This window comes from Nocardia sp. 2TAF39 (assembly GCF_052114905.1).
Classification (GTDB): domain Bacteria; phylum Actinomycetota; class Actinomycetes; order Mycobacteriales; family Mycobacteriaceae; genus Nocardia.
In genome coordinates this window covers 55,627-111,655 of sequence record NZ_JBFRFQ010000012.1, presented here as the reverse complement: position 1 = coordinate 111,655, position 56,029 = coordinate 55,627, and the positions used below count along the sequence as shown (strand labels likewise).

Genomic DNA, 56,029 nt, shown 5'->3' with positions numbered 1-56,029 from the left:
AGGTTGTCGCGTTGGTGGACTTGCAGGGGGCGCCGACGTAGGAGGTGCGGGAGGTGATCGGGTCGAATGCCCGCATCGGGATGACACGAGCGCAGACGCCTTCCTTTTCGGCGGCGTGTTCGGCGATGTCGTTGATGTCGGGCATCGCGCGTCGGTCGGCGGCGGTTTCCCGGTTGGGGGCGATGCCGATGATCGGTGTGGCCATAACGTGTTGTCCCCCTTCTTCGTGTTTCGGGTGTGAATGGGCTGGAGGCCGGATCGGAGGCTGGTGTCCTCCGGGTCCGGCCTCCGCCGAGCGTGTCGATCAGGCAACGTCTTCCAGGTCGCTCGGTAGGGCATCGGGTGTGCTGATCGAATCTGGGTGATACAAGACGATTTCCACCGTTCCGGGGCCGACGATTGCGGCGTCGCAGTGGTGGGCGCCGAAGGTGGTGGCGAGGTGGGTGGTGCGGTTTTCGTAGTCGGCGGGGCAATGTCCGTCGAGCATCCGCACCCGAACCCGGTCGGTGGCCTCACCGACACGCACCGACAACAAACGCGGGACACGGGTGGTGCCGTCGGTGGTGAGGGTGAGGCGGGCGGCGGTCATGAGGCGGGTCCAACGCCGCCGGTAGCGGAACCAGGCGAGGTAGCGGACACGGACCGGGGAGAGGATCGACCGGATCATTTCGGCGTCCCTTTCTCGGGTAGTGCGTGCTCGCCGCCTGTCGCCTGCCGGATCACCGCTTGCAGCACACCAACTACCGCGTTGGCATCGTTTACGGTCATGGCCAGATGCAGCACAGCGGCGAAGTTGTGTTCCTTGTGCAGGGTGACCTGGATGTGCCGATTCTGTGTGGCGTCGGGAAGGTAGTTGGCGAAGACCTCGCACGTTTCGCGCAGATGCCCACGATCAGCGGAGACCAGCACCCGGTGAAAGTCCATGCCCCGCTGCGGCTTCCAATAGCCGTGTGAAGACTCGTGGCTGTTCATGCCGCCCAGTCCCCGCCGTCGTAGTCATCGGCGCCCCAGGCCGGGAGTGTCCCGGTTTCAGCGAGCACGTGAACTGCGACCGTTACCGGGTCGAGGCCACGGGCTTGCAGCTGGCAGCGACGCCGGGCTTGCAGGTCGATGACGTTGTCGTCGTGGCGAACGGTGTGGTTGGTGTTCATGACAGGACCTCGTTTTCGCAGATGCCGCACACGATGCAGGTGCGGGGATGGGTGGTTTTGCCGGGCAGCCGCACGGGGACACGGCGGTCGGGGAAGGTGTGGCCGGTTTCGGCGCAGCGGGCCAGGGCTTGGCAGCCGTCGCAGACGACCTTGTCGCCGTCATAGACCCAGCCGACCCCAGCAGATCGGGCGTTGAGGTAGCCGGCGGCTTGGTTGACTGTGTCGAAGCAGATGGCTTCACCGGTGTTCTCGGTGTAGCTGTCGCCACAGATGTCGCAGTAGATGACCACGTGCACCTCGGTGACGAACCCGGTCCTCATGCCGCACGCTGCGGGGCGAAATCGGCCAGGTCGACCGGGCGGGGGACCGGCTTGTACTGCGCGACGATCCGGTCTACATCGGCGTCGGTGACCATGAACGCCCGAGCCCGCCGGAAACCGGCCTTACCGTCCTCCTGCACGAAGCACACACCCGGTGTCGAGTGCGGGATACGGTCGCAATAGGAGCCACGGTTACGGGCGCCTTGACCGTGGATCATGGCGACCTGGGCGGCTTCGTCCATGCGCATACCGACCCGGTACGGAAGCAACTGCCTTTGCGGCACATTCTCTTTCGACGGATCGATCACCGTCTCGATCACCGAATACAAAGGTGCCCGCCCCTGCGACAGCAGCAGACCATGAGCGCGTTCGAAACGTTGCTGCATCTTCTGGGTAGAGAACGCCGACAGTGTCGCGGCCTCGTCGATGATCGTGACGACGAGGGGGTTCTGCGGCGTCGGAACGGGTTTGCGGACCTTGCCCCGATACCGTTGGGTGGCCTCCTGAAGATCGGTGACGGTCTCCTCGAGCAGCCCGACCATTTCCTCTTCGCCGGTGCAGGCGAACCGGGTGCACAGTGGTTGCAGGAACCCCAGTTCCATGCCGCCTTTCGGGTCGATCACCCGCAGATCCACCCGCCCGGAACGGATCGCCGGCCCCATCCCGTTGACCAACGACCACAACAGACTCGACTTGCCCGAACCCATACCGCCAGCGATCAGGACGTGACGGCCCTGGATCGGGACACTCCAGCTCTGGCCGTCCTCGAACACGCCCGCCGTGACCGCCTCCAAATCCACATGGTCAGGGACTTCCACTGGCACCGGCCACGCGGCAGCGAGAGTGTCGTGCGCTCTGACCTGGACGCGGATGAATCCGGGAGACGATGACAGCGCGGTGACCTCGGGAACACCGATGTACTGGGCGAACGCGTCCAGGGTGTTCGGCTCTGTCCAGTCGGACAGTTTGTGGCCGCCGCGCATCTGCACGTCCACATCCAGCCCGTAGGCGGTGTACTCGACATCCAGAACCGTGGGAAAACCGTCATCGATCGAGCCGAGACCCAGCTCACGCCACAACATCAATTCCTGTTGGCGATCGCAGAACACCAAGACCGAAGTCTTCAACTCCATCGGTGCCGCAGCCACCCAATCAGCGACCGTCTCCGCACGAGCCGCAGGCTTGCACCGCGACCAATACGCCAGCCGAGCTGCCATGCCCACACCACCAGCGATCGCGGCCAGCGGGGGCAACGTGTCTGCCAAACTCATGATCGATCAACGCCTTTCCGGAAGTAGGGACCGGCCGCGCCGGGCTCGGGTTTCGGGCTCGCCGGCTCCGCAGACGCGGCACTCCGGGCCTGCTCATCCACGGAATCCAGCAGATCCTCGATCAGCCAGGACACTTCTCGCGGTGACAGCGCAACCCCTTTGCGGCCCACCTTCAGGAAAACCACGTCCTGATCCGGGTCGTAACCGGTCTCCATCCGCACAGGCGGCGGCGGGAAGCCGAACATCTCACGCAAGAACATCACGCCACCCCCAGCAGCGGCAGGCTTGCCATGGTCGTGGAACTCATGATTTGTCAGCACCTTTCAAGAAACAGCGAGTGGGACCGCGACGGGCAGCAGCGGGGCAGCCGGGCGCGCAGGAATGGGGTGGATGGTTGGCACCGGTTCAGGAACTTCGACGGTCTCGGACTCGGCGAGCACACCGTCTACGGTCCGAGGTTGGGTCGAGGTCGCCGCAGGTGCGGAATCGGTTGCAGGCTCGCCCGGTTCGACCGGAACAGGCCGGTGAGTGCGCAGCAGCACCGCCAGGCCGTGCGTGTCGATCAGCAGAGCAGCCGGAGCGATCACTGCGAGCACCGCAGCGCCGACACCATGACCAGACACCAGAGCGTGAGCGATGTTGCCGCCGATCGAGACCGCAGCCCCGGCAACCAGGACACACTCGAACCACTTACGGCCGTCGCTATCGGCCAACGCCAACACAGCGATGGTGGCCTGAATGATGGTGCCGTCCACAATCACGGGGAACAGCCACGCCAACCGTTCGGGAGTGTGGGCTTTGACTGCGAGGTCCTGCAACGCCGCGAACGACAACACGAACGCGGCAACACCGATGACCACGACAACGAGAACGGCGGACCAGCGAGCCCACGCCATCCCCTTGGACTGCTGATCCGCCGTGTCCATCGCTACGCAGCCTCAGCGATCGCGGCAGACTGCTCAGCGGCGGCGTGCTCGGCGGCATCATGGGCCATCAGCAGCCCCGGCAACACCTCGGCGAGCTGACGAACATGCTCGATGTCGAGGAACACCGTCGATCCGCCGGACTGTTCGCTGTCCAGGCAGACCCACACCGAGGCCGGAATCGTGAAGCCGTGCTCACTGTCACGGGGCGGGTGATACTCCACCGTCATCGAGGCGCAGAGGCCGACTCGCACGCTCATGTGTGACATGGCGATCACGCAGCCTTCGTGGCAGCGGACTGGTTGACCTTCGCGCCCGAGTTGTCACCGACGATGCCGGTCGCCCGAATGTTCCAGCCGATCGACTTGAACTCACCGTTACCGACGACTCGCGGCTTGAGCATCAACCCCTCCAGCTCGATCGGGCGGATGCCGGGCGAGATCTCCGGCGTCGCGGGGACCGGCTGGTGATCAGAGACGAACACGACATCGAAGCTGGCCTGTGCCGCTTTCCCGCCCGTGGGGTCCATGATCGTGGCCTTCCACAAACGCTTGCCGGTGCCGTTACCGTCCCGATCGAAATCGAGCTGGTGACGCTTCGGCGCGCTGCGATCCTGGTTGAACTCGGTGACAGCCTCGATGCTGCCGAGCAAAAACACCCCCATCGGGAACGCGGTACGGAAGTCGGTAGAAAGCCACATGTCCTTGAGTGCCATTGGAATCAACTCCTGTGTGAGGTGAGCGCGGTGGTTGTTCGCCCTACTCCAATCATCGTATACGCAACTTCGTATACGCACAAGCCTTTCGTATACGTAGTTGTACGCTGGCGGATAGCCGAAGGTGGCGTATGTGAGCGCTACCATTGCGTATACGGAGTTGCGTATACTGAGATTTCGAGCGCATCAGAATCGAAAGGATCGATTACATGTCTGAACCGGCATACGTTTCCATCGCAGGCGAGTTCGCCCGTGAAATCCGCAGCGGCGCACTACGGCCGGGGACGCAGTTACCGAGCTACGCCGAACTGACCGCGCGCTACAACGTTTCGGACATCGTCATCCGGTCGGCTATCGACTTGCTGACTAGGCAGGGACTGGTCAGGACCCAACGTCGGCGAGGAACGTTCGTCGCTGACCGTCCGAACCTTGTGCGAGTCGCGCCCGAACGGCAGCTCGAGGATCCCGAAGACACCTTCGCTCGGGAATCCGACCAGGACGTAGCGGTGGATCGGCACAAGCAGGAGGTGCCCGTCAGTGATGCCGTCGCGGCCGTCCTGGGCGTCAAGCCCGGGGAGCGTGTCTCCCATGAGGTCGTCCGAGCGAGCGAGGGCGGCCGTCCGATCTCGATTTCAGACAGCTACCAGCCCCTCGGCGTCGAGGGAACCACCGACGCGACATTCCTCGAAGAAACCATCTCGGATGCGCTGCCGACCGAGATGCACGCTGAATGGCTTCGGACTACGCCAGGAGCTTTGGTGAAGTCGGTAGTGCAGCGGTTCATCGCAGCAGACGAACAGGTGCTGATGGTCTCCTACGTCTCGTACCCGCGCGATCGCTACGACGCGTTCGTGTTCCGCATGTCGTTGGAGCCCGAGCAGTCGCGCGCAACCTGATCTTGGTCATGAAAGGGCCCGGTCACCGTCTACACAGGTGGCCGGGCCCTTTTATGTCGCAATGCCTACCGCACTACCCATCCCTGCGCGATGTCGCAATTCCCTGCCCAGGCCACATACTCGGTGTCTTCGGCCGCCAGTTCCCAGTGGTCCCGCAAGAGCTCGAAGAAGGCGTCATCACCGGTCTTTCCTCCTTGCGGCTCTCCGACATAAACGACTTGCTTGCCCCCTGCCTGCGCAAACTCGACTACTGCCCGTGAAGCCATCGGCGCACCCCACCCCGGAGGCCAACACAGGAACAAGACCGACTCGGCTAGATCGGCGGCAGCGTAGGCAGCCAGGTCGCCCACCGGATACCAGACCGCTTGTTGCCCGTGAGTCACAGGAAACGACGGGTTCTGTGTGACCTGCGGAGGCTCCGAATCGTAGGCCGCGACAGGTACGCCCTGGCGCGCGAGTTGAGCCGCCCAGTATCCGCGCCCAGCTCCAAGCTCCAAAATTGTCCTGCCAGCGCTGAAGTCCTTCATCCACGCCAGGGTTTCCGGCGACGGGATGGCGTAGGCGTACGCGGCCTGTAGAACGGTCTCCGCGTAGGCGAGTCGTGCGCTTCCAGTCTTCGGCCCTACAACCCGACGGCCCGAGTCTTCGCGCGATATCGCCGGTTCGATGATGTCCCAGTACGGATTGCCGGAGCTTGACTCACCACCGGTGAGGTAGTGGACGACCCGTAGGTCGAACGATGCGTCGGCGTCCGGATCGCCGGTACCAGGGAGCCGCATCACCGTGTCGAGGTAGTCCGCCACGTGCGGATACATGGCGTCTAGCTTCGCATCGTCGTTCAGGAGCACTGCCAGTTCTGCACGGCGCTCCTCAGTCAGCACAAGTCCCGTCATGGGCTCAATTGTCCGTGGCCGCGTCACCTTCGCGGGTTGTTGCTGAATTTCGCTATATAGAGTCAAGGCGCCTGCGGCGGCGCGTGCGCGCCGCCGCCGCGCAACGGGCACCCTGGCTGCGCTGGCGGGAGCCCGGCGCGTCGGCGGCCCCCACGCGCTATCGGCAGTCACCCGGACTCTTGATTGCTCGCTACAGCATCGATCCGAGCTGTGGACGTGGCACGACGTGAGCCCAGCAGCGAATTGCTGAACGGGTCACCGAGCCCAAATCGGCCGGCACTCTGCCCGATCGACGGCCACCATCACACCGACACTCTCATACGGTGCTGCCGCACGAGCTTCGCTCGCTTGCCTCATAGAACCAGCCTGCCGAACCCGCGTAGGCGGTCACCGAACCGTCACCAGTCAGCCGAAAAGGCCGGCACTCTGTCCGATCCACCTCGAGCAGCAGACGAGGCCCGATCCCACCTCGAGCAGAATTGCTGAACGGAATCTGCGGTCGGGGGGAGTGGCTATGGTCGCGTAGACCCCTGCCTCCTCATGGCCCAATTGTCTGACCTCACTCGGACGAGTCAAGGGAAAGAGCGCCCTTGACACGCCCTCCCTCCGCTCAGGGATGGCCAGTATGAGGAAGCAGGGGAAGGGAAGTCACCGGGGTGTGGAGGTGTCACACCGTTGTCACAACTCGCCCATACGACCCCGGACATGACAAGACCCCCACGGAAGCATTTCGCCACTTCACGTAGGGGTACGAACGTCAGCAGACCGCCAGCGGACACGAGTTTTTCGACTCGTAATGAAAAGGTCGGGGGTTCGATTCCCCCAGGCGGCTCCACGAATAACGTCTCTGTGGTTGCGCGAACACCTGTTGAGTGACACGCGTCTGCTGGGCATCGCGAGGCTCTTCGTCGTATGCCACACGTTGCGGTTCGGTTACGCCACGCATACCGACAAGCTTGGCAAGTCGCCTGCCGGTATGCGAGTCCGCGTGGAGCTCGGGATTCCCGTCGATCAGTTGTCAGGACGCCCATGGCCGATGCCACCGACCTTTTGGATTCGGATACGGGTGAGCAGGCCGGGCGGGGCGTTGTCGGGTGGGAAATCGGGTGGGCCCGTTGACCGGCCCAGGAGAACGTTTTCGAGGTCAGCCCGCGGCGGCGGAGCGTACGTGGGCGCGTTCGGCGATGCTCGCCAATTCCTCGTTGAAGCGGTCGGCTGCCTCGATGTTGCCCAGGTGGCCGGTGGGCCACACGTGATACGCGGCCAACTGGCCGGTGTCGGCGAGGACATCGGCGATGCGGCGCGACATCCGCTCCGGCAGCAGACGGTCGTGCGCGCCCGCGATCACCGTGGTGGGCACGGTGAGGTGAGCGGTGGCGCCGGTGAGATCCATGTCGGCGAGCGCGGCGGCATGCCGGCCGCGGGTGAGCGGGCGACAGGAACGCACGATGCCGAGCGCGAACACCACCTCGTCCACGGTCGCGTTCTTGGACATCACGCGCGACTTGAGCAAAGCGGCCGCGGGCCAGCCGCCGGGCAGTGGTACCGGGGCGGTGAGGAGGGTCTCGGCGACGATACTCGGCATGCGTACGCTGGCGCCGAGCACCGTGACCGGCCGGTTCGCCAGGGTCAGCGGCTTGTTCAGCAGCGGGAGCAGGTCGGTGTCGTAGCGGATGTTACCCGGGGAGGTGTTCAACAGAACGACCGCGGCGGCCCGCTGGCGGACCTGCTCGGGATAGCGATCAGCCCACGCCTGCAGGGTGATTCCGCCCATGCTGTGGCCCGCGAGCACCGCGCGCTGCCCGGGGCGGAGCGTGGCGTCCAGGACGGACGACAGGTCGTCGGCCAGTGTCTCTTTGCCGGGCATGACTGCGCCGAGCTGGCTCTCGCCGTGGCCGCGCTGGTCGTAGCAGATCACGCGATACCGGTCGGCGAAGGCGTTGATCTGGGGATTCCAGTACTCGATGCTGCAGCTCCAGCCGTGGATCAGGACGAGGACGTCGCCGTCCGCGGGGCCGTAGGCGTGCACTCGCAGGCGGGCGCCGTCCTTCGTGGTGACCGGGATGACCGCACACGGAGCGGTAGGGGGATTCAGTGACGCGGTCCGGTAGGTGCGAGATCGCAGTCCAGCACGGTAAGCGGCGGTCAGCGCACCATTGCGCGCGTCCGCCAGCGTCCTCATCGACTTCACCAGCATCGAGCACTCCTTTGTGTCCACCGCCACAGTACAACGCAAGCAAAGTGCTTGCTACTGCTAGCACGCAATGGCGGAATTCCTGGCTTGTGTCGTGGAGTACCCCGAATTCCGTCCGGCCAAAGCTTTTTGCCGGAAAGAAGACACCGGCCGTGCGGGAACTCGTCCGAGCCGGCGGGCAAGAGCTAACGCTATGCCGATCCGGGCTGCCCGGTCCGGCTGGGCCCCGGGATTCGCACGGTCCGATCCATCCGGCAACGTATTGAGGTTCGCGCAGCCGGGTAGCGCACTGGGGCCCGAGCGAAATCGGCGCGCGGGCGCGGCTTTCGGACACCAGCCGGTGCGCGTGGAGCGCTGAGCCGTGAAGTACTCCTGCGCTGTAGCGGCACGGACTGAACCGCGGTTACGGTTGATCCTGTGGATATCGCGCAGACTGTCCCCGGGCCCGCGGCGGACTCGACGACGCAGCCGAGGTGGGGTCGGCGCGGCGTAGCGGTTCCGCTGCTGGTGGCGAGCGTCGGCGTGGGTGCCGGCGTACTGCTGCACCTACGGGATCCACACGTCGAAGGCTCGTACGGCACCTGCCCGGTGTATGCGCTGACCGGTTGGTACTGCCCGGGCTGTGGCGGCATGCGCGCCGTGCACAACCTTACCGATGGGCAGGTGCTGGACGCGCTGCACAGCAACCTGCTGGCGATTCCACTGATCCTCGCGTTCGTGCTGTGGGTGGGGGACTGGACCATCCGGGCCTGGCGCGGTCAGCGGATGCGACTGCCCTCGATCAGCCGCGTCACGATGTGGTCATTCTTCGCACTGCTGGCGGTCTACACCGTGCTGCGCAATACACCGTGGGGGACCCTGTTCACACCGGTCTAGGTGTAGGCGTGAATTCACTACTTTTCCAGGTCTTTTCGCTGGTGCTGCTGCTCGGGTCGCTGGCCGCCGTCATCCCGATGGCCCGGCAGGTGTTGCGCCGGTCCGAGCGCGACGACTCCGACGACCACTGACGGAATTCGTCGAGGCCAGGGCGATTCTCCTGGCGTGGGCCGGGCAAACTGGGATTATGAGTGATTCACTGAAAGACCGGGTGCGGGCGAAGTTGCTGCGCCAGCTCGAAGAGGACGGCCCCCCGGACATGGAGCATGACGACCCGCGGCAGATCTCCGTCGAAACCGATCTCGACGCGCTGGCGAACGTCGCCGACGACGACCCGCTCGTCGAAGAGCTCGCCGGGCGCTACCTGGTGTTCTGATCAGGCCGCTACATACCGCCGTACGGCGGTAGCTGGGGCAGTGGTTCGGCGAGCAGCCAGGTGTCCCAGAGCGGGCGCAGCGGCACCAGGCTGTAGTGTCCGGCCAGGTCGGTGAACTCCTCCGCGGTCACCGAGGAGTGGCGGTAGCGGAGTGTCCATTCCCGCAGCAGTTCGAAGAATGTCGTGTCGCCGAGTTCGAGCCGCACCGCGTGCAGGGTCAGTGCGCCACGCTTGTACACCCGGTCATCGAACATCCGCTGCGGCCCTGGGTCGCCGACCACGATGTCCTGCGGCTCACGTGACAGGTTGTGTCGCGCGGCTCGTGCCATCTGGTCTGCGGTCGGCCCGCCTGCCTCCTCCGACCAGATCCACTCCGCGTAACATGCGAAGCCTTCGTGCAGCCAGATGTCGCGCCACTGCCGGATGGTCAGGCTGTTGCCGAACCACTGGTGGGCCAGCTCGTGCGCGACCAGCCGTTCGGCGCCTCGGCGGCCGTCGCAGTGGTTGGCGCCGAAGATGGAGATGCCCTGCGCCTCGATCGGGATTTCCAGCTCGTCGTCGGTGACCACCACCGTGTACCCCTCGAACGGATAGGGGCCGAACTTGTCGGTGAAGACCTCCAACATGCGCGGCTGACGGGCGAAGTCGTGCTCGAAGTTGGCGCGCAGCCGAGGCGGGACTACGGCCTGCATCGGCACCGGGCCGTGTGAGGCACCGATGCGATGCTTGCGATAACGGCCGATCTGGATAGTCGCAAGGTAGCTCGACATCGGCTCGGATTGCTCGTACACCCAGGTGGTCTGGCTTGCCTTGGTCTGCTTGCGCAGCAGGGTGCCGTTGGCCAGGGCGTAGTACGGCGAGTCCGTGGTGATCGAAATCCGGTAGCTCGCTTTGGAACTCGGGTGGTCGTCACAGGGAAACCAGGAAGCGGCGCCGTTGGGTTGGCTCGCCACGAGCGCGCCCTCGGCGAGTTCCTCCCAGCCGACCTCCCCCCACGGTCCGCGCACCGGTTTCGGGGTGCCGCTGTACTGCACCACCAGCGACAGCACGCCGCCCGCCGGAATCCGCTCCGGCGGCGTGATCACCAATTTGCCGTGCTGGTGGGTGAATTTCACGGCTTTGGTCCCGTTCACGAGCACTTTCGAGACGGTGAGTGCCTGGGAAAGGTCGAGCGCGAACCGCGGGCGCACGGCGGTGGTTACCGCGATGATCGCGGCGCGGCCGGTCAGCCGGTTGCTGGACACTTTGTAGACCAGCTCGAGTTCGTACCGCGATACCCGATAGCCCCGATTGCCGTTCTGCGGTAGGTACTCGTCGATGGGGGGCTCGTAGAACTTGCCCGGCATCACCGCGCTCCTGGGTCGCCCGTGAACCAGGGCGCGATCGGGTTGCCCCACCAGCGCGTCGAGGCCGGCACTGTGTCGCCGCGCATGACCAGGGAGGCCGGACCGATTGTCGCGCCATCGCCGAGGGCGGACGCGGGCAGCGCGACGCAGTGCGGGCCGAGGGTGGCGCCCGCACCGAGGGCGACGGTGTCCATGGCCATGATTCGATCGTGGAACAGGTGGGTCTGTACCACGCAGCCTCGTTCCACGGTCGCGCCGTCGCCGAGAGTCACCAGGTCCGCCTCCGGTAGCCAGTAGGACTCGCACCATACCCCGCGGCCGATCGTCGCGCCGAGGCCGCGAAGCCAGACGTTCAGCACGGGAGTCCCGGTCGCCGCGCGCGCGAACCACGGCGCGGCAACGGTTTCCACGAAAGTGTCGGAGACCTCGTTGCGCCACACGAACGAACTCCACAGCGGATGCTCCTCGGCGCAAATCCGCCCGACCAGCAACCATTTGGCGACCACTGCGCTCACCCCTGCGGCCGCGCCGGCGCCGAGCAGCACGAGTCCGCTGAGCAGCCCCGCGGCTAGGTGGCCGTAGGTTTCCGCGAGCCACGCGAGGGTGAACAACACGCCGAGGCCGATGGCGAAGGTCGCCAGGACCGGAATCAAGCGGCAAGTTTCGATGATCCCGCGAGCGACGCGCAATCGTGCAGGCGGGTCGAAGGTGCGCGCGGTGTCGGTGCTCTCCGCCGCGCGCCGCAGCCGGACAGGTGGGCTGCCCAACCAGGACGAGCCGGCCTTGGCCTTGGACGGCGCTGCCGACAGCACCGCGACCAAGCCGTTCTTCGGGACGCGGCGGCCCGGTGCCGTCATGCCGGAGTTGCCGAGGAACGCGCGCTTGCCAACTTTGGCCTCGCCGATGCGGAGCCAGCCGCCACCGAGTTCATAGCCGGCGATCATGGTGTCGTCGGCGAGGAACGCACCGTCGGCGACGGTGGTGAACTTCGGCAGCAGCAGCACCGTGGATACCTCGACGCTTTTGCCGATCTTCGCGCCGAGCAGGCGCAGCCACAGCGGGGTGAGCAGGCTCGCGTACAGCGGGAACAAGAAGGTGCGCGCGGAATCCAGCAGCCGCTCGGTGGCCCAGGCCTGCCAGCCGACCCGGCTGCGCACCGGGTGATAGCCCTCGGTCAGGCCGATGCTGAGCATGCGGACGGCGATGATGGTCGCCGCCGCGTACACGCCGAGGCTGAGCAGGGTCGCGACCGGCAGGATCGCGAAGGCGCGGCCCGCACCGCCCATCAACGTGCGGGTGTCGCGGATGAACCAGGCGATGAACGCGCCGCCCGCGCCGAGGCCGAGGATGGGCACAGCGGCCAGTACGACCGACGTGACGCCGAAGACGCCGACCCAATGCCGCGCCCGGCCCGGCGTGTGTTGCGGCCAGCGGTGCTGGGCCTTGCCGATTTTCACGGCAGGCGAGCCCGCCCACTCCTGCTCGGCCTTCACCTTCCCCGACACCGCGGAGCCGGGTGCGATCTCGGCGTTCTTCCCGATTTTAGTGCCGGGCAACAGGATCGAGCGAGAACCGACGACCGCGCCGGGACCGATGGTGATCGGGCCGAGATGTACCGCGTCGCCGTCGATCCAGTACCCCGACAGGTCGACCTCCGGTTCCACGCTGCACCCGTCGCCGAGTTCGAGCATGCCGGTGACCGGAGGAAGTGTGTGCAGGTCGACGCCCTTGCCGATCCTCGCGCCGAGCGCACGCGCGAACGGCACCATCCACGGCGCGCCGGAGAGGTTCTCGGCGCCGCTGGCCTCCGACAGCCGGACCGCCGCCCACAGGCGCAGGTGCACCGAGCCGCCCCGCGGATAGCGGCCCGGTCGGACGCCGCGCAGCAGTAGTCTGGCGCCGGCCACGCAGATCGCCATGCGGCCGGGCGGGGAGATGAACAGCAGAAATGCGGCCAGCGTCCACCACCAGGACAGATGCGGTAACCACGGCAGCGAGCCGGACCAGCCCGCGATATTGCCGACGATCGCGAGCCAGGTGAGCCACTGCAGGCCGGTCAGAGTGGTCAGCGGGATGGTGGCGACTACCTGCGCCGCTTGGGCAGGCAGCGGCGTCGGGCGCACCACCCGGTCCGCGACGGCGACCGCGGGCGTGGTCTGTTCGAGCAGTTCCACCAGGGAGCCCAGGCGGGGATGGTCGTAGAGGTCGGCGACGGCGATCTGCGGATACCGCTCGCGCAGGGCCGTGACCAGCTGCGCCGCCGCGAGTGAGCCGCCGCCCAGGTCGAAGAAGTCGGCGCCGAGATCGCCGACCTGCGCACCGAGAATCGAATTCCACAGTCCGGCAACCCATTGCGCGGTGCCGGTCAGGTCGTTGTCATCATCGTCGTCGGCGGAGTTGGGCAGCGGCCAGGGCAGCGCGTCGCGGTCGACCTTGCCGGAGGTGCGGGTGGGTAGCTCGTCGACCACCGCGAGTCTGGGGACCAGCGGAGCTGGAAGTTGTTCGGTGAGAGTGGCTCTCGCGGCTTTGGCGTCGAAGTTCTGCGCCGTACCGGTCAGGTAGCCGACCAGGATCTTGTTGCCCGCCTCGGTGGTTCGGATCGCGGCGGCGGCACCCGTGACCCCGGGAAGATGCTGGAGCGCGTTGTCGATCTCGCCGAGCTCGATGCGGCGACCGCCGAGCTTGATCTGATCATCGGCCCGGCCCAGGAAGACCAACCCGGTGCTGTCGTTGCGGACCAGGTCGCCGCTGCGGTAGGCGCGGTCCCAGCCGACCGAGGGCAGCGGGGCGTACTTCTCGGCGTCTTTGGTCGGGTCGAGATAGCGCGCGAGGCCGACGCCGCCGATGACCAGTTCGCCGGATTCGCCCTCTGCCACCGGGTTTCCCGCCTGGTCCACCACGATGAGGTCCCAGCCGTTGAGCGGAAGCCCGATCCGGATCGGCCATTGGCCATTCAGCAGCGCGGCGCAGGCGACGACCGTCGCCTCGGTGGGCCCGTAGGTATTCCATACTTCGCGATTCGAATCACCGTTTCCGGTAAGACGTTCGGCGAGTTCCGGCGGCACGGCCTCGCCGCCGAAGATCAGCAGGCGTACCGCCTCCAATGCCTCGACCGGCCAGGTCGCCGCCAGGGTCGGCACGGTCGAGACGATGCTGATCTCGCGCCGCACCAGCCAGGGACCGAGATCGGCGCCGGTGCGCACCAGATCGCGCGGGGCGGGGACGAGACAGGCGCCGTTATGCCAGGCCAGCCACATTTCCTCGCAGGACGCGTCGAAGGCTACCGAGAGACCCGCGAGGACCCGATCGCCGGGACCGATCGGGGCGTCGCGCAGGAACAGGTCGGCTTCGGCGTCGACGAAGGCGGCGGCATTGCGGTGTGTGACGGCAACGCCTTTCGGTGTTCCGGTGGAGCCGGAGGTGAAGATGATCCAGGCGTCGTCGTCGGGGGTGGGCAGCGTGGACCAGTTGTCGTCGCGCGTGTCCCGCTCGGCCGCACGGATGCCTGCGGCCGTGGTCTCGATTCCTTCGGCGGTCACGATCGCGGTGACCTGGGCTTCGCCGAATACCAGCTGGGCGCGCTCGTCGGGGTCGTCGGCGTCGACCGGCACATAGGCGGCGCCGGCGTACAAGACGGCGAGGATGGTGACATAGAGCCCGCGCGTGCCCGACGGCAGACGTACACCGACCCGGTCGCCGGATCGCACGCCCGCCGTGGCGAGCCGGGCCATGGTCTTTTCGATCTCGACCACGAGCTCCAGGTAGGAGAGCACCACCTGGCCGTCGTCGATGGCGGGGGCGTCGGGGTGGGTGAGTGCGGTGGCCGTCATGATGTCGACGAGCGTGCGGGCCTGGGGGGCATGGCCGCCTCGCAGCAGCGGGCTTGTCGTCGCGTCAACCTGGGGCTGGAGCATGGTGCTCTGCGCACCTCCCATCGAACTGGCCTCGCACTTCCGGTAGTTGTGTCATAGTTGGGTTACCAAAGGGCAAACGCCACGCTGGCCAATCGTCCACGGTACCCGGGTTGTTGTCGTTCGTTGTTCACCGAACCGGTCCGCGGGGGCCGGCCGGTGCTGTGCGGGTTGTTGCAGTTCTGGTCTATTTTCCCGGTTTGTGGCACGGCAGCGCCTGGTCGCCGGCATGTGCGGAGAGTTCGCTAGATGATTGCTGGCCGCCGGTCGGTGGTCTCACCTCGACGCCGACCGGATCCCCCGTCACGGTTGCTGCCGCGAGCGGCGCCCGTGGCACGTTCCGGGGGGCCAGGTTGACAGTTCCGGTTTGTGTCTGCCAATCTCGGATCAGGTCATGAGTACCAGCGTCAAGCCCCGGCTTGCTGGTCGGCAACCCTCCTCCGCGGTGGGGTGCTCCGGGTGACGACACGGCCGACGCCCGACCGGGCGCGGCAAGCGCGGACTCGACGAGCCATTCGATTGCGGGTCCCTGAACCGACGGGATTTACGTGATGACCACTGCTGTCGACAACACCTGTGCCGCCCTCGCCCGGGTCTCCGGCGACGACCTCCGAGTGCCGCTCGTGCAGGGTGGGACGACCACCTACGCCAACTTCGACTACGCGGCGAGCGCGCCCGCATTGGCGCAGGTCATCGACCGGGTACAGCAGCTGCTGCCGTTCTATGCGAGCGTGCACCGCGGTGCGGGTTACGCCTCCCGGATCTCCACCGAGTGCTACGAGGCCGCGCGCGGCTCGGTCACCCGGTTCCTCGACGCCGCCGACGACCAGGTGGCCGTGTTCACCCGCAACACCACCGACTCGCTGAACCTGCTGGCCTCCTGCGTGCCCGGCGAGACGGTGGTGCTCGACATCGAGCACCACGCCAACTTCCTGCCGTGGGCCAGGAACGGTCGGCGCGTCGTAGCGGCCGCCGATACCGTCGAGGAGACCATCGGCACGCTGGTCGCCGAGCTGTGCAGTAGACCGGCCGCGTTGCTCGCGGTGACCGGCGCGTCGAACGTGACCGGTGAAGTGCTTCCGCTGGAACGGCTGGCCACCATCGCGCACCAGTGCGGCGCCCGGATCCTGGTGGACGCTGCGCAATTGGCGCCGCACCGGCGAATCAGCTTGCGCGAGACGGGCATCGACTACCTGGCCTTCTCCGGGCACAAGCTGTACGCGCCGTTCGGTGCGGGCGTGCTCGTCGGCCGCCGCGACTGGCTGGACGCGGCCCAGCCGTATTTGGCGGGCGGCGGGGCGGTGCGGGAGGTGAGCACCACGCGGGCTGAGTGGGCCCCGGCTCCACAGCGGCACGAGGCCGGGTCGCCGAATGTGCTCGGCGCCGCCGCGCTGGCCGCCGCCTGTGACGCGCTCTGTGCAATCGACGCCGAAACTCTTGCCGCGCACGAACACCGACTCGCCGACCGCCTCCGCGACGGCTTGGCCGCCATTCCCGGTGTGCGCTTGCTCCGCATCTGGACCGACAGTCCCGATACCGTCGGCATCGTCGCTTTCACGCTGGACGGTTTCATCCCCGGCCAGGTCGCCGCCTATCTCTCCGCCGAACACGGCATCGGCGTCCGCGACGGCCGTTTCTGCGCTCACCCGCTGCTCGCCCGTCTCGGTCTGGATGGCGCCCTTCGGGCCAGCATCGGCCTCGGCACCACCTCCGCCGACGTGGAACGCCTCGTCGAGGCCGTCGCCACCCTCGTCCGCACCGGCCCCACCTGGGATTACGCCGCCACCAACGGCCTGTGGAATCCCACCCCCGAAACCCGCCCCTTCACCTCGGCCGCCCCCACGGGCGCTGCCCCCTGCCTCATCGGGTGAAGGCTGCGGTTCCCCGATCCGAACGGGGCCGCCGGATACTATCGGCGTATCCGGTACCCGACCACGAGGTGGACCTATGAGCACACTGCCTGCCTGGGCCACCGACCCCGGTGCCCTTCTCATCACCGAGGGAGGGCTACGCGGCGCTTCCGGAGGACATCCAGCGGCAGATCGAGGTGGTCGACGGTCACGTGATCTTCTGCCGCAGTGGAACATTCCAACACAACAACGTGGCCCGGCGGCTGGCGAACGCCTTGGAACAGGCGGGCCCGGATCAGCCGTGCACCGGTGTCGTAACGTATTTCGAGATGCACTACGTCCGGAGCCGCCCGGCGAGCCCCGGTTTCTCGTTTCGCCGACCGTATGTGGCGCTGCACCGGTGCATCGATGACGACCGGGAGTTGACTACAGCGGACGTGCTGCTGGTGGCCGAGGTCGTCTCGCCAGGATCCGAGTACACCGACACCGTGGACAAGTGCGCGGAGTACGCGAACGAAGGAATCCCGATCTACCTGATCGTGCACCTGGCCGCCGATCGGAAGGTGAAGATCATTCAGGAGTACCGCCTGGATTGGGCCAGTCGCAGTTACCGACTGGCCGGAACACATCAGGATGTTCTCCGTCTGACCGACCCGTTCCCGCTCGACCTCGACTTCGCCGCGCTGGACGGCGGCTGAGCAGCACACGCACTGATCCGGAAATGGTCGTGCGAGTGCGACCGCGGGTTGGGTAGCCGCACTGCCCGTCAGTCGCCCAGCGATGACGGCCGGTAATAGCGTCCGTCGTAGTACAGAAGTGGGGCGGCGGCGGGTTTCTCGTTGGTGTTGTCGTGGACCCGGGTGACCAGGCCCACCACGAACGTGTGGTCGCCGATCGGAATGAGTTGTTGCACGACGGTGCGCAGCCAGATCGGGGTGCCGTGCAGGACCGGTTCGCCGGTGTCGAGGGTGGTCCACAGGGAGCGATCGGTGAAGCGTTCCTCGGCACTCCTGGAGAAGCGGTGGGCCAGATGCTGCTGGTGTTCGCCGAGGAAGTGGATGACCACGGACTCGGCTTCCAGCAGTGCGGACAGGCTGGAGGAGGTGTGCGCGATATTGAAGGAGACCAGCGGGGGTTCCAGCGACAGCGAGGCGAACGAGGTCGCGGTGAAGCCGACGGGCCCCTTCGGCGCGGAGAGCGTGACCACGGTGACCCCCGCTGGATAGTGGCGCATGGAGGCGCGGTATTGCTCGGCGGTGATGCCGCTCAGATCATCGGGGATCTCGAACTCGGCGTCGGGCCGTGGCGCTTCGGTCACATGACGAAACTACGCCCCCGCCGTCGCGAGCGGGTGGCCCATCGCATGGCGGTCCGGTGTGCGGTGCCACTGCTCGCGACTCAATCGACGTCGATCGGAAGGCCCGCGGTGATCCGCACCAACTCGGGGAACGACGTGCGGAAAATGGTGTTCGGGTGCCCGGCCGCGGCCCAGACTTCGCGATGCCGGGACAGTGCGCTGTCCACCCAGGTAGGCAGGTTGGTCGGGTGGCCGACCGGCGCGACACCGCCGATCGGCTGTCCGGTGACCTCACGTACCAGGTCGGCGGGCGCGCGCGTCAGCGTTCCCTCGAGTCGCGCGCCGGTGTTCGACAGATCGACCTGGTGAGCGCCCGAGACCAGCAGCAGCACCGGATCGTCGTCGAGCAGGAACACTAACGATTTCGTGATGGCACCCACGTCGACGCCGAGCGCCCGCGCGGCGTCCGCGGCGGTATGCGTCGGCGCCGGCTGGGTGACGATGAGGCCGTGATGCCCACGGGCGATGAGGGTGTCCGAGACCCGGCACGCGACCGGCGGCAATGACGACCTGCGCATGCCACCAGGTTAGAGCGATTGCGGGCGGTACGCCGAGTTGAAATTCGATCAGTACTCCGGGTAGCCCTCGATCGGACCGAGCATTCCCGCGATCCGCTCGCGGGTGACCCGCGCGAGTTCGGACAGACTCCGCTCCGAGACCTGTTCGTGCACAACCGCTTCGAAGGCACGATCGATATCCTGCTGGGATAGCGCGAGCAGTTCGACATCCGCCTTGGTCAACAGCGCGTCCCGGTCCGCGTAGGGGCGTGCGTCGGTCAGCGTCGCCGCCCACGTGACATTGCTGCAGCACTCGTACAGCGCGTGAACCGCGCGGCTGGGTGACATTTCGTTGAACCGGTCGAGGCCGATTCCCTGATGCATCAGCATGGGCGCCTCCGAACCCGATGACTGCGATTTGCTGACTCGACCATGATCCGTCTTCCCGCAAACCGCCCCCCAGTGTGTCGCTGCGAATTTGCACAGGATTTACACGCTCCGCGGTTTCCTATCGAGTCCCGTACAACGGACGTTCCGCTAGCCGGGAGACGGGTCCTCGGACGCCTCGATACGCTGTACGAATGACAGATTGGCAGGCTTTCACCGTCGAAACGAAGGACCACGTCGCACAGGTGACGCTCACCGGTCCCGGCAAGGGCAACACGATGGGCCCGGATTTCTGGCGTGAGCTGCCGGAGATCTTCCAGGCGCTGGACGCCGACCCGGAGGTCCGTGCCATTGTGCTGACCGGTTCGGGTAAGCACTTCTCCTACGGGCTCGACTTGGCCGCGATGAGCGGCACGTTCGGACCTCTGATGGCCGACCGGGTCCTGGCCGCGCCACGCACCGACTTCCTGCACGAGGTGCGCACGATGCAGGCGTCGGTCACCGCAGTGGCGGACTGCCGCAAGCCGGTGATCGCCGCGGTGTCCGGCTGGTGCATCGGTGGCGGGCTGGACCTGATCGCGGCCGTCGACATCCGCTACGCAAGTGCGGACGCCAGGTTCAGCTTGCGGGAGGCCAAGGTCGCGATAGTCGCCGACATCGGGTCGCTGCACCGGCTGCCCGGCATCATCGGCGAGGGGCACCTGCGCGAACTCGCCTACACCGCCAAGGACATCGATGCCGCCCGCGCGGAGAAGATCGGCCTGGTCAACGACGTTTTCCCGGACCAGGAAGCGGTGCTGGACGCGGCGCACGCCACGGCGCGCGAGATCGCCGCGAACCCGCCACTGGTGGTGCAGGGCGCCAAGGACGTGCTGGATCAGCGGCGCAAGGACGAGGTCGCCGCGGGCCTGCGCTACGTCTCGGCCTGGAACGCCGCATTCCTGCCCTCCGAGGACCTCGCCGAGGCGGTCAAGGCCGTGTTCGAGAAGCGCGCGCCCGAATTCAAGGGCAAGTAGAGCCGTTTCCCACGCTTACCCCAGTCCGGATATCGCCATCTCTCACTGAGAAGGGGCATCCGGCATCCGGGTGCCTCTTTTCGCCTGTCCGGTGTGTTTACCGGAAACCACCGAGCGGGGAGTCCGGACATGCCGTACCCCCCGCTCAGGTCGTTCGGCCGTTCAGTGTCCGCCGTTGTCTTTCAGCCGTTGAATCGACGCCTCGACCTCGGCCTCGGCCTCAGCGCGGCCCACCCATTCCGAGCCCTTGACGAACTTGCCCGGCTCGAGGTCCTTGTAGCGCTCGAAGAAGTGCTTGATCGCGGTCAGCTCGAACTCCGGGACGTCCTTCAGGTCCTGGATATGGTCCCAGCGGGGGTCGCCTGCGGGCACGCACAGGATCTTGTCGTCACCGCCCGCCTCATCGATCATCTTGTACATCGCGACCGGCCGGGCCTCGACGATCACTCCGGGAAACACCGAGTCGGGCAGCAGGACCAGCGCGTCCAGCGGGTCACCGTCCTCGCCCAGGGTGTTCTCGATGTAGCCGTAGTCGGCGGGGTAGACCATGGACGTGTACAGGAATCGGTCGAGCCGGACCCGTCCGGTCTCGTGATCGACCTCGTACTTGTTCCGGGAACCTTTGGGGATCTCGATCGTGACGTCGAACTCCACGCCATCTCCTTCGGTGCGTCTGTGCCGAGTCCGACGACTCGGCTTCTCTTCGGCGGCTGTCGACCCGGCGACCCGGCCGCTGTGGAGTGTGCCGACTCGCCAGGTTGTTCGGGGGAACGGTTGCGCAACGAGGATAGTGTGATCGGCGGGGACATGGGTGCGGCAGGCGGCTGCCGCGGACTTCAGTCAGGAGAGCGTCGGCGACGTGTCTGGTCGGAACAAGAACGTCGGTGGGCTGGCCGCCCGGCGGCGACGGAACATGTGGATCGGGGTCGCGACCCTACTGGCAGTGCTGCTCGGCGGCGGCGTAGGAGCGCTGCTCGCGCTGAAGCCGTGGACCGACGAGTTCCGCCACGGTGGGCTGACCATCGCGGCGCCACCCGCGCCGGTCAAGTCGTTTCCGCAGGTCAGCCCCGCTCGCTCGAACGCGCCCGCGCCGAGTCCCGCAGGAATCGCGGCCGCGCTGACGTCGGTGATCGGCAATCCGGACCTCGGCGCGTTCGCGGGCCAGGTGACCGATGCCGACAGCGCGACCGTGGTGTGGAGCGGTGATGCAAACAAGCCGATGATCCCCTCGTCGACCGCGAAGATCCTCACCACAGCGGCCGCGCTGCTCACTTTGCCCGCCGAGCACCGGGTCACCACCCGGGTGGTTGCCGGTTCGGCACAGAACGAGCTGGTGCTGGTCGGCAGCGGTGATCCGACGCTCACCGCGGAGCCGGATGGCAAGGGCTACTACCCGAACGGCCCGCGACTGTCCGACTTGGTGGCGCAGATCAGGTCCTCGGGTCGCTCGGTGGACACGGTCCTCGTCGACACCTCCGCCTATGCGGGCCAGACCATGGCGCAGGGATGGGACCCGCTCGACATCGGCGGGGGGTCGATCGCTCCGATGGAGTCGGTGATGATCGACGGAGGTCGCCTGCAACCGCTCGTGGAGTACTCGCCGCGCACTGCGACACCCGCGCTGGACGCCGGGCGGCGGCTGGCCGTCGAACTCGGGCTCGATCCGGCCCGGGTCCGAGTGGCGACCGCGCCCGCGGGCGCGGCCGAGATCGCAAGTGTGCGATCGGCTCCGCTGCGCGACCGGCTGCGCGACACGATGGTCTACTCCGACAACGTGCTCGCGGAGGCGATCGGACGGGAGATCGCGACGGCGACCGGCCGTGAGGCCTCCTTCGGCGGCGCGGTCGCGGCGGTGAACGCAGCGCTGAGCGAGGCCGGTTTCGACCTGACCGGCCTGGGCATGCACGACAACAGCGGGCTGTCGGTCGACGATCGGATCCCCGCGCGGCTGCTCGACCGGATCATCGCGACCGCGGCCAAGCAGAACGGTGCCACCGCGGTGCAGCCGACCGGCACCAAGGCAAGGCCCGAGAACGACCGTCTGGCGGCCACATTGGCTCCGCTGCTTGACGACCTGCCGATCGCGGGTGCCACCGGGTCGCTGACCAGCCGATATGTCTCCCGGGACCGCAATGGTGCGGGCTGGGTGCGCGCCAAGACCGGAACTCTGTCGGTGTCCAGCGCGTTGGTCGGGTATGTGCTGGACGCGGATGGGCGGGTGCTCACGTTCGCTCTGATGTCGAACGATCGACCGCCGGAGGTGAGCAGGCCCGCATTGGACGCGATCGCAGGCACACTGCGTAACTGTGGATGCTCGTGACGGGTGGATGCTCATGACCCAAGAAGGTTCCGACACAGCCGAATCCGGGCCCGTGGCTGCGGTCGAGCGGCGGAAGAGTCGCTCGGGGCTGTCCGGGTTGGTTGACTGGCGCCTGGCTGCCAAGACCGGATCGGCCCTGGTGCCCTCGGGTCCGCGCACTTCGCGCTACTCGGCCGAACAGGTCGTCGCCGAATTGGCCGTCGCCTCCGAACGCGCCGAAGGACCGGTCCGGGAGGTGAGCGGGCTCCTGGACGACCGGCCGGTGCCCGGCGCCAGGATCGTCGACCGGCCCGGCTGGATCGAGGCCGCCGCCGACTCCATGGCCCAGCTCACCGGCACCGGAACGGCCGTCGCCGAACGCAAGCTGCTCGCGGGCAAACCCGCGGGCGTGCAGGCGGGTGCGATGCTCGCCTTCCTGTCCACCGCGATCCTCGGCCAGTACGACCCGTTCACCGGTCCGGATGGCACGCTCCTGCTGGTCGCGCCGAATATCGTGGCGGTGGAGCGCGCGCTCGGCGTGTCGCCGAGCGATTTTCGACTCTGGGTCTGCCTGCACGAGGTGACCCATCGGGTGCAGTTCTCCTCGGCGCCCTGGCTCGCCGAGTACATGCGTGGCAATGTCGAGGTGCTCGGTGAGGTCGGTGACGAGCCGCTGGCCGAGATGCTCTCCCGGCTGGTCGACGAGGTGCGCGACCGCCGCCGCGGCACCGCCGTCGATGATCCGGCCGCGCGTGGCGTGGTCGGTCTGCTGCGCGCGACACAGGCGCCGCCGCAGCGCGAGGCACTGGACCGCCTGCTCATGCTCGGCACCCTGCTGGAGGGGCACGCCGATCACGTGATGGACGCGGTCGGCCCCGCGGTGGTGCCGTCGGTCGAGCAGATCCGCACCGCCTTCGACCAGCGACGCAGGCGCCCAACCAACCCGCTGCAACGCATTCTGCGCGCCCTACTCGGCGTGGACGCGAAGGTCGCGCAGTACGTGCGCGGCAAAGCGTTCGTGGACGAGGTGGTCGGCAGCGTCGGCATGGCCCGGTTCAACACCGTGTGGACGGACGCGGAAACCCTGCCCCGCACCGACGAGATCGAGGATCCGCAGCGCTGGATCAGCCGGGTCCTGGGGTGAACAAGCCGGTGTAGCCGAGGGCGTGGTGTCGGCGCGAGCGTGTCGCACGACGGAATCGTTCGGTGCGGGAACTCGATGCGCCGCCGGTCGGTAGGCTGCGGCCCATGGGCAGTGCGCCAGGAACGACACCCGGGCGCGCCGGATCGGCGGCCGGTTCATCGGCTTCCGCGCAGTGGCCGGCGCGCGGTACCGAGGACGTTCGGCGTCTGCCGGAGACTGCGGCAGTGCTCACTGTGCGCAGGGCGGTACGAGACTGGCTGGCCCAGTTCGGGTCGCGCGCTGCCGACCCGCCCGCGGTCGCGGTCGCGCTGTCCGGCGGCGCGGACTCGCTTGCTCTCACAGCTGCCGCCGTGGTCGAGGCCGGAGCGGTCAACGCGCTGGTGGTCGATCATCGATTGCAGCCCGGTTCCGCAGCGGTTGCCGCCGAAGCCGCGGCACGGGCGCTCGCACTCGGCTGCCGGTCGGCGCGGGTGCTCGCGGTCGAGGTCGGCAGCGACGGAGGCGTGGAGGCAGCGGCACGCCGGGCGCGTTACGCCGCGTTGGACGCGGCGCGGGAGGGGCTGCCGGTGCTGCTCGGGCACACGCTCGACGACCAGGCCGAAACGGTCCTGCTCGGGCTGGCCCGTGGGTCGGGTGGCCGCTCGATTCACGGTATGGCTCCGTTCACCGAGCCGTGGGGAAGGCCGTTGCTCGGCGTGCGCAGGGCAGCGACCGGGCAACTGTGCGCCGAACTCGGTCTGGCGCCACATGAGGACCCGCACAACGCGGCGCCGGAGTTCACCAGGGTTCGGCTGCGCACCGAGGTGTTACCGCTGCTGGAGGGGATCCTCGGCGGCGGGGTGGCCCCGGCGCTGGCCCGCACGGCCGAGCAGTTGCGCGAGGACGCAGCGGTATTGGACGGGCTCGCTGCTGAACTGCTGCACTCGGCGAGTGATGGGCGGACGCTCTCGACCGAGACCCTCGCCACTGCCCCCGCAGCCCTACGGAAACGGGCAATTCGGGCATGGTTGTTGTCGGCCGGTGCGAAAGCGCTGACCAACAAGCACTTACAAGCCGTCGACGAGTTGGTGACCGCTTGGCGCGGCCAAGGCGGCGTCGCGGTCGGCGGAGGAACATCGGGGAGCAGGTTGGTCGCCGGGCGCGAACATGGCAGGCTGACATTGCGGCTGGGTGATGACGGTCATCGGACCGATGACACATGCTGAGCCGGCCCATCGGGCGCACCACCACGGAAGGGAATCCAGCTGACGTGTACGGGGACGACATCGCGTCGGTGCTGATCACCGAGGAACAGATCGCCGCAAAGACCCAAGAGCTGGCCGAGCTCATCGCCAAGCGCTATCCCGCCGATGCGCCGGAGGGAGACCTACTGCTGGTCGGTGTACTCAAAGGCGCGATCTTCTTCATGACCGATCTGGCCAAGGCACTGCCGATCCCGACCCAGATGGAGTTCATGGCTGTCTCGTCCTACGGGTCGTCCACCTCGTCGTCCGGCGTCGTGCGCATCATGAAGGACCTGGACAAGGACATCGCGGGCCGCAATGTGCTGATCGTCGAGGACATCATCGACTCCGGGCTCACACTGTCCTGGCTCAAGCGCAACCTGTCGACCCGCAACCCGGCTTCGCTCGAAGTGGTCACTTTGCTGCGCAAGCCGGATGCGCTGCGCACCCCCGTGGAAGTCGCGCATGTCGGCTTCGACATCCCGAACGAATTCGTTGTCGGCTACGGCCTCGACTACGCGGAGCGCTACCGCGACCTGCCCTACATCGGCACCCTCGACCCGAAGGTGTACGGCGGCGCCTGACCCTATCCGGGCAGTATGCCGAAAATCGTTGCGGGAGAACCGGAACCGCCGCGATAGAGCGGCCCGCCGGCGAGGATCCACGCGCCCGTCACGGGCAGCGCGGCAAGGTTGGCCAGGCACTCCAGGCTGATCCGGTGTTCGCCGTACAGCAGCTTCGACACCGCGTAGTCGTGGTCGGTGCCCACGTCGGGTCCGAATGTGTCGATGCCGAGTGCACCGCGGCGTCCGAGCCTGCCGGTGCGCAGCAGCCATTCCACCGTGTCCACCGCGAAACCCGGCTGATGCTCCGCGGATTCGCCGGTACCGAGAAACTCCGGAGTGCCCCACTTGGCGTCCCAGCCGGTCCAGGCGATGACCGCGGCTCCGTCCGGAATCCGGCCGTGTTGTTCCTCCCACTGCCGCAGGTCGGCGACCGTGATCGCGTAGTCGCGATCGCTCACGCACTGCCCGCGGACATCGATCTTCACCGCGGGTAGCAGCAGGTCGTCCAATTCCAGTTGGTCCGCGGCGAGCCCGTCGGCGCGGAAGTGGATCGGTGCGCCCCAATGGGTTCCGGTGTGCTCGCCCTGCTGGATGTAGCGCAGGTAATAGCCGTCGTTCGCGATCGTGGCCACGAGGTCGGTGCGGAATTCCGGATCATCCGGGTACAGCGGCGTGGTGGCCGGATCATGCACGTGCGAGAGGTTCACCATCCGCCCGAGTGGGCGCGGCGAAGTCATCGCTTCCGCTGCGGAATCGCCCTGGCCAGGGCGAGCAGATCGGCCTCGAGTGCGCGGAACAACCGGTAGGTGAGCACGAATGCCAGGATGCCACCGACGCTGAGCAGGCGCACCGGAACGATCACCAATCCTTGGTCGGAGGCGTCCACGAAGGTCGCGCTCGCCACACCGAGCAGCGGAACCGACACCGCGACACCGAGATAGAAGTTTCCGCGCCTGGCGAGGGCGCGCAGCTGGCGTTCGTCGTCGGGGCCGACCCCGCCGCGCACCAATAGCTGTGGATATATCGAACGCACCGAGTAGGCCGTGATCGGGAAGAACGGGTAGGCCAGCGCGATGGCCGCGCAGACCACTTGTGCGGCGAAGAAATGCAGAAATGTCCCCTGCGGCAGGTCGACACCGGAAAACGCCAGACCCAGTGGCCAAAGTATGCCTGCCAGAAGCCAGAACCCGAACGGCACCCAGACCGCCCAGTCGCCCATCAGCAGGGTGTCGCGGCGTGCCTTCGCGAGCGTTCGCGCGGAGAACTCTTGGCCTCGGTTCAGACGGAAGCCGATGGTGAGGGGGCCCCGAGTGAGGAACAGCAGCAGCAGCGCGGCCACCGGAAAGGCGATCATGTTGTTGACCAACACGACAGTGGCGAACTTGTCCTGGTCGGCGGCCGACATCCGGTCGATGATCAGGGTTTGGTTGAGCTGGATGTTGTAGAGGCTCGCCAGCACGTTGGGCACGCCGATACACAGTGCGGCCAACGGGAGGAGCAAGCCGCGGGACCGGTATGCGAGGCTGCTCGGCGGGGGGTCGACCAGGTCACGTGCGCGGGCATCGAGACAGAGATCGAGTTGACCGGCGAGTTCGGCGCCGTTACGCCACCGGCGTTTCGGGTCGACGTGCAGGCATTCGAGCAGAACACGACGCAGCGCGGCCGGTGTGTCCTCAGGCAGACGTGATAGCGCCACTGCCGAGACGCCGCCGCGGCGCACCGCGAGCATGCCCGCGAATGTCTCGGCGGAGGGGCCGCGCTCGGCGGGCGGCGGGTCGTCGAACGGGTTGGAGCCGGTGAGCATCTCCCACAGCAGCACGCCGAGGGAGAAGATGTCGCTGCGGTTGCCGGGCGCAGGTGCCCCGGGATCGAGGTATCGGGCCAACTGCTCAGGGGAGCGGTAAGGCAGCGAACCTGTATCGATCGCAGCGTGATTCGGCGCGGCCATACGCGGATCGGCCTCGCCGATGGCGAAATCCGCGAGCTTCGGTATACCCTCGGCGGTGAACAGGACGTTCGCGGGCTTGATGTCATGGTGCAGCACGCCGTGGTGCTCGGCGTAGTCCAGCGCGTCCGCGAGCCGCCTGCCCACCCATGCCACGGTCTCTGGCCAGCTCAGCTCCGCGATCTCGGCGCGAACGCTCGAATCCGACGGCCGGATCTCCCCCTTGGACTCCATGGCGGCGTCGATAGCGCGTAACAGCAGCGCCCCGCCATCGGCCACCGGGCTGCGACGGCGCTGATCGAGTACGCCAAGGGCGGTGCCGCCGGGCAGGTACTGCATGTAGACCAGGCGGGGGAGTGCGGCGCCCGAGGTGTCATCGGCTGCGGGAGTAGCCGAATCGGTAGCCGAGCGCGGCGATGCCGAGTCGCGCCGCGCCGATTCTGAGAAGCCGGCGTCGAGGCGGCCCGGTGGGCTGGCGAGCGTCGCGTCGTCGTCTGTCGATCGGTCCACGAGGGTGCCGTGGGCGGCAGTGGTGCCGCCGCGGGATTCGGCGGACCGCGCAGAAGCGTCGCGGTCGTGGTCGTGGACTGTCGCGCTGTCGCGGTGTGGACTTGGTTCGCCGATGACGGTCGCGTCGGCAGCACGGGGCTGTTCGGCGACGGTCGCGTCATCGGTAGGAGTGGTGTCGAGGTCCCGCGACTCTGCGACGGCGGCGTCGACGTCTTGTGTATCGGCGACCGTGGCGTCGAGGTCGTCTCGAGTCTCGGCGATGGTCGGGTCGGCGTCGATAGCGCGTGTTCTCGGGGCGGCGACAGTGCGAGCGCCGCGGGGCGAGCTCGGAACGATCAGTGTGTGTGCGGTGTCCGCGCCGAGCACCCGCTGGTCGAAGACTCGGACGATGTGTGCGTGGTCCAGCTGTGCCATCGTATGCGGCGCGCCTGCCTTTCCCGCCGAAAACCGGACGGCGACAAGCCGTTGCATGGAACGTTGCCTGGCGAGGAACACACGGCCGAGCAGGCCGGCGCCCAGATCCGTGAGCAGGTCGAAATCATCGATCCGCCGTCCAGGCGCTAGGTCGGCCAGCGCCGCGACGGCTTCGCTCGACTCCGCGGTCGCAATGTCGGCAGGCTCGTCGGCGAAGTCGGCGAGGCGTTCGCGGATCTCCTCGGCCAGCTCCGGATACTCGGCGACGAAGTTCGCCAGGGCCAGCGGCGCGTGCCTGCGGCGGGCCACGAATTCCTCGCAGACCAGGTCCACGAGCTCGGGACTGTGCTCCACCTCCGGAAATTCCTTGCGGTACTCGGCGATTCTCTTACCCAGCCCTTTCTGCTCCCAGCGCCGACGCAGATCGATCCGCAGCAAATCGGTGAGCAGGGTGAGGCGCACCTGCGTGCCGTCGGGCACATAGTCCGGAATCCGCGGCGGCATGCGATCGCCACGGAGGCTGCGCTGCCAGTCGGCGGCGAACCGTGCGACGGCGTCGGTGCGCCACGTGGTCACGTGCCGTGCTCCGCCTCGTCTGCTCCGGCGCGGGCGGGCCGGCCGGTGGAAGCGTCCGCGTCGGCGGATCGGGGGTCGACCACCCGCTCCAACGCGCGCAGATCCGCCTCCAGTGCACGGAACAGCAGATACGAGCCAACGAACGCGATTATGCCGCCCACGCACAGCAACCGTACCGGGAAGATCACCGCCGGAATGTCGGCGGCGGGCAGGAAGGTCACTCCGGCCACCGCGAGCAGCGGCACGGACGCGGCGACGGCAAGGTATCCGTTGCAGCGCCGGTCCAGGCCACGCAGCCACACCGCGTCCTCGGGACTGATGTCACCATGCCGGAGGAACAGCGGATAGATGCACCGCACCATGTAGAAGGTCAGTAGGAAGAACGGATACGCGACCGCGATCGCACCGCACACCACCAGCGAGGCCAGGAAGTGCACCACGGCCTGTGCCGATATGTCGCCGGTGGACAGCTTCAGCGCGATCGGGAAGATGATGCCCGCCAGCACCCACAGCGAGAACGCCACGGCGACAGCACGATCGCCCATCAACAGTGCGTCCCGTCTGGCTCGCCGCAGGGTGTCCGGATCGTACCGTCTTCTCTTGCGCAACCCTCGCGGCACCGTCACCACGTACCTGGACATGTACAGCACCAGGGCGATGCCGGCCGGAAAGAAGATCGTGTTCACGACGCTGGTGATGATGAGGAAGGTGTGCTGGGCTTCCTCGGCCATCCGGCTGATGATCAGCTGCTGGTTGTGCGCGATGTTGTACAGCGAGGCAAGCACATTCGGAAGTCCCACCGACAACAGCGCCACCAGCACGAAATACGGCCGAAGCCGTCGCCGCCAGCTCGTCGGCGCCGGGTCGACCAGCTCACGTGCGCGCTCGTCCTGGCACAACTCCAGCTGCCTGGCCAGGATCGCGCCGCTGGACCAGCGCATGGTCCGCTCCGGCTCGAGGCAGGTCAGCAGTACCCGGCGCAGCGCGGCCGGGCAGTCCGGCGGAACCCGTTCCAATGCGGCGGCATCCACGCCGGTGCTACGGCGCTCCAGCATGGCCGCCAAGGTGGTGTCATCGCCGTGCTGGCCCGCGCCCGCGGTGCTGTCGTCGAATGGCTTGGCCCCGGTGAGCAACTCCCACAGCACCACGCCGAGCGAGTAGATGTCGGCGCGGGTGTCCAGGTCGGCGGCGCCGCGGTGGAAGCTGGGATGGCAGGCCTCCAGCTGTTCCGGCGACATGTAGGCCAGCGAGCCGCCGAAGTAGGCGACCGGGCTGGTGCCCTCCACGTTGCGGCTGAAGCTGATGTTGAAGTCGGCCAGTTTCGGCACCGCCTCGGCGGTGAGCAGGACGTTGGCGGGTTTGACGTCGCGGTGCAGCACGCCGTGCGAGGAGGCGTAGTCGAGTGCCTCGGCCAGTCGGCGCCCCAGCCAGGCGACCGTCTCCGGCCAGCTGAGCGCGGCGATTTCGGCGCGCACGCTGGAGTCGGTCGGCCGGATCTCGCCTTTCTCCTCCATAGCCGCGTCGACGGCGTCCAGCAGCAGCTGCCCACTGCGTTCGGCGGGCGGTATGGCGCGCACCCAGCGCAGCACGCCCAGCAGCGTGCCACCGGGCAGGAACTGCATATAGAGCAGCCGCAGCCTGCGCGTGGCGACCGTGGCGTCGCCGAGCACCCGCTGGTCGAAGACCCGCACGATGTAGTCGTGGTCGAGCTGGGCCAAGGTCTGTGGCTCGGTGCCGCGGTCGGCGGAGATCTTCACCGCGACCAGCCGCTGCAGCGAGCGCTGCCGCGCAAGGAAGACCCGCGCGAACGCGCCGCTGCCCAAACCGGTCAGCAGATCGAAATCATCGATCCGCTGGCCGATTTCGATCCGGTCGAGCCCGTCGTAATGGCCCGGCCCGGTTCTGATCGCGGTGGGGACGGCGGTGGCTGTCTCCATGAGATCGGCGGCGGTCGTGCTGGTCACATCGGAACTACGAGCGAACTCGGAGGTTTGGTTCAATTCGGTGTCGACGCCGGCGGATCGGGTGGGTGCGAAAGCGGTTCGCGTGGAATCCTCCTGCACGGCGCGGCGGGTGCTCTGGTCCACGTCGTCGGCGTTCAACAAGGCGCGAAGTTGCGCAGCCTGATGTGGATATTCGCGCAGGCATTCGCGCGGATCCACCCGTTCCCCGCTGTGCCGGCGGATCACGAACTCCTCGTACACCAGACCGGCCGGGATACTGTCGGAGACGAGATCTGGAAATTCGGCGCAGTAATCGGCGAGGCGTTTGCGCGGCACCAGTTCCGGCGACGGGTTCGCGCCTGCCGCTGGACGGCGCAGCCAGCGATGCCGCAGGTCGACGCGGATCAGCTCGAACAACGCCTCCCTGCGCAGGGTGCTCGCGTCGGGCAGATACTCGGCGATCTCCGGTGGGCGGTGGGTGGATTCCCAGGCCTCGGCGAAGGCTTCCACCGCGCTCGATTCCGCAGGCAGGCCGCTATAACCAGCACGGGTATTCGAACCCGTGTCGGTATCGGAACTTCTCTCAGAGCTGACACTCATGTCCAGACCTAGTTGCTCGGCGGACGCCGTAGAATCCGCACTCGTCGGTCGTTGGATGCACCGGAGAAAATCCGCCACACCCGATGCCATCGTCCTCGCGCAGTATTCGAAATGATAACTTGCGGCTCAAGAGCGGATCACCCGATTTCGACAACGATGAGACGGGGGACGACCAGCACATGTGCGACGAGGCCGCAGTGGTGGCGGACGGCTCGATTTCGATGAAAACGGCCGTAACGACAACGGTAGTCCGGAATGTGAAGGCCGTCGACGAGGTGGCCGACGAGGCATCGACCGCTGCCGACGATCGGAGCGATCGAGCCCGGGAGGCTGAGCCCGACCCCCCTCGCGGCCCGGCCGCGGTGATCGCGGCGGCCGTGCGGGACGGCTCGCTCCTACCCACCATGGTGGTGGCGGAGGCCGCTGCGCGGATTGCCGCGGATCGGAAGGCGAACACGGTGAGCGTCGCTCGCGCGGAGCGGGCGATGGCGGAGGCGGCGGCACTGGAGCAGCGGGTCGACCTCGACGTACTGCCACTGGCCGGTGTCCCGGTCGCGATCGAACACGGCATCCCGATCGAAGGCGAGGCGGCCACGGCCGACCATCCGGTGGTGCGTCGGTTGCGTGCCGCGGGTGCGGTGGTCGTCACGGCACCTGAACTCGGCCTGTGGGGCACGACCGACAGCCCGCGCAACCCGTGGAACAACGCGCGCTGCGCGGGCGGCCCATCCGGTGCGGCGGTCGCGGCAGGGCTGGTTCCGGTCGCGTACGGCAGCGACGGTCTCGGCTCGGTGCGCGTGGCCGCGGCCTGCTGTGGAGTGTTCGGGATCAAGCCAGGGCGCTGCACCGTGCCCGTCGTGATCGGCGCCGACGCCTGGTCGGGCATGGTCGAAAACGGTGTGCTCGCGACGACAGTCGGTGACGCGGCGCTCGCACTATCGGTCATGGCGGCGCGACCGGACCTTGCCGAGGTGGATCCACCCGGCCGACTACGCATCGGACTGGCCCTGAATTCACCGTCCCGCCTCTTCCACGTCGATCGGCACTGGATCGCGGCCGCCCGCAGGGCGGGATCGGCTGCCGAGGCTGCGGGCCATATCGTCGAGCCGACCGCGTTGCCCTACGACAACGCTTTGTTCGCGGTCTTTCTGCGCTGGCTGTCCGCCGCCGCAGGACCGGTTCACAGTCGCCTGTCGTGGCGTACTCGCCGCCATGTTGCCCTCGGCCGGTTTGTGCAGCGGCTGGTGCGTCCGGCCCAGATCGACCGGGTGGAGGCGCGATTGCTGGAATTCTTCGACCACTACGACGTGGTGATCACACCCGCGCTCGCCGCCCCACCGCCCACAGTGCGGGCGTGGCACACCTGCCGTCAGCCCGCCTGCGCGCGGTTTTCACCATTCATCCCGCTGTGGAACCTGGTCGGCTGGCCTGCCGCCTCCGTGCCGATGGGCATGCAACCACGTGCGGGCACTCCCGTGGCCGCGCAGCTCTCCGGTCCGCCAGGCAGCGAATCCACCCTGTTGCGACTATCCGCGCAGCTGGAGATCAGCAAACCCTGGCAGCGCATCGCGCCTTGAGCCGCCTCAGACGCTGACCGTGGGCTGCTGTGTGGCGAACCCGCCGTCGACGGCTCGCCCGGCGAATTCGAGGATGGTGGGCCGGCTGTCGTCGGCCCGCCACGCTACGGCGAGCTCGCACGGCGCGAGCCCGGACACCGGGCGCGCGGTCAGGCCGGGCCAGCGGTACATCGGCACGTTGTTCTCGGCAAGCAGGCAGACGCCCAAGCCGAGGCTCACCGCCTCCAACTTGTCCTCGGGCGTCGCGGCCTCTGCGCCGATCTTCGGCTGACGGCCGCCCCGCCCGTCGTTGCCGAGCCAGAAATCGCGCACCGCACCGGCTTCGGTGGGCAGCGCGATGAACGGCTCGTCGAGCAGGTCGGCGAAATCGATGGTCTCCGAACCGGCCAGTGGGTGGTTCTCCGGGAGCAGCACCCAGCGCGCCTCGGTGCGTAGTACCTGCCAGCGGTAGCGGTTCTGGTCCGGCAGCGGTAGCCAGACCAGAGCCAAGTCGGCCTGTCGGCCCGCAAGTCCGCTGGACGGGTCGGTCCACGACGCCGCGTGCAGCGCGAGGCGGTGTCCGCTCGCGCTCTCCAGGTCGTTGAGCAGGCCGCGGCCGAGCGCGGACTGGATGCCGACGCGCAGCACCTCGCCGGCCTCCTGCAGCGAGACGTTCGTGACCTCCCACAGCTCCAGGATCTTGCGAGCGCCTTCGAGCAGCTCCTTACCCGCGACAGTCAGCGCGACACTTCGCTGGTTACGGTCGAACAGCACCACGTCGAGCTGGCGTTCCAGCTGACGGATCTGACGCGACAGGGTGGGTTGAGCGATGTGCAGCCGCTGAGCGGCATTGGTGAAGTGCAGTTCCTCAGCGACGGCGACGAAATACCGCAGGTCGCGCAAATGCGGGTCCATAGCCCCTTGCTATCAGAATCGGTCCTGAATTTCCAGCCATATCAGGCCGGAAAGTTCGGATATTGGCGCCAAAACAGTCGGCAGGTTTGTTAGAGACAGCATATTGGCTGACGTGGTGCTCCGCACCATGAAGTTGGCGAATGTGCGGCATGCGGCAGGACCCTTGCCTGCTCGTCCGCAGTTGAGCGCTTGACCAGCTGAAACGGCGATGTATCCGGATGTTCGATAGCGGGTTGTGGCCGTGTCGTCGTTTGCCGGTGATCGACTGAAGCTCCCGCGTGCAATGTAAGGAGGATCTTATGTGATTTTAGTCACAATAATCACCTGGGCGGCGAATCCCGCGAGCGCAGTCACCCTGACCTTGGACTTCGGCGCGATGATCAGCTTGACAACGGCGTCGGCGATCTCCGCAGGCTCGGTCGCCCGCAGCGGACCTGGCGCGGTGACGCCGGAACCGAGCTCGGTGTTGGTCAGCGTGGGCAGCGCGGAGGACAAGTGCATACACGGCCATGGTGGGGCTGATCGGGCGCGAGCTGGGTGCGCTGGCGGGCCGGGACCCGATCACCGCGCGTTTGCGCGAAACACTGCACGCCTATCTGCGTAGTCACCGCAGCCCGGAGGCCACGGCGAAACTGCTCGGCGTGCACAAGAACACGGTCCGCTATCGGGTTCAGCGGATCGAGGAAGTGCTGGGATATCCGATCGAAGAGCGCAGTCTGCCGCTCGCGGTCGCGTTGGCCCGCGTCGTCGTCTACGGCACCGACGCGCTGCCCTGAATCGGTCGGTTCGGCTACTCTCCGGCGGCGGGTTCGCGCGCGGCGATGCGGCGCAGCGGTGGTTCGGTGGTCGGCGCGACCCTGCGATCGGGCAGTTCCGCGAGCAAGGTGGTGGTCGCCGCCGCGATGGCCGCAACCGCCTTGTCGACGGCCGGTTTGGTGGTCGAGCTCAGGCCGGACACGCCACCGACCTTGCGCACGTACTGCAGTGCGGCGGCATAGATTTCCTGGTCGGTTGCGGCAGGTTCCAGGCCACGCAGGACGGTGATGTTTCTACACATGCGAGAACACTAGCTCCAGAGCACGACATGCGGCAGCGCAAAGAATTAGCTGATGTGAGATTCGGTTCGCCCAGTCGGCGCTGCGCGGGAGACGGACGACACGGAGCCATCCGTGAATACCTAGTTTTCGCCGAGCCGGATAAGGAACAATCGGGGCATGCCTTCGCGCGGTGTACCCACCTTGACGACATTCCCGTACGCGGAGCTCGACGAGCGGGAAGAAGACCATTGGTCCGGCGCCGCAGTCTCCGATGACGAGCTGCGGGCGCTGGCACTCGGCGCCTTCTACTCGGCCCGCTGGGACGCCTTCCATGACGCGCTGCTGCTCGGACCGGAACGCGAGCATCCGCTCGGCGACCGGCGCGAGCTGGCCATCGACACGCTCACCGGCGCATGGGGCATCACCGACGGAACGGAGGCGCAGGCCTCGATGGAGCAGTTGCTGGACGGCATGCACGCGCCGCTCTACGCGCTTGTCCATCCGCTCGTGTCGGCCTCGATCAACGCCAGCGAGCGCGACCGTTTCGGCGAGCGGGCCGACCGGCACCGGGCGTTCCTACGGCAGGTCGGCGCGTTCCGCGGGATGGACAATCCCGAAGCGCTGGTCCGCGACTACGACATCTGGTCGCAGGCGATCAAGATCGGTTTCACGGATCATCTGGCCAGGCCGCTGCCCAGTGACATCCATGCCTGGGATCTGGCAAGGGTGGTCGCGGTGGCCAGGATGGCCTACACCGCCGGCTACATCGAGGCCGACATGGCCTGGGATTATCTGGCGCGCGCGCTGCCGCTGGCGCAGAGCAAGTACCGCAACTGGCGTCAGTTCGGCGACGCCTACCTGACCGGCTGGACCTATTGGCAGGCCTGCGAGGATCTGGCCGAGCTGAAGAACGGCGGCGTCGACCGCCGCAAGGAGCTGCTGCGGCTGTGGCTTCGTCCGACCAGCCCGTGGCGGCGGGTCGCGCTGAACTCAGTTCCCGTCCGGGAGTGAGCGCAGGATGCCGCGGCCGTAGCGCTGGAATTGTGTGTCGTCGACCATGCCGAGGGAGTGCCGCTCGACGAGCAGCTCCCACTCCGAATATAACTGGGCCACACCGGGATCCGCGGGACCGCTGGCGCCGTCGGCGGAATCGCGGCGCACCGCGAAGTTCACCGCGCAGGTGACCCGCTCGGTGTCGGCGCGATCGGTGCCCGTGAAGTGCAATGTCAGATTGCCGTCGTGCACGTCCATGCCCGCTGCGGCGCGCGCCGCGCCGACCTCGCCGGGCGCGAGGGGGGGCGCGTCGGTGGTGCGTGCCCACACGACCGCCGGGATGGGCAGCTCATGGGCGTAGCGCGCGTCGTCGCCGATCGCGATGAACAGCAGTCGTCCCGTCGTTGCGGCGAGCAGGCCGGGGCCGTTGCCCGCTGGCGGGTGCGCGACGGCCACGGCCGTCTCCAGTACATACTCGTCTGGCGTCACGTAACGATGCAGAGCTGCTATCGCCGACTTGGCCTCGCGGCGCGGCGTCATCCTGCGGGTCGCCCGGCCCACGTCCGCCCGGGTAGGACCGTTCCTGCTCCAGGTGGGGGTGGGCGGGTGCAGATCGGGGGCCGCCACGTCGATGCGCTGGGTGGCCAGGATCTGCGTGTTGATCCGGTCGATGATCTCGGCGGCCGCGGGGACGTCGTGCTCGGCGATCAGCACCGGCAGCGGCGTACGGTCCGCGGGCACGCCGGTGAGCACGGGCGTCGGGTAACGCAGGTAGATCTCGATGACGACCGCGTCGTCCGCCCGCCGGTTCAGCCGGACCTTGAGCAGGTCCGAGACCGGAACGTCGAGTACGCGCTCGCCTTCGGACCCTGGACGCAGAACGATCAACCTTCCGCGACCGTGACGCACTATCGCTGTGGGTGTCCGTAGCTCGACTATGTCCATACCCCCTGCGCTCGTGTCGTATTTGCGGCGCTCCCGGGGCCCTTCGTGGTTACGTCGGCTGCCGCCTCGGTGCCCGTCGATCGCGCCGCTCTGTCTGATGAGGGGCGCTCCCGGGGTCCTTCGTGGTTACGCAAGCTACCGCCTCCGTGCCCGTCGCTCCCGCCGCGATGTTGTGTCGTCGCCCACGATAGGCCGAACATGCCATGATTGTTGCCACTTGGAGTAAGCGGACCGGAGAGATCGGGAACCACCGTCGTTCCCCGGCCGTTTACCTCTTTAACTGCACCTGCAGCCGAACTGTGCGATGTATCGACTAGACCGTACGCGGTACCGTGGCATGTCCGCATCCGAACCCCGCGGAACCGGACGCCCAGACGCATCGCAAGTACCGGAGACACCGGAAAGGACTGGCCGCCCCGGCCGACGCTCTATGAACCGCAAGACTGTGTTTCGCACCCTGGCCATAGTCTCGGGCATCTTGCTCGTGATCTATGCGTTCAGCTATTTCGGCAACGACACGCGCGGCTGGAAGAGCGTTGATACATCGGTTGCTCTCAGCCAGCTGAATGACAAGAGCAATGTTCAGAACGTTCAGATCGATGATCGCGAGCAGCAACTGCGCATCGAGCTGAAGAACGGCAACGACGCCACCGGCGGTCAAGCCAAGATCATCGCGAAATATCCGGGCGGCAGCGAAACCTCCGCGCAGATCTTCGACGCCGTCAAGAACTCCGGCGCCAGCTACAACACGGTGGTCAAGCAGGAGAGCTGGTTCACCCAGATCCTGCTGTTCGTATTGCCGATGGTGATCCTGCTCGGCCTGTTCGTCTTCGTGATGGCTCGCATGCAGGGCGGCGGCCGCGGCGGCATGATGGGCTTCGGCAAGTCCAAAGCCAAACAGCTGTCCAAGGACATGCCCAAGACCACGTTCGCCGACGTGGCCGGCGCGGACGAGGCGGTCGAAGAGCTCTACGAAATCAAGGACTTCCTGCAGAATCCGGTCCGCTACCAGGCCCTCGGCGCCAAGATCCCCAAGGGCGTCCTGCTCTACGGGCCGCCGGGTACCGGCAAAACCCTGCTGGCTCGCGCCGTCGCCGGCGAGGCCGGTGTGCCGTTCTTCACCATCTCCGGCTCGGACTTCGTGGAGATGTTCGTCGGTGTCGGCGCCTCCCGCGTGCGTGACCTGTTCGAGCAGGCCAAGCAGAACAGTCCTTGCATCATCTTCGTCGACGAGATCGACGCGGTCGGCCGCCAGCGCGGCGCCGGGCTCGGTGGCGGTCACGACGAGCGCGAGCAAACCCTCAACCAGTTGCTCGTCGAGATGGACGGCTTCGGCGACCGCACCGGCATCATCCTGATCGCCGCGACCAACCGCCCCGACATCCTCGACCCTGCGCTGCTGCGCCCCGGCCGGTTCGACCGGCAGATCCCGGTCAGCAATCCCGACCTGGCGGGCCGCCGCGCCATCCTGCGTGTGCACTCTCAGGGCAAGCCGATCTCGCCCGACGCGGACCTGGAAGGTCTGGCCAAGCGCACCGTCGGTATGTCCGGCGCCGACCTGGCCAACGTGATCAACGAGGCTGCCCTGCTCACCGCCCGCGAGCACGGCGCGGTGATCACCGGCGAACAGCTCGAGGAATCGGTGGACCGCGTAATCGGTGGACCGCGCCGCAAGAGCCGGATCATCAGCGAGCACGAGAAGAAGATCACCGCCTACCACGAGGGTGGCCACACTCTGGCTGCCTGGGCGATGCCGGACATCGAGCCCGTCTACAAGGTCACCATCCTGGCCCGCGGCCGCACCGGCGGCCACGCCATGACGGTGCCCGAGGATGACAAGGGCCTGATGACCCGCTCGGAGATGATCGCCCGCCTGGTCATGGCGATGGGTGGCCGCGCGGCCGAGGAACTGGTGTTCCACGAGCCGACCACCGGCGCCTCCTCCGACATCGACCAGGCCACCAAGATCTCGCGTGCGATGGTCACCGAGTACGGCATGAGCGCCCGCCTCGGCGCGGTCCGCTACGGCCAGGAGCAGGGCGATCCGTTCCTCGGCCGCTCGATGGGCATGGGCTCGGACTACTCGCATGAGGTTGCGGGCGCCATCGACGAGGAGGTGCGCAACCTGATCGAGGCCGCGCACACCGAGGCGTGGGCCATTCTCAACGAGTACCGCGACGTGCTCGACGTGTTGGCCACCGCGCTGCTGGAGCGAGAGACCTTGCACCGCAAGGATTTGGAGCAGATTCTCGCGTCGGTGGAGAAGCGCCCGCGGATCACCGCGTTCAACGACTTCGGCGACCGTGTCCCCTCGGACAAGCCGCCGGTGAAGACTCCGGGCGAGCTGGCCGCCGAGCGCGGTGAGTCGTGGCCGCCTGAGCCGGTCGCGAAGCCGTTGACCGCCGCCGCGCAGCGGGAGCCGCAACCCACCAACGGCTATCCGCCGCACGAGAGCGGATACGGCGGGCCGCCGCAATACGGCCGTCCGACGCCATCCGCCCCTGGATACCCGGCGCCACAGGCGCCTGCGCCGGCCTACCCGCGCCAAGGCACGCATGGTTCGCGGCCGGACTACGGTGCACCGGCGGGCTGGTCGGCCCCCGGCTGGCCGCCGCGGGACGAACCGCAGCAGCAGGGTCAGCCCGGCGGCCGGGTCGACGGGCAGCAACCGCAGCACGGATATCAACCGTGGGGTCCGCAGGGCGGACCGGAGGACGGCTACGAGCATGGTGGGTATGGCGACCATCCCGACTACGACCAACTCGGCCGCGCAAACTCGCACGGCGAGGGCGATAACGGCCAATGGGATGGACCGAACGGTCGGCACTGAGACCGAGGCGGCGTTCGCGGGTCCCTCCGTGGTTATGCAGGCCGCCGCCTCCGGGCCCGTCGCTCGCGCCGCTCTGTCTGATCGGCGGCGCTCCCGGAGCCCTTCGTGGTTACGCGGGCCGCTGCCTTCGGGCCCGTCGCTCGCGCCGCGGCTAGTGACGATTAGGCTCGACCATCGGGGTGTCGAGTTATTGTCGGCACCCGAGATTTTGGAGGTGTCCTCGATTGTCGGCCAACAATCACGGCGGTGGCCACACCCTCGCCCAGTCGGATGGCGCTGAACGCAACGGTGCCGACATCAGCGGGACCGAGCCGGAGATCGTCGCACTGGAAACCGGCAGGTCGTTCGACCAGGCCCGGGCCGAAGCCGCGATCCGGGAGTTGCTGATCGCCGTCGGCGAGGACCCGGAGCGGCCCGGTTTGCTCGAGACGCCCTCTCGCGTCGCGCGCGCGTACCGGGAAATGTTCGCCGGGCTCTACGTCGAGCCGGACTCGGTGCTCAATACCACTTTCGATGAGGGGCACCAGGAGTTGGTGCTGGTCCGCGACATTCCGATGTACTCCACCTGTGAACATCACCTGGTGTCGTTCCACGGCGTCGCCCATGTCGGCTACATCCCCGGTCCGCACGGCCGCGTCACCGGTTTGTCCAAGCTGGCCAGGCTGGTCGATCTGTATGCCAAGCGCCCCCAGGTGCAGGAGCGCCTGACCAGCCAGATCGCCGATGCGTTGATGCGCAAACTGGATCCGCGCGGCGCGATCGTCGTAGTCGAGGCCGAGCACCTGTGCATGGCGATGCGTGGCATCCGCAAGCCGGGTGCGAGCACCACCACCTCGGCGGTGCGCGGGCTGCTTCAGTCCAACGCCGCCTCGCGGGCCGAGGCGCTCGATCTCATCCTGCGGAAGTGAGCGGCCGGCGGTGTCTGGACTGAGGAGCGCAGCGACTGGAGCGACGAGGCAAGGCACCGTCACCGATGGCCCGCGTGCTGCCCGATCAGACGCCGTGAGTGCGGCCGAGGTGACCGGACGCAGGAGCGTCGGCGCGCGCGGCGGCCGCTCCTGCGTGGTGATGGGCGTGGTGAACGTCACCAGCGATTCGTTCTCCGATGGCGGCAGATACCTCGATCCGGAACTGGCCATCGCGCACGGCGTGGAGCTGTACCGGGCGGGCGCGGACATCATCGATGTCGGCGGCGAGTCGACCAGGCCGGGTGCGGTGCGGGTCGATCCGGCCGCCGAGGCCGCGCGGGTGACGCCGGTGATCCGCGGACTCGTCGCGGCGGGCGTGCCGACCAGCGTGGACACCATGCGTGCCGCGGTGGCGGAGGCTGCGATCGACGCCGGGGTGGCGGTGGTGAACGACGTCTCCGGTGGCCGTGCAGACCCCGACATGGTGAAGCTGGTGGCGTCCGCGGACGTCCCGTGGATTCTCATGCACTGGCGGGCGGGCGCCGACTACCGGCACACGGGTCCCGCCGACCACTATGACGACGTTGTCGCCGAGGTGCTGGCTGAGCTGACCGCCCAGGTGGACGTGGCCGTTGCCGCGGGTGTCGACCCGGCCCGGCTGATCCTCGACCCCGGACTCGGCTTCGCGAAGAACGCCGAACACAACTGGGCTCTGCTCGGCGCCCTGCCCGAACTCGTCTCGAACGGGCTGCCGATTCTGGTTGGCGCCTCGCGTAAGCGCTTCCTCGGCGCGCTGCTCGCCGATGACGCGGGGCCGCGTCCGCCGGATGGACGCGAAACAGCCACCGCGACCGTCTCGGCGCTGGCCGCACTGCACGGTGCGTGGGGAGTGCGCGTGCACGACGTGCGCGCCTCACTGGACGCTATCGCCGTTACCGCCGCATGGCAGAACGCCGCCCGGCGCCGATCCTCCGGGCACGATACCATCCGACCGAGTGCGCAAGGAGCTCACTGATGAGCAGATCGCCGGTCCACGCCGAAAACGCTGCGCCGCCGCTGGATTCGCCGATCCGGCGCGGCGCCGACCGGATCGAGCTGCGCGGCCTGCGCGCGTATGGGCACCACGGGGTGTTCGACCACGAGCGCCGCGACGGTCAGGAGTTCCTGGTCGATCTGACCGTGGGGGTGGATTTCGCTGTCGCCGCGGCCTCCGACGAACTGGTGGCCACTGTGGATTACGGCGCGCTGGCCGAGCGCGCCGTACGGATCATCCAGGGCCCGCCGCGCAACCTCATCGAGACCGTGGCGTCGGAGATCGCCGATGACGTGATGACCGATCCTCGGATCAGCTCGGTCGAGGTGGTGGTGCACAAGCCGTCCGCACCGATTCCGCATACCTTCGCCGACGTCCGGGTAGTCACCTCGCGTCACCGCGGGGAGCTCGCCGAATGAGTGACCGAAACCGTGGCCCGGCGTATCAGACGACCGTGTGTGGTACCCCGCGCTTCGCACGGGCAGTGTGCGGGCCCTGGGTGGCGGTGTCTTCCCTCGTCGCTCTGGTCGCTGCGCTCCCTCCGGTCCTCAGTCCGGACACCGCTGGCCCGCCCACAGGGCCGAGTGTCGTGGGGGCGTGCCGGTGAGCCGCGCCGTGTTGTCTATCGGTTCGAATCTGGGCGACCGGCTCGCGCATCTGCGCAGTGTCCTCGACGGGTTCGGGGATCGGGTGCTCGCCGTCTCCGCGGTGTATTCGACCGCGCCTTGGGGCGGCGTCGCGCAGGATGACTTCCTCAACGCTGTTGTGCTGGTGGATGACCCGGCATTCAGGTGTGCGGACTGGCTGCGCCGCGGTCAAGAGCTCGAGCAGGCCGCAGGCCGGGTCCGCGATGTGCGCTGGGGCGCGCGGACGCTCGACGTCGACGTGGTCTGGTGCGCCGAGCTCCGCGACGGCGAGCGGGTCGCCTGCCGCAGCGTCGATCCGAATCTGATCCTGCCGCATCCGCAGGCGCACCTTCGCGCCTTCGTGCTCGTCCCGTGGCTGGACGTAGCGCCGGACGCGATGCTCGAGGTCGATGGCGCGCAGCACCCGGTGGCGGACCTGCTGAACCGGCTCGATCCGGCCGAGCGTGCCGGCGTGCGCCGCACCGAGTTCTCCCTGACGGGTGCGGCGTCGTGAAACTGAAGCCGACCCGTGTCCTGGACCTTGTGGCGAACGTGCTTATCGCCGCGATCGTCGCGTGGGTCGCCACCAGGGTGGCCTATGACAGTTTCCCGCCGATCTCGACTTACGCGGGCGCCTCGCTGTATCCGGTGGCCGCCATCGAGGCTGTGCTCGCGTTTGTGATCCGGGCCAGGGTCAACGATGACGAGATCGGGGATGGCCGCCACCAGCTGCATCCGATCACCGCGGCCCGCGCCGTCGCGTTGGCCAAGGCGTCGCTGCAGGTGGGTTCGATCGCCGCAGGCGTCTGGCTCGGTTTCCTGTGCTGGGTGTTCCCGCAGCGCGGCAGGCTGCGCGCTGCGGCCGCCGACAGCCCCGGTGCGATCGTCGGGATGCTGGCGGGGGTGGCTTTGGTTGCTGCGGCCCTCTGGCTGGAGTACTGCTGCCGGGCTCCTGAGGATCCCACCGATGACCCAGCTACTACATAGCTAGTTTTGCTAACGGAATCACTGAACTGGATTCTGGGCGCGGCTCGCTGTTCAAGCTACCCTGACTGACATGGTTTCACCCTCCCGGAGCAGCACTTCCCGTCGACGGCGGGAAGAGGCGGGAAAATTGTTCATCGGCGTCTTGATTCTGCTCGGTCTGGTTGCCAGCGTTTTCCTGGTTTTCAGCGATAGTGTGCAGTTCGTACGGGTAGGTCTGGTCGCGGCGCTCTGGGCGGCGGCGATCGGCGCGCTGGCCGCGACGAAATACCGCAAGGAAGCGACGATCGATAAGGCCAAGGTCCGCGATCTGCAGACAGTCTACGAATTGCAGCTGGAGCGGGAGGTCACCGCGCGGCGCGAATACGAGCTCGGCCTGGAGGCGCGGGTGCGCGAGGAGGTGGGCGCGGACGCCGCCGAACTCGCGGCATTGCGCGCGGAGCTCAGCGTGCTCCGCCAGAGCCTGCAGCGGTTGTTCGACGGCGATCTGCCGATGGATCGCCCGGCGCTGCGCGCCGACTCGACCCGAATTCAGGAGCTGACCAGCTCGAGCGCGGAATCGACGAACAATAGCTCCGCGAATGCCGGAATGTGGTCGGTCTTCGCAGACCAGCAACCGCATAGCAGTGTCACGCCGGTCTTCGTCCCCGACCATCCCGAGCCGCCGCTGTTCGCCAGCCCCTTCGACGAGCCGGTCACCGCCGAGACCGCGATCGTCTCCCTCGAGGACGACGATGACGAGAGCACCGAGGGCGACGTCGATGACAACCGGTACGCGGAGCCGCGCGGGTGGGCCGACGCCTTCACCGAGGAGCCCGCCGACGAGCCGCCGACCCAGCCCGCGAAGCGAGCCGCCTCGCGTGCCAGTGAGCCCGCCCCGCGCCCTGATCCCGAGCCATGGCCGACCAGGGAGCCCACGGCCGGCGCATCGAGCGCGCGTAGACGCCGCAGGGCCGAGTCCGACGACACACCCTCGCGTCGACTCTCGGTGGCGGAGATCATGGCCAACCTGCAGTCCGAGGAGCGCGAACGGGACTGAAGCGCCCCTTGTCGGTGCACACCACTGCGTCCTAAATCACGGCGCCACCCCGTGGCATCGCCGAACCGCGTGCCGATATTCTCGGGACGTACCGTCCGGTACCCGCATGGCGGGACTGGAACGACATCGAGAGGACAACGTTGACCTCGAGAAGCGTAAATTCCGACAACGCGACTTCGGGCGACCGCGTTTCGAGCGACCTGCGAGCCGCCGCAAGCGGTGCTGTTTCGAGCGACCTGCAAGCAGTCGCAAGCGGTGCTGTTTCGAGCGACCTGCAAGCAGTCGCAAGCGGTGCTGTTTCGAGCGACCTGCAAGCAGTCGCAAGCGGTGCTGTTTCGAGCGACCTGCAAGCAGTCGCAAGCGGTGACCCCGCGCCCGCGCGCCTGACGGTGGGAATCGTCTCGGCGGGACGCGTGGGTTCGGCACTGGGAGCGGCACTAGAGCGCGTCGGGCATGTGGTGTTCGGCGTTGCCGCGATTTCCGATGCCTCGGTGCGGCGCGCGCGGACCCGGCTACCCGACTCGGAGATCTTGCCGATCGAAGAGGTGGCCACCCGCAGCGAGCTGCTGTTGCTCGCCGTTCCCGACTCCGAGCTGGCCGGTCTGGTCCGCGGCTTGGCCGAGACCGGCGTCGTTCGACCGGGCACCATCGTCGCGCACACCTCCGGCGCGAACGGAGTCGGTGTGCTCGCGCCGCTTGCCGAGGTCGGCGCGCTTCCACTGGCGATCCATCCCGCGATGACCTTCACCGGTCACGACGAAGACATGACGCGTTTGGGCAACGCCTGTTTCGGTGTCACTGCCGCCGACGAGGTGGGCTACGCCATCGCGCAGTCGCTCGTGATCGAGATGGGCGGCGAGCCGGTACGCGTGCCGGAGGAGAACCGCGCTCTGTACCACGCCGCGCTCGCGCATGGCAGTAATCACCTGGTCACGGTGATTGTCGACGCGCTGGCAGCGCTGCGCGTAGCGCTGGACGGCCCCGGCTTGCTCGGCCAGCAGATCGTCGACGACCAGCCGAACGGCCTTGCCGAGCGTCTGCTCGCCCCACTTGCCTCGGCGGCGCTGGAGAATGCGTTGCGCCGCGGCCAGGCCGCGCTGACCGGTCCGGTAGCCCGAGGCGACGCCGACGCCGTGGCCGCGCACCTGGCCGCGCTCGCGTCCGTCGACCCGCGTATCGCCGCAGGCTACCGCGCGCTGTCGCTGCGCACCGCGGAACGGGCCGGCGCCACCCGCGCCGTCATCGAGCTGCTGGAAGGACGCTGATGTTCGACCCGAAATTGCGTGGCGCCTACCGGCCGGGTGAGCTGACCGTGCACCACGATCCCGCCGTGCTCACCGCAGTGTCCAACGCCCTGCGCGGCGTCGGCCGCACCATCGCGCTGGTCCCGACCATGGGTGCACTGCACGATGGCCATCTGGAGATCGTGCGGCTGGCCAAGCGGACAAACCAGGTCGTCGTCGTGTCGATCTTCGTGAACCCGTTACAGTTCGGCGCGAACGAGGACTTGGACAAGTACCCGCGCACCCTGGACGCCGACGTCGAGTTGCTGCGCGCGGAGGGCGTCGAGCTGGTGTTCGCGCCGAGCGTGTCCGATATGTACCCGGACGGGCCGCGCACCGCGGTGCACCCCGGTCCGATCGGCGCCGAACTGGAGGGCGCGAGCCGCCCGACCCATTTCGCGGGCATGCTGACCGTGGTTGCCAAGCTGCTGCAGATCGCGCGTCCGACCGAGGCGTTCTTCGGTGAAAAGGACTATCAGCAGCTCACGCTGATCCGGCAGATGGTCCGCGATCTGAACTTCGACGTGAAGATCACTCCGGTGGTCACCGTGCGCGAGCCGGACGGCCTCGCCCTGTCCTCGCGCAACCGCTACCTCGACGCGGCGCAGCGGGAATCGGCGCTCGCACTGTCTGCGGCGCTGTCGGCAGGCAAGCACGCGGGCGGTCTTGGTGCGGACGCGGTGCTCGCCGCCGCACGCCGGGTGCTCGATGCCGCTACCGGCGTCGACCTCGACTACCTGGTGCTGCGCTCGGCCGCCCTCGGCCCCGCACCGGCCACCGGCAACGCCAGGTTGCTGATCGCGGCGAAGGTTGGAGCCACCCGACTCATCGACAACATCGCCGTCACCCTCGGCGCCCCGATCGATGGCCACCCCAATGTCTCAGGTTCGCGTTCCGTGGACACTTCTCAGTTTGCTCCGGCGGCGTCCGATCCCGCCCTGCTCCCACCCGTGAATTAGAAAGGGCGACGCAATGCTGCGCACCATGATGAAGTCGAAGATCCACCGCGCTACCGTGACGCACGCCGACCTGCACTACGTCGGCTCGGTCACCGTGGACCGGGACCTGCTCGACGCCGCCGATCTGTTGGAGGGCGAGCAGGTGTGCATCGTCGACATCGATAACGGCGCTCGGCTGGAGACCTACGTCATCGCGGGTGAGCGTGGCTCGGGCGTGATCGGGATCAACGGGGCTGCAGCCCATCTGGTCCATCCCGGCGATCTGGTTATCCTGATCGCATACGGTCAGATGAACGAGCAGGAACTCGCGGAATACGACCCGAAAGTCGTGTTCGTAGACGAGCGCAACTGCCTGGTCGAGCTGGGTTCGGACCCGGCGCACGCGCCGGAGGGCTCGGGGCTGACCTCGCCGCGCTCCCTGTCCTTCGTGTGACGGCGGACGGACCGGGAATGCTGCTGACCATCGACGTCCGCAACACCAGTATCGAGCTCGGTCTGTTCTCGGGCAGCGGCGCGCATTCGAAATTGGTGCGGCACTGGCGGATCCATACCAATCCGCTGCTGACCGCCGATGAATTCGCCATGCAGGTGCGTGGGCTGGTCGGTGCGCAGCTGGACGAGGTGATCGGCGTTTCCGCGCTCTCGACGGTGCCGCCTGTGCTGCGCGAATTGCGCGGCATGCTCGGTCAGTATTGGGGCCACGTTCCGCACGTGCTGGTGGAACCCGGTGTGCGCACGGGTATTCCGCTGCTGGTGGACAATCCGAAAGAGGTCGGCGCGGACCGCATCGTGAACTGCCTCGCCGCCTATCAGCGTTACACCTCGCCTGCGATCGTCGTCGATTTCGGCACGGCGATCTGTGTGGATCTGGTGTCGAAGAAAGGCGAGTTCCTCGGCGGCATCATCGCGCCCGGCGTGGAGATTTCCACCGAGGCGCTGGTGGAACGAAGCGCGCTGCGCCGTGCCGAGTTGGCCAGGCCGCGTTCGGTGCTGGGGAAGAACAGCATGGAATGCATGCAGTCCGGTGCGGTATTCGGTTTCGCCGGGCTGGTGGACGGCCTGATCGATCGGATTCGCGACGAATTCGACGCGTTCGCGGGCGACGACGTCGCGGTGGTGGCGACCGGCGCGACCGCGCCACTGATCGTCCCGGAATCCGAGACGATCGAGGACCATGATCCGCATCTCACGCTGACCGGCCTTCGGCTTGTATACGAACGCAACCAGCGCCGCAAGGGAAGTGTCTGATATGCGCGGTGTTGGATTTGTCGCATCCCGGGTGCTTGCCCATACTGCGCCGTGTTCTGTTAAGCTCACGTCCGTGTATTTCCGCGTGAGCACCCAGGAGTGTTGTCGAGGCTGACATTGCCTCGACCGATCGAGGCTGAGTACCTGCCCTCGACCGATACCAGCTCCTGGAGATTCGCTCATGCGTTCTTCTGTTCTTTCCCTTTCTTCCGCGCGTGACGGTTTCTCGGCCACTCCACCAGTGGAGCGCTCGGTGGCGCCTGCACTGCCGACTCGGCTGCGTCCGGCCGATTTGCTGCGGCTGACCGACGAAGGCGCGGAGGATGTGCTGGCCGGCCGCTTCGACCATCTGCTTCCCGCGAACGGTATTTGGCCGGCCGACGAGCGGTGGGCGACCAGATTGCTCACCGACGACGAAGTCGATGTCTGGCTGATCAGCTGGACGCCGGGCAAGTCCACCGAACTGCACGACCATGCCGGATCGCTCGGCGCGCTGACCGTGCTCAGCGGCGCTCTCTCCGAATACCGCTGGAATGGAACGGGATTGCGCCACCGCACACTCACGGCAGGTGATCAGGCGTCGTTCCCGATCGGCTGGGTGCATGACGTGATGCGCGCGCCAACGGCCGCCGCCGCCGAATCCGCGGGCCCGCTCGATCCGACGCTCAGCGTCCATGCCTATTCCCCGCCGCTCACCGCCATGTCCTATTACGAGGTCACCGGCCACGGAACCCTGCGGCGCACCCGAACTGTTCTCACCGATCAGCCCGAAGGTGATATGTAATGACCCGTTTGACCGTTGACCAGATGCTGGAGAACGCACGGGCCCAGCTGACTCGGATCTACGCCTTCGAATTGCCGCGCGCGCTCGCCAGGGGCGCAATTCTGGTGGACATCCGTCCGCAGGCGCTGCGCGGGCGCGAGGGCACCCTACCCGGCGCCTTGGTGATCGAGCGCAATGTCCTGGAATGGCGGCTCGATCCCGCCAGTTCCGCCAGGCTGGCCTTGGCCGCGGATCACGACGTGGAGTGGATCGTCGTCTGCTCGGAGGGCTTTACCTCCAGCCTGGCCGCCGCCGCCCTGCAACAACTCGGACTGCACCGGGCAACCGACCTGGTCGGGGGCTATCAGGCATTGAAGGCGGCAGGGCTGCTGAACGTCGCCGTGCGTGCACCGCACTTCGTGCGCGAGGCCGACGCACTCGCCTCGCTGTAAATCACTCGGTCACTTCCATCTCGAATTAGCCGGGCGTCCAGGTGTTTTCGGGCACCGATCGATGCGTTCCCGCGATTTCGGGTGTCGACCGTAGCTGGGGCGGGCCCGCACTTCGTCGCGCAACCGATACCGATTCGTTACTCCCGCGTAGAGATCGGGCGGCGCGCAAAACGGTTTCCGGTGCACGCTAGGGTTGTTCGATGTGAGCACCCCCAACTCTGCCTCCCCCCGCGGATCTACGTCGGATTCGCGGCCTGCCGTGGCGCTCGACGCCGACGACGCCCCGGAGCAGACACGGATTCGCCGCGAGAAGCGGGAGCGGCTGCTCGCGGCCGGTGGTGAGGCCTATCCGGTGGTCGTGCCGCGCACGCATACCCTGGCCGAAATTCGGGCCGCATATCCCGACCTGGTTGCGGACACCGCTACCGGGCAGCAGGTGGGTGTCGCCGGACGCGTCATATTCATGCGCAATACCGGCAAGTTGTGTTTTGCGACCTTGCAAGAGGGCGATGGCACCAAGCTGCAGGCGATGATCAGCCTGAACGGTGTCGGCGCGGACTCTCTTGCCGCATGGAAGGCCGATGTAGACCTCGGTGACTTCGTTTTCGTGCAGGGCGAGGTGATCTCCTCCCGGACCGGGGAGTTGAGCGTTATGGCCGATTCCTGGTTCATGGCAGCCAAGGCACTGCGGCCGCTGCCGGTGGCGCACAAGGAGATGAACGAGGAGTCGCGGGTCAGGCAGCGCTACGTCGATCTGATCGTCCGCCCTGAGGCCAGGGAAATGGCGCGCACTCGAATCGCCGTGGTCCGCGCGCTGCGCAATGCGCTGGAGCGCAGAGAATTCCTCGAGGTGGAGACGCCTATGCTGCAGACGCTGCACGGCGGAGCGGCGGCCAGGCCGTTCGTTACTCATTCCAACTCACTCGATATGCAGCTCTACCTGCGCATCGCGCCCGAGCTGTTCCTGAAGCGCTGCGTGGTCGGCGGCTTGGAGCGGGTCTTCGAGATCAACCGGAACTTCCGCAACGAGGGCGCGGACTCCACGCATTCCCCCGAGTTCGCGATGCTGGAGACCTACCAGGCGTACGGCACCTATGACGACTCGGCGACGATGATCCGGGAATTGGTGCAGGAAGTGGCCCAGGAGGTGTTCGGAACACAGGTGGTCACGCTCGCCGACGGAACCGAATACGATCTGCGCGGGGAGTGGGCGACCGTCGAGATGTATCCCTCCCTGTCGGATGCACTGGGTGTCGCCGTCACCCCGGATACTTCGGTTGTCGAATTACTGGCACTTGCTGATCGGGTCGGTCTGGAAATTCCGGAGGACAAGGGCTACGGCCACGGGAAACTTGTCGAGGAACTGTGGGAACACCAGTATGGCGACAAGCTGTACGCGCCGACTTTCGTGCGGAACTTCCCAGTGGAGACTTCGCCGCTGACCAGGCAGCATCGCAGCGAAGCAGGCGTCACCGAGAAGTGGGATCTCTATGTGCGTGGCTTCGAGTTGGCCACGGGCTATTCGGAGTTGGTCGACCCGGTGATCCAGCGCGAGCGGTTCGTGGATCAGGCTCGGCTTGCCGCACAGGGTGACGACGAGGCGATGGCACTGGATGAGGACTTCCTCGCCGCGATGGAGCACGGCATGCCGCCGACCACCGGAACCGGTATGGGAATCGATCGGTTGTTGATGGCGCTGACGGGATTGGGAATCCGAGAAACGATACTGTTCCCAATTGTGCGTCCGGTCACTCGCTGATCACTGGATTGCAAAGTAGCGGCTCCGTCTTGGAATTTCCGGAATTCGAGGTATTCTTGCCTCGGGTAATCGGCCTAGTATGCGGGTCGCACGATTTCGAGAGGACGTTCATCTCATGGCAAAGAAGGTCACCGTTAGCCTGATCGACGATGTCGACGGTGAGTCCATCGCAGACGAGACCATCGAGTTTGCGATCGACGGTGTGTCGTACGAGATCGACTTGTCGACGGCAAATGCGTCAAAGCTGCGCGACGGTCTGGAAGAGTGGGTTTCGAATGCGCGTCGGGTGAGTGGTCGGCGCAGGGTCAAGGCCGCCGCGGCCGCGGCGGGTACACCGAAGAGTCGGGTCTCCATCGACCGGGAACAAAGCGCCGCAATTCGCGAGTGGGCGCGCCGTAATGGACACAAGGTGTCTGCGCGGGGCCGCATCTCCGCCGACATCACCGACGCGTACAACAAGGCCGCGAAGGGATAGTTGTATTTTTTCGGCCGCCGTCCCGGCGAATCGTGCGACGTCGGGGCGGCGGTCTTGTTCGTGATAGGGCTTCGATATAGCTGCACGACCGGATGGCACTGTGGCCCATGATGGCGGACGATCGATCTTGCCCGCGGTAACCGAACGCGGCACCATGGAAACGTGCGACGGTCACTGGCGGTATGGAGAGGCGAGGTATCGACGCAGTGACAGGATTCGTCGGATCATTCTTGCGGTTCACCGATGACACGGGTCGCCAGCAGGAGTTCCCCCTCACGCCCGAGCACGGACGCGTCACGATCGGCCGTTCCCAGCATGCCGATCTCGCTCTGAGCTGGGACGCGGAGGTCTCCCGTCTGCACGCCGCTGTCGAGTACCTGGGCGCGCACTGGACCATCGTCGACGACGGCCTTTCCCGCAACGGCACTTTCGTGAACGGCGACCGACTGGTCGGCAGGCGCAGGCTGATGGCGGGAGACGTCATCCGGGTCGGCACATCGCGCGTTTCCTTTCACGATTTCGGCGGCGTCCCCGACGACATCACGCGCGTCTCGACCGGCTCGATTCCCACGGCCCGATCGCTCACCGAGACCCAGCGTTCGGTGCTGATTGCGCTGTGCCGCCCATACAAGCACGGCGCGGGTTTCGCCACCCCCGCCTCCAATCAGCAGATCGCTGAAGAGTTGTTCCTCAGCGTCGATGCGATCAAGACCCACCTGCGCGCGCTGTTCGCCAAATTCGGCGTGGAAAATCTGCCACAGAACCAGAAACGCGTACGCCTGGCAGAACTGGCCATGCAGAGCGGTCTCATTTCCGATCGGGATCTGTGAGACATCTCCCGTAGACGCTCGCACAGCCGGTCGAGCTTTTCGACCATGGCGGCCGGCAGGGAAAGCGGCTTGACTCGGAACAAGCAACCGGAGCGATATATCGACTCCGGTCCGTTCCGGGCAGGAGGAAGTCATGACGGCCGCACGTCTCGCCGCACTGGTGGTTGCCACGCTGGCGACGGGCCTGATCGCAGGCCTTTTCTATGGATACGCCAATTCGGTGATGCCCGCGCTCGGACGCGCCGACGATCGCGCCATGATCGACGTGATGCAGAAGATCAACCTGGTGATCATCAATCCCTGGTTCATGATCGGGTTTCTCGGCACCGTCGGGTTCACGATCCTGGCCGCGGGGCTGCATCTGGGCAAGGAGCATCGGACCACGCTGATCTGGATCGTGGCGGCGCTGGTGCTCAACGTGATCGCCTTCGCGGTGACCTCCGGGTTGAACGTCCCGCTGAACGACCAGCTGGCCGCGGCGGGCGATCCCGCGTCCAGCATCGACCTCGTCGCGGTCCGCGCCGATTTCGAGACCGCCTGGGTTCGTTGGAACATCGTCCGTGCCGTGTTCCACAGCCTGGCCTTCCTGGTGCTGTGCGGAGCGCTGTTCGTGGCGGGCATCCAGCAGGGCAGGTCGACGGTGGCAGAAAGCGTGGCAGGCCGGCACGCGGCGCAGGGGCACCCTGATCAGGTCGGTACATCAGCGCACTACCAGAACTAGTTTTACGAACAACACGCCGGAATCGGCCCCGCCTCGGACACGCTCTGCGGTAGCTTCCTGGAACCCCACCCTTCCAGATCTGGAGGCTAATGTGCGGCGTGTCTCGGGCTTTTCATTACTGATCGTCCTGCTCGCCGCGCTTTGCGCCGGCACGGCGGGTTCGGCGCACGCGGATCGATATCCGGTCGTCTACAACTTCTTCGAGGGCCTCCCGGCAGAGCTGGCGCATCCGGGCGGTTCGCTGCCCGGCACCAACGATTGGTCCTGCCGGCCGAGTGCGGCGCACCCGAACCCCGTGGTTCTCGCGCACGGTACCGGCGGTGGCGCACAGACGAATTGGGGCGTGTATGCGCCGTTGCTCGCCAACGAGGGCTACTGTGTCTTCTCGGCCACCTACGGCGCCTACGACCTGCCCTGGCCCATTTCCGCTATCGGCGGGATGCTTCCGATCGAGCAGAGCGCACCGCAGTTCGCCGCCTTCGTGCGGCGGGTGCTCGCTACCACCGGGGCGGCAAAGGTCGATATCGTCGCCCACTCCCAGGGCAACTTCATCGGCAACTACTTCGTCAAGCGACTCGGCGGAGCGGTCGAGGTGGACAAACTGGTCGGATTGGCTCCGCCGTGGCTGGGCTCGAACGCCGGGGGTTTGGCCGAGCTGGCCGAGTACAGCGCACGCATGGGCGCGAAACCAGCCTTCGACGCGCTCACCGGGTTGGTGTGTCAGGCCTGCCGACAGGCGGTCCGTGGATCGGACTTCGTGCGCGCGCTGAACGAGGATGGCGTCTACCACCCGAGCGTGACCTACACGAACATCGCGACCGGACTGGACGAGTCGGTGGTGCCCTACACCGCCGGGCTGGTTCCCGGACCGAACGTGACGAATATCGTCGTCCAGGACGGCTGCGCCACGGACCACTCCGAGCACTTGGCCATCGCGAGCAGCCCGAGGGCTGCCGCGTACATGCTCAACGCGCTCGACCCGGCGCATCCGCGCCCGGTGCCCTGTGTTTACGTCGCGCCGTTCACCGGGTGAGCGGCCGTGGTCGGCGGGATGACGCGGGCAGCGGTCATCGGACACCGCTGTTCGCTGAGGGCAAAACCTGGTCGGAAACGAATCGCGCAATCCTCACGTTATGAGTGAATGACCATGCTGTCGTCGGTCGACAATAGGGTAGACCGGCGACAGCGAAATCCTCCGCCAACTAGAGTGGAGGCGGGGGCCACGACCCCCGGGCTTCATGGCAGGCTGACGCCCACGGTTGTTACACAGCACACTGCGGCGTCTGTTGCCAGAATGTCGGAGCAGGAGAGTGAGGGAGCGATGTTCGAGAGGTTCACCGACCGCGCGAGGCGTGTCGTTGTCCTGGCCCAAGAAGAGGCCCGGATGCTCAACCACAACTACATCGGCACCGAGCACATCCTGCTGGGGCTGATTCACGAGGGTGAGGGCGTCGCGGCCAAGTCGCTCGAGTCGCTCGGCATTTCGCTGGAAGGCGTGCGCAGCCAGGTGGAGGAGATCATCGGCCAGGGCCAGCAGGCCCCGTCCGGTCACATCCCGTTCACCCCGCGCGCCAAGAAGGTGCTGGAGCTGAGCCTTCGCGAGGCGCTGCAGCTCGGCCACAACTACATCGGCACGGAGCACATCCTGCTCGGCCTCATCCGCGAGGGCGAGGGTGTGGCGGCTCAGGTGCTGGTGAAGCTGGGTGCCGATCTGAACCGCGTGCGCCAGCAGGTCATCCAGCTGCTGTCCGGGTACCAGGGCAAGGAGCCGGTCGAGTCCGGTTCGCGCGGTGAGGCGGGCACCCCGTCCACCTCGCTGGTGCTCGACCAGTTCGGCCGAAATCTGACCCAGGCCGCGCTGGAGGGCAAACTCGACCCGGTCATCGGCCGCTCGAAGGAGATCGAGCGGGTCATGCAGGTGCTCAGTCGCCGCACCAAGAACAACCCGGTGCTGATCGGCGAGCCCGGTGTCGGCAAGACCGCCGTGGTCGAGGGCCTCGCGCAGGCCATCGTCAACGGTGAGGTGCCCGAGACGCTGAAGGACAAGCAGCTCTACACCCTCGACCTGGGTTCCCTGGTCGCGGGCAGCCGCTACCGCGGTGACTTCGAAGAGCGCCTGAAGAAGGTGCTCAAGGAGATCAACACCCGCGGCGACATCATCCTGTTCATCGACGAGCTGCACACGCTGGTCGGTGCGGGTGCCGCCGAGGGCGCCATCGACGCCGCATCCATCCTGAAGCCGAAGCTGGCCCGTGGCGAGCTGCAGACCATCGGTGCGACCACCCTCGATGAGTACCGCAAGTACATCGAGAAGGACGCCGCCTTGGAGCGCCGGTTCCAACCGGTCCAGGTTGGCGAGCCGACCGTCGAGCACACCATCAACATCCTCAAGGGACTGCGCGACCGCTACGAGGCGCACCACCGGGTATCCATCACCGATGGCGCGCTGGTCGCGGCCGCGACGTTGGCCGACCGCTACATCAACGACCGGTTCTTGCCGGACAAGGCGATCGACCTGATCGACGAGGCGGGCGCTCGGATGCGCATCCGCAGGATGACCGCTCCGCCGGACCTGCGCGAGTTCGACGACAAGATCGCCGAGGCGCGCCGGGAGAAGGAGTCCGCGATCGACGCGCAGGACTTCGAGAAGGCCGCGCGGCTGCGCGACAAGGAGAAGCAGCTCGTCGCCAAGCGGGCCGAGCGCGAAAAGCAATGGCGCTCGGGTGATCTGGACGTCGTGGCCGAGGTCGACGACGAGCAGATCGCCGAGGTGCTCGCCAACTGGACCGGTATCCCGGTGTTCAAGCTCACCGAGGAGGAGACCACCCGTCTGCTCCGGATGGAGGACGAGCTGCACAAGCGGATCATCGGCCAGGAGGATGCCGTCAAGGCGGTCTCCAAGGCGATCCGCCGCACTCGCGCCGGCCTGAAGGATCCGAAGCGGCCGTCCGGCTCGTTCATCTTCGCCGGTCCGTCCGGTGTCGGTAAGACGGAGCTGTCCAAGGCGCTGGCGAACTTCCTGTTCGGCGACGACGACGCGCTCATCCAGATCGACATGGGCGAGTTCCACGACCGCTTCACCGCGTCGCGGCTGTTCGGTGCGCCTCCCGGGTACGTCGGCTACGAAGAGGGCGGCCAGCTCACCGAAAAGGTGCGCCGCAAGCCGTTCTCCGTGGTTCTGTTCGACGAGATCGAAAAGGCACACCAAGAGATCTACAACACTCTGTTGCAGGTTCTCGAGGATGGTCGTCTCACCGACGGCCAGGGTCGCACGGTCGACTTCAAGAACACCGTGCTGATCTTCACCTCGAACCTGGGTACCTCGGACATCTCCAAGGCCGTTGGACTGGGCTTCACCCAGAGCAATGCCGAGGGCTCGAACTATGAGCGGATGAAGCTCAAGGTCAACGACGAGCTGAAGAAGCACTTCCGCCCCGAGTTCCTCAACCGCATCGACGACGTGATCGTCTTCCA

58 protein-coding genes and 1 riboswitch (2 of these 59 running past the window's edge) are annotated in these 56,029 nt (G+C 67.0%); of the genes, 33 read left to right on the top strand and 25 right to left on the bottom strand.

What is annotated here, in order from left to right:
* The 10 genes from AB4Z47_RS10060 to AB4Z47_RS10015 form a co-directional block, all read right to left on the bottom strand.
* Positions 1-205, bottom strand: partial view of a replication initiator gene (locus AB4Z47_RS10060; RefSeq protein WP_441949727.1) — the beginning only. Its footprint begins 1,511 nt before the window's first position; only the first 205 of its 1,716 coding nucleotides appear in the window; its start codon is at positions 203-205; the stop codon falls past the left edge of the window.
* A 99-nt stretch (positions 206-304) separates the two neighbouring features.
* Positions 305-667: a hypothetical protein gene (locus AB4Z47_RS10055; RefSeq protein WP_441949726.1), complete on the bottom strand. Its 363-nt coding sequence runs from the start codon at positions 665-667 to the stop codon at positions 305-307.
* The gene (locus tag AB4Z47_RS10050) at positions 664-972 is read right to left on the bottom strand and encodes a hypothetical protein (RefSeq protein WP_441949724.1); all 309 of its coding nucleotides are present in this window, start codon (positions 970-972) and stop codon (positions 664-666) included. The genes AB4Z47_RS10055 and AB4Z47_RS10050 overlap by 4 nt, the downstream gene beginning before the upstream one ends.
* On the bottom strand, positions 969-1,151 hold the full coding sequence (locus tag AB4Z47_RS10045; RefSeq protein ID WP_441949723.1) for a hypothetical protein: 183 nt from the start codon (positions 1,149-1,151) through the stop codon (positions 969-971). The genes AB4Z47_RS10050 and AB4Z47_RS10045 overlap by 4 nt, the downstream gene beginning before the upstream one ends.
* Entirely contained in the window at positions 1,148-1,471 is a 324-nt protein-coding gene (locus AB4Z47_RS10040) for a hypothetical protein (protein WP_441949721.1), read from the bottom strand. The genes AB4Z47_RS10045 and AB4Z47_RS10040 overlap by 4 nt, the downstream gene beginning before the upstream one ends.
* The gene (locus tag AB4Z47_RS10035) at positions 1,468-2,742 is read right to left on the bottom strand and encodes an FtsK/SpoIIIE domain-containing protein (protein ID WP_441949720.1); all 1,275 of its coding nucleotides are present in this window, start codon (positions 2,740-2,742) and stop codon (positions 1,468-1,470) included. Before AB4Z47_RS10035 ends, AB4Z47_RS10040 begins: the two co-directional genes overlap by 4 nt.
* Positions 2,739-3,062: a hypothetical protein gene (locus AB4Z47_RS10030; RefSeq protein ID WP_441949719.1), complete on the bottom strand. Its 324-nt coding sequence runs from the start codon at positions 3,060-3,062 to the stop codon at positions 2,739-2,741. The genes AB4Z47_RS10035 and AB4Z47_RS10030 overlap by 4 nt, the downstream gene beginning before the upstream one ends.
* Positions 3,063-3,065: 3 nt before the next feature.
* Positions 3,066-3,668 (bottom strand): DUF2637 domain-containing protein, encoded by a 603-nt coding sequence (locus AB4Z47_RS10025; protein ID WP_441949718.1) that lies wholly within the window; start codon positions 3,666-3,668, stop codon positions 3,066-3,068.
* A 2-nt stretch (positions 3,669-3,670) separates the two neighbouring features.
* The gene (locus tag AB4Z47_RS10020; RefSeq protein ID WP_441949716.1) at positions 3,671-3,925 is read right to left on the bottom strand and encodes a hypothetical protein; all 255 of its coding nucleotides are present in this window, start codon (positions 3,923-3,925) and stop codon (positions 3,671-3,673) included.
* A 14-nt stretch (positions 3,926-3,939) separates the two neighbouring features.
* A complete protein-coding gene (locus AB4Z47_RS10015) occupies positions 3,940-4,380 on the bottom strand; it encodes a hypothetical protein (RefSeq protein ID WP_441949714.1) in 441 nt (146 codons plus the stop codon).
* A gap of 209 nt (positions 4,381-4,589) precedes the next feature.
* Between AB4Z47_RS10015 and AB4Z47_RS10010 the strand changes: the two genes are divergently transcribed.
* Positions 4,590-5,276: a GntR family transcriptional regulator gene (locus AB4Z47_RS10010; protein ID WP_441949713.1), complete on the top strand. Its 687-nt coding sequence runs from the start codon at positions 4,590-4,592 to the stop codon at positions 5,274-5,276.
* A gap of 65 nt (positions 5,277-5,341) precedes the next feature.
* Here AB4Z47_RS10010 and AB4Z47_RS10005 read toward each other — a convergent pair whose 3' ends face one another.
* The gene (locus AB4Z47_RS10005; RefSeq protein ID WP_441949712.1) at positions 5,342-6,157 is read right to left on the bottom strand and encodes a hypothetical protein; all 816 of its coding nucleotides are present in this window, start codon (positions 6,155-6,157) and stop codon (positions 5,342-5,344) included.
* Between the two features lie 1,156 nt (positions 6,158-7,313).
* Positions 7,314-8,366 carry an alpha/beta fold hydrolase gene (locus AB4Z47_RS10000; protein ID WP_441949710.1) on the bottom strand — a complete coding sequence of 351 codons (1,053 nt, stop codon included), beginning with the start codon at positions 8,364-8,366 and terminating at the stop codon, positions 7,314-7,316.
* Between the two features lie 414 nt (positions 8,367-8,780).
* Between AB4Z47_RS10000 and AB4Z47_RS09995 the strand changes: the two genes are divergently transcribed.
* Genes AB4Z47_RS09995 through AB4Z47_RS09985 form a run of 3 tightly spaced genes read left to right on the top strand, consistent with a single transcriptional unit; the run spans position 8,781 to position 9,615 of the window.
* Positions 8,781-9,239: a DUF2752 domain-containing protein gene (locus tag AB4Z47_RS09995; RefSeq protein WP_441949709.1), complete on the top strand. Its 459-nt coding sequence runs from the start codon at positions 8,781-8,783 to the stop codon at positions 9,237-9,239.
* Positions 9,240-9,247: 8 nt separating this feature from the next.
* Complete coding sequence (locus AB4Z47_RS09990; protein ID WP_441949708.1) at positions 9,248-9,370, top strand: hypothetical protein; 123 nt, start codon at positions 9,248-9,250, stop codon at positions 9,368-9,370.
* 56 nt (positions 9,371-9,426) lie between these two features.
* Entirely contained in the window at positions 9,427-9,615 is a 189-nt protein-coding gene (locus AB4Z47_RS09985) for a hypothetical protein (RefSeq protein ID WP_327111822.1), read from the top strand.
* A gap of 8 nt (positions 9,616-9,623) precedes the next feature.
* Here the strand turns inward: AB4Z47_RS09985 and AB4Z47_RS09980 are convergent, their stop codons facing one another.
* Both AB4Z47_RS09980 and AB4Z47_RS09975 read right to left on the bottom strand, forming a co-directional pair.
* Positions 9,624-10,961 (bottom strand): M1 family metallopeptidase, encoded by a 1,338-nt coding sequence (locus tag AB4Z47_RS09980; protein ID WP_441949707.1) that lies wholly within the window; start codon positions 10,959-10,961, stop codon positions 9,624-9,626.
* Entirely contained in the window at positions 10,961-14,875 is a 3,915-nt protein-coding gene (locus tag AB4Z47_RS09975; RefSeq protein WP_441949706.1) for a Pls/PosA family non-ribosomal peptide synthetase, read from the bottom strand. The genes AB4Z47_RS09980 and AB4Z47_RS09975 overlap by 1 nt, the downstream gene beginning before the upstream one ends.
* 387 nt (positions 14,876-15,262) lie before the next feature.
* A riboswitch (SAM riboswitch) is annotated at positions 15,263-15,376 on the top strand.
* A 47-nt stretch (positions 15,377-15,423) separates the two neighbouring features.
* Between AB4Z47_RS09975 and AB4Z47_RS09970 the strand changes: the two genes are divergently transcribed.
* Both AB4Z47_RS09970 and AB4Z47_RS09965 read left to right on the top strand, forming a co-directional pair.
* Positions 15,424-16,743: an aminotransferase class V-fold PLP-dependent enzyme gene (locus AB4Z47_RS09970; protein WP_441949705.1), complete on the top strand. Its 1,320-nt coding sequence runs from the start codon at positions 15,424-15,426 to the stop codon at positions 16,741-16,743.
* A 110-nt stretch (positions 16,744-16,853) separates the two neighbouring features.
* Positions 16,854-17,420 (top strand): Uma2 family endonuclease, encoded by a 567-nt coding sequence (locus AB4Z47_RS09965; RefSeq protein WP_441949704.1) that lies wholly within the window; start codon positions 16,854-16,856, stop codon positions 17,418-17,420.
* A 68-nt stretch (positions 17,421-17,488) separates the two neighbouring features.
* Here the strand turns inward: AB4Z47_RS09965 and AB4Z47_RS09960 are convergent, their stop codons facing one another.
* From AB4Z47_RS09960 to AB4Z47_RS09950, 3 genes are all read right to left on the bottom strand, one after another.
* Entirely contained in the window at positions 17,489-18,040 is a 552-nt protein-coding gene (locus tag AB4Z47_RS09960; protein WP_441949703.1) for a flavin reductase family protein, read from the bottom strand.
* An 80-nt stretch (positions 18,041-18,120) separates the two neighbouring features.
* On the bottom strand, positions 18,121-18,597 hold the full coding sequence (locus AB4Z47_RS09955; protein WP_441949702.1) for a YbaK/EbsC family protein: 477 nt from the start codon (positions 18,595-18,597) through the stop codon (positions 18,121-18,123).
* A 48-nt stretch (positions 18,598-18,645) separates the two neighbouring features.
* A complete protein-coding gene (locus tag AB4Z47_RS09950) occupies positions 18,646-18,966 on the bottom strand; it encodes a 2-oxo-4-hydroxy-4-carboxy-5-ureidoimidazoline decarboxylase (RefSeq protein ID WP_441949701.1) in 321 nt (106 codons plus the stop codon).
* 191 nt (positions 18,967-19,157) lie between these two features.
* On the opposite strand from AB4Z47_RS09950, the gene AB4Z47_RS09945 reads away from it, so the two are divergent.
* Complete coding sequence (locus AB4Z47_RS09945; RefSeq protein ID WP_441949700.1) at positions 19,158-19,979, top strand: crotonase/enoyl-CoA hydratase family protein; 822 nt, start codon at positions 19,158-19,160, stop codon at positions 19,977-19,979.
* A gap of 162 nt (positions 19,980-20,141) precedes the next feature.
* Here the strand turns inward: AB4Z47_RS09945 and AB4Z47_RS09940 are convergent, their stop codons facing one another.
* Positions 20,142-20,633, bottom strand: coding sequence for an inorganic diphosphatase (locus AB4Z47_RS09940; RefSeq protein ID WP_441949699.1), 492 nt, complete (start codon positions 20,631-20,633; stop codon positions 20,142-20,144).
* 259 nt (positions 20,634-20,892) lie between these two features.
* Here AB4Z47_RS09940 and AB4Z47_RS09935 point away from each other — a divergent pair, with 259 nt between their 5' ends.
* The 4 genes from AB4Z47_RS09935 to hpt all read left to right on the top strand — a co-directional run bounded on the left by AB4Z47_RS09935 (position 20,893) and on the right by hpt (position 25,229).
* On the top strand, positions 20,893-22,299 hold the full coding sequence (locus AB4Z47_RS09935; protein WP_441949778.1) for a D-alanyl-D-alanine carboxypeptidase/D-alanyl-D-alanine-endopeptidase: 1,407 nt from the start codon (positions 20,893-20,895) through the stop codon (positions 22,297-22,299).
* Between the two features lie 13 nt (positions 22,300-22,312).
* Positions 22,313-23,422: a zinc-dependent metalloprotease gene (locus tag AB4Z47_RS09930; protein WP_441949697.1), complete on the top strand. Its 1,110-nt coding sequence runs from the start codon at positions 22,313-22,315 to the stop codon at positions 23,420-23,422.
* A gap of 104 nt (positions 23,423-23,526) precedes the next feature.
* Entirely contained in the window at positions 23,527-24,627 is a 1,101-nt protein-coding gene (tilS, locus tag AB4Z47_RS09925) for a tRNA lysidine(34) synthetase TilS (RefSeq protein ID WP_441949696.1), read from the top strand.
* A gap of 44 nt (positions 24,628-24,671) precedes the next feature.
* Positions 24,672-25,229, top strand: coding sequence for a hypoxanthine phosphoribosyltransferase (gene hpt, locus AB4Z47_RS09920; protein ID WP_067842680.1), 558 nt, complete (start codon positions 24,672-24,674; stop codon positions 25,227-25,229).
* A gap of 2 nt (positions 25,230-25,231) precedes the next feature.
* On the opposite strand, the gene AB4Z47_RS09915 is transcribed toward hpt, so the two are convergent.
* From AB4Z47_RS09915 to AB4Z47_RS09905, 3 genes are read right to left on the bottom strand one after another with little or no spacing between them, the layout of a single operon-like run.
* Entirely contained in the window at positions 25,232-25,948 is a 717-nt protein-coding gene (locus tag AB4Z47_RS09915; protein ID WP_441949695.1) for a cyclase family protein, read from the bottom strand.
* Positions 25,945-28,656 carry a protein kinase domain-containing protein gene (locus tag AB4Z47_RS09910; RefSeq protein WP_441949693.1) on the bottom strand — a complete coding sequence of 904 codons (2,712 nt, stop codon included), beginning with the start codon at positions 28,654-28,656 and terminating at the stop codon, positions 25,945-25,947. The genes AB4Z47_RS09915 and AB4Z47_RS09910 overlap by 4 nt, the downstream gene beginning before the upstream one ends.
* A complete protein-coding gene (locus AB4Z47_RS09905) occupies positions 28,653-31,199 on the bottom strand; it encodes a serine/threonine-protein kinase (protein ID WP_441949692.1) in 2,547 nt (848 codons plus the stop codon). The genes AB4Z47_RS09910 and AB4Z47_RS09905 overlap by 4 nt, the downstream gene beginning before the upstream one ends.
* A 119-nt stretch (positions 31,200-31,318) precedes the next feature.
* On the opposite strand from AB4Z47_RS09905, the gene AB4Z47_RS09900 reads away from it, so the two are divergent.
* The gene (locus AB4Z47_RS09900) at positions 31,319-32,776 is read left to right on the top strand and encodes an amidase (RefSeq protein WP_441949690.1); all 1,458 of its coding nucleotides are present in this window, start codon (positions 31,319-31,321) and stop codon (positions 32,774-32,776) included.
* A gap of 6 nt (positions 32,777-32,782) precedes the next feature.
* Here the strand turns inward: AB4Z47_RS09900 and AB4Z47_RS09895 are convergent, their stop codons facing one another.
* A complete protein-coding gene (locus AB4Z47_RS09895; RefSeq protein ID WP_441949689.1) occupies positions 32,783-33,670 on the bottom strand; it encodes a LysR substrate-binding domain-containing protein in 888 nt (295 codons plus the stop codon).
* A 297-nt stretch (positions 33,671-33,967) separates the two neighbouring features.
* Entirely contained in the window at positions 33,968-34,171 is a 204-nt protein-coding gene (locus tag AB4Z47_RS09890; protein WP_441949688.1) for a hypothetical protein, read from the bottom strand.
* Positions 34,172-34,179: 8 nt separating this feature from the next.
* On the opposite strand from AB4Z47_RS09890, the gene AB4Z47_RS09885 reads away from it, so the two are divergent.
* On the top strand, positions 34,180-34,446 hold the full coding sequence (locus tag AB4Z47_RS09885) for a helix-turn-helix domain-containing protein (protein ID WP_441949687.1): 267 nt from the start codon (positions 34,180-34,182) through the stop codon (positions 34,444-34,446).
* Between the two features lie 14 nt (positions 34,447-34,460).
* On the opposite strand, the gene AB4Z47_RS09880 is transcribed toward AB4Z47_RS09885, so the two are convergent.
* Complete coding sequence (locus AB4Z47_RS09880) at positions 34,461-34,727, bottom strand: DUF2277 domain-containing protein (protein WP_357262587.1); 267 nt, start codon at positions 34,725-34,727, stop codon at positions 34,461-34,463.
* 157 nt (positions 34,728-34,884) lie between these two features.
* On the opposite strand from AB4Z47_RS09880, the gene AB4Z47_RS09875 reads away from it, so the two are divergent.
* On the top strand, positions 34,885-35,718 hold the full coding sequence (locus tag AB4Z47_RS09875; RefSeq protein ID WP_441949685.1) for a DUF1266 domain-containing protein: 834 nt from the start codon (positions 34,885-34,887) through the stop codon (positions 35,716-35,718).
* Here the strand turns inward: AB4Z47_RS09875 and AB4Z47_RS09870 are convergent.
* On the bottom strand, positions 35,698-36,588 hold the full coding sequence (locus AB4Z47_RS09870; RefSeq protein WP_441949684.1) for a hypothetical protein: 891 nt from the start codon (positions 36,586-36,588) through the stop codon (positions 35,698-35,700). The two genes, AB4Z47_RS09875 and AB4Z47_RS09870, sit on opposite strands and share 21 nt — an antisense overlap.
* A gap of 487 nt (positions 36,589-37,075) precedes the next feature.
* Between AB4Z47_RS09870 and ftsH the strand changes: the two genes are divergently transcribed.
* The 19 genes from ftsH to AB4Z47_RS09775 form a co-directional block, all read left to right on the top strand.
* Positions 37,076-39,475 (top strand): ATP-dependent zinc metalloprotease FtsH, encoded by a 2,400-nt coding sequence (ftsH, locus tag AB4Z47_RS09865; protein WP_441949683.1) that lies wholly within the window; start codon positions 37,076-37,078, stop codon positions 39,473-39,475.
* Positions 39,476-39,771: 296 nt separating this feature from the next.
* Entirely contained in the window at positions 39,772-40,383 is a 612-nt protein-coding gene (folE, locus tag AB4Z47_RS09860) for a GTP cyclohydrolase I FolE (RefSeq protein WP_441949776.1), read from the top strand.
* 160 nt (positions 40,384-40,543) lie between these two features.
* Positions 40,544-41,398, top strand: coding sequence for a dihydropteroate synthase (folP, locus tag AB4Z47_RS09855; protein ID WP_441949774.1), 855 nt, complete (start codon positions 40,544-40,546; stop codon positions 41,396-41,398).
* Complete coding sequence (folB, locus tag AB4Z47_RS09850; RefSeq protein WP_441949682.1) at positions 41,398-41,835, top strand: dihydroneopterin aldolase; 438 nt, start codon at positions 41,398-41,400, stop codon at positions 41,833-41,835. Before folP ends, folB begins: the two co-directional genes overlap by 1 nt.
* A gap of 184 nt (positions 41,836-42,019) precedes the next feature.
* Positions 42,020-42,556, top strand: coding sequence for a 2-amino-4-hydroxy-6-hydroxymethyldihydropteridine diphosphokinase (gene folK / locus AB4Z47_RS09845; RefSeq protein WP_441949681.1), 537 nt, complete (start codon positions 42,020-42,022; stop codon positions 42,554-42,556).
* A gap of 2 nt (positions 42,557-42,558) precedes the next feature.
* The gene (locus AB4Z47_RS09840) at positions 42,559-43,029 is read left to right on the top strand and encodes a DUF3180 domain-containing protein (protein WP_441949772.1); all 471 of its coding nucleotides are present in this window, start codon (positions 42,559-42,561) and stop codon (positions 43,027-43,029) included.
* 70 nt (positions 43,030-43,099) lie between these two features.
* Complete coding sequence (locus AB4Z47_RS09835) at positions 43,100-44,065, top strand: DUF6779 domain-containing protein (RefSeq protein ID WP_441949680.1); 966 nt, start codon at positions 43,100-43,102, stop codon at positions 44,063-44,065.
* A gap of 344 nt (positions 44,066-44,409) precedes the next feature.
* Positions 44,410-45,330 carry a Rossmann-like and DUF2520 domain-containing protein gene (locus tag AB4Z47_RS09830; RefSeq protein ID WP_441949771.1) on the top strand — a complete coding sequence of 307 codons (921 nt, stop codon included), beginning with the start codon at positions 44,410-44,412 and terminating at the stop codon, positions 45,328-45,330.
* Positions 45,330-46,307, top strand: coding sequence for a pantoate--beta-alanine ligase (gene panC, locus AB4Z47_RS09825; RefSeq protein ID WP_441949678.1), 978 nt, complete (start codon positions 45,330-45,332; stop codon positions 46,305-46,307). The genes AB4Z47_RS09830 and panC overlap by 1 nt, the downstream gene beginning before the upstream one ends.
* 13 nt (positions 46,308-46,320) lie before the next feature.
* Positions 46,321-46,740 (top strand): aspartate 1-decarboxylase, encoded by a 420-nt coding sequence (panD, locus tag AB4Z47_RS09820; protein WP_441949677.1) that lies wholly within the window; start codon positions 46,321-46,323, stop codon positions 46,738-46,740.
* Positions 46,741-46,757: 17 nt separating this feature from the next.
* A complete protein-coding gene (locus AB4Z47_RS09815; RefSeq protein WP_441949769.1) occupies positions 46,758-47,555 on the top strand; it encodes a type III pantothenate kinase in 798 nt (265 codons plus the stop codon).
* Between the two features lie 181 nt (positions 47,556-47,736).
* Entirely contained in the window at positions 47,737-48,339 is a 603-nt protein-coding gene (locus AB4Z47_RS09810; protein WP_441949675.1) for a cysteine dioxygenase, read from the top strand.
* A gap of 8 nt (positions 48,340-48,347) precedes the next feature.
* The gene (locus tag AB4Z47_RS09805) at positions 48,348-48,770 is read left to right on the top strand and encodes a rhodanese-like domain-containing protein (RefSeq protein ID WP_441949767.1); all 423 of its coding nucleotides are present in this window, start codon (positions 48,348-48,350) and stop codon (positions 48,768-48,770) included.
* A gap of 259 nt (positions 48,771-49,029) precedes the next feature.
* Positions 49,030-50,529: a lysine--tRNA ligase gene (gene lysS / locus AB4Z47_RS09800; RefSeq protein WP_441949766.1), complete on the top strand. Its 1,500-nt coding sequence runs from the start codon at positions 49,030-49,032 to the stop codon at positions 50,527-50,529.
* A 115-nt stretch (positions 50,530-50,644) separates the two neighbouring features.
* Positions 50,645-51,004 carry a histone-like nucleoid-structuring protein Lsr2 gene (locus tag AB4Z47_RS09795; RefSeq protein WP_441949674.1) on the top strand — a complete coding sequence of 120 codons (360 nt, stop codon included), beginning with the start codon at positions 50,645-50,647 and terminating at the stop codon, positions 51,002-51,004.
* 182 nt (positions 51,005-51,186) lie between these two features.
* Positions 51,187-51,834, top strand: coding sequence for an FHA domain-containing protein (locus tag AB4Z47_RS09790; protein ID WP_441949673.1), 648 nt, complete (start codon positions 51,187-51,189; stop codon positions 51,832-51,834).
* A gap of 133 nt (positions 51,835-51,967) precedes the next feature.
* Positions 51,968-52,555: an anthrone oxygenase family protein gene (locus AB4Z47_RS09785; protein ID WP_441949671.1), complete on the top strand. Its 588-nt coding sequence runs from the start codon at positions 51,968-51,970 to the stop codon at positions 52,553-52,555.
* Positions 52,556-52,646: 91 nt separating this feature from the next.
* Positions 52,647-53,588: an esterase/lipase family protein gene (locus AB4Z47_RS09780; protein WP_441949669.1), complete on the top strand. Its 942-nt coding sequence runs from the start codon at positions 52,647-52,649 to the stop codon at positions 53,586-53,588.
* Between the two features lie 288 nt (positions 53,589-53,876).
* A protein-coding gene (locus AB4Z47_RS09775; protein ID WP_441949667.1) for an ATP-dependent Clp protease ATP-binding subunit crosses the window boundary here: on the top strand, positions 53,877-56,029 show its 5' portion. The gene runs 403 nt beyond the window's last position; 2,153 of the gene's 2,556 nt are visible here — the first part of the coding sequence; it begins with the start codon at positions 53,877-53,879; its stop codon lies off the right edge, out of view.

Excerpts from the sequence above, each read along its gene's own strand:
- AB4Z47_RS09955 (WP_441949702.1), bottom strand. The coding sequence starts at position 18,597 with ATGCGCAGGTCGTCATTGCCGCCGGTCGCGTGCCGGGTCTCGGACACC.
- AB4Z47_RS09790 (WP_441949673.1), top strand. The coding sequence starts at position 51,187 with ATGGAGAGGCGAGGTATCGACGCAGTGACAGGATTCGTCGGATCATTC.
- panD (WP_441949677.1), top strand. The coding sequence starts at position 46,321 with ATGCTGCGCACCATGATGAAGTCGAAGATCCACCGCGCTACCGTGACG.
- AB4Z47_RS09980 (WP_441949707.1), bottom strand. The coding sequence starts at position 10,961 with ATGCCGGGCAAGTTCTACGAGCCCCCCATCGACGAGTACCTACCGCAG.
- AB4Z47_RS10020 (WP_441949716.1), bottom strand. The coding sequence starts at position 3,925 with ATGAGCGTGCGAGTCGGCCTCTGCGCCTCGATGACGGTGGAGTATCAC.
- folB (WP_441949682.1), top strand. The coding sequence starts at position 41,398 with ATGAGCAGATCGCCGGTCCACGCCGAAAACGCTGCGCCGCCGCTGGAT.
- AB4Z47_RS09915 (WP_441949695.1), bottom strand. The coding sequence starts at position 25,948 with ATGACTTCGCCGCGCCCACTCGGGCGGATGGTGAACCTCTCGCACGTG.
- AB4Z47_RS09880 (WP_357262587.1), bottom strand. The coding sequence starts at position 34,727 with ATGTGTAGAAACATCACCGTCCTGCGTGGCCTGGAACCTGCCGCAACC.
- AB4Z47_RS10055 (WP_441949726.1), bottom strand. The coding sequence starts at position 667 with ATGATCCGGTCGATCCTCTCCCCGGTCCGTGTCCGCTACCTCGCCTGG.
- AB4Z47_RS09905 (WP_441949692.1), bottom strand. The coding sequence starts at position 31,199 with ATGAGTGTCAGCTCTGAGAGAAGTTCCGATACCGACACGGGTTCGAAT.
- AB4Z47_RS09785 (WP_441949671.1), top strand. The coding sequence starts at position 51,968 with ATGACGGCCGCACGTCTCGCCGCACTGGTGGTTGCCACGCTGGCGACG.
- AB4Z47_RS09935 (WP_441949778.1), top strand. The coding sequence starts at position 20,893 with ATGTGGATCGGGGTCGCGACCCTACTGGCAGTGCTGCTCGGCGGCGGC.
- AB4Z47_RS10045 (WP_441949723.1), bottom strand. The coding sequence starts at position 1,151 with ATGAACACCAACCACACCGTTCGCCACGACGACAACGTCATCGACCTG.
- AB4Z47_RS09985 (WP_327111822.1), top strand. The coding sequence starts at position 9,427 with ATGAGTGATTCACTGAAAGACCGGGTGCGGGCGAAGTTGCTGCGCCAG.
- AB4Z47_RS10040 (WP_441949721.1), bottom strand. The coding sequence starts at position 1,471 with ATGAGGACCGGGTTCGTCACCGAGGTGCACGTGGTCATCTACTGCGAC.
- AB4Z47_RS09815 (WP_441949769.1), top strand. The coding sequence starts at position 46,758 with ATGCTGCTGACCATCGACGTCCGCAACACCAGTATCGAGCTCGGTCTG.
- AB4Z47_RS09975 (WP_441949706.1), bottom strand. The coding sequence starts at position 14,875 with ATGCTCCAGCCCCAGGTTGACGCGACGACAAGCCCGCTGCTGCGAGGC.
- AB4Z47_RS09970 (WP_441949705.1), top strand. The coding sequence starts at position 15,424 with ATGACCACTGCTGTCGACAACACCTGTGCCGCCCTCGCCCGGGTCTCC.
- AB4Z47_RS09835 (WP_441949680.1), top strand. The coding sequence starts at position 43,100 with ATGGTTTCACCCTCCCGGAGCAGCACTTCCCGTCGACGGCGGGAAGAG.
- AB4Z47_RS09795 (WP_441949674.1), top strand. The coding sequence starts at position 50,645 with ATGGCAAAGAAGGTCACCGTTAGCCTGATCGACGATGTCGACGGTGAG.
- AB4Z47_RS10050 (WP_441949724.1), bottom strand. The coding sequence starts at position 972 with ATGAACAGCCACGAGTCTTCACACGGCTATTGGAAGCCGCAGCGGGGC.
- AB4Z47_RS09930 (WP_441949697.1), top strand. The coding sequence starts at position 22,313 with ATGACCCAAGAAGGTTCCGACACAGCCGAATCCGGGCCCGTGGCTGCG.
- tilS (WP_441949696.1), top strand. The coding sequence starts at position 23,527 with ATGGGCAGTGCGCCAGGAACGACACCCGGGCGCGCCGGATCGGCGGCC.
- AB4Z47_RS09875 (WP_441949685.1), top strand. The coding sequence starts at position 34,885 with ATGCCTTCGCGCGGTGTACCCACCTTGACGACATTCCCGTACGCGGAG.
- AB4Z47_RS09890 (WP_441949688.1), bottom strand. The coding sequence starts at position 34,171 with ATGCACTTGTCCTCCGCGCTGCCCACGCTGACCAACACCGAGCTCGGT.
- AB4Z47_RS09950 (WP_441949701.1), bottom strand. The coding sequence starts at position 18,966 with ATGCTGATGCATCAGGGAATCGGCCTCGACCGGTTCAACGAAATGTCA.
- AB4Z47_RS09810 (WP_441949675.1), top strand. The coding sequence starts at position 47,737 with ATGCGTTCTTCTGTTCTTTCCCTTTCTTCCGCGCGTGACGGTTTCTCG.
- folP (WP_441949774.1), top strand. The coding sequence starts at position 40,544 with ATGGGCGTGGTGAACGTCACCAGCGATTCGTTCTCCGATGGCGGCAGA.
- AB4Z47_RS10010 (WP_441949713.1), top strand. The coding sequence starts at position 4,590 with ATGTCTGAACCGGCATACGTTTCCATCGCAGGCGAGTTCGCCCGTGAA.
- AB4Z47_RS10025 (WP_441949718.1), bottom strand. The coding sequence starts at position 3,668 with ATGGACACGGCGGATCAGCAGTCCAAGGGGATGGCGTGGGCTCGCTGG.
- AB4Z47_RS10035 (WP_441949720.1), bottom strand. The coding sequence starts at position 2,742 with ATGAGTTTGGCAGACACGTTGCCCCCGCTGGCCGCGATCGCTGGTGGT.
- AB4Z47_RS09895 (WP_441949689.1), bottom strand. The coding sequence starts at position 33,670 with ATGGACCCGCATTTGCGCGACCTGCGGTATTTCGTCGCCGTCGCTGAG.
- AB4Z47_RS10015 (WP_441949714.1), bottom strand. The coding sequence starts at position 4,380 with ATGGCACTCAAGGACATGTGGCTTTCTACCGACTTCCGTACCGCGTTC.
- AB4Z47_RS10000 (WP_441949710.1), bottom strand. The coding sequence starts at position 8,366 with ATGCTGGTGAAGTCGATGAGGACGCTGGCGGACGCGCGCAATGGTGCG.
- ftsH (WP_441949683.1), top strand. The coding sequence starts at position 37,076 with ATGAACCGCAAGACTGTGTTTCGCACCCTGGCCATAGTCTCGGGCATC.
- AB4Z47_RS09945 (WP_441949700.1), top strand. The coding sequence starts at position 19,158 with ATGACAGATTGGCAGGCTTTCACCGTCGAAACGAAGGACCACGTCGCA.
- AB4Z47_RS09885 (WP_441949687.1), top strand. The coding sequence starts at position 34,180 with ATGGTGGGGCTGATCGGGCGCGAGCTGGGTGCGCTGGCGGGCCGGGAC.
- panC (WP_441949678.1), top strand. The coding sequence starts at position 45,330 with ATGTTCGACCCGAAATTGCGTGGCGCCTACCGGCCGGGTGAGCTGACC.